This window comes from Streptomyces sp. NPDC015171, assembly GCF_043079545.1.
Lineage (GTDB): Bacteria > Actinomycetota > Actinomycetes > Streptomycetales > Streptomycetaceae > Streptomyces.
Window position 1 is genome coordinate 57,672 of the sequence record NZ_JBIBUO010000012.1, and the last position, 57,671, is coordinate 115,342.

General features: G+C 73.6%; 25 protein-coding genes and 1 pseudogene (1 of these 26 only partly in view). 10 read left to right on the top strand and 16 right to left on the bottom strand.

Translation table 11 applies throughout. From position 1 onward, the window contains the following. Window positions 1–932 (bottom strand): annotated as a pseudogene (locus ACF073_RS28795) (SDR family NAD(P)-dependent oxidoreductase) (its annotated part extends 9,337 nt beyond the left edge of the window); the annotation flags it as partial. A 29-nt stretch (window positions 933–961) separates the two neighbouring features. After that, the gene (locus ACF073_RS28800; protein ID WP_392074315.1) at window positions 962–29,614 is read right to left on the bottom strand and encodes a type I polyketide synthase; all 28,653 of its coding nucleotides are present in this window, start codon (window positions 29,612–29,614) and stop codon (window positions 962–964) included. 205 nt (window positions 29,615–29,819) lie between these two features. Here ACF073_RS28800 and ACF073_RS28805 point away from each other — a divergent pair, with 205 nt between their 5' ends. Next, the gene (locus tag ACF073_RS28805) at window positions 29,820–30,122 is read left to right on the top strand and encodes a hypothetical protein (RefSeq protein WP_392074316.1); all 303 of its coding nucleotides are present in this window, start codon (window positions 29,820–29,822) and stop codon (window positions 30,120–30,122) included. Window positions 30,123–30,253: 131 nt separating this feature from the next. Here ACF073_RS28805 and ACF073_RS28810 read toward each other — a convergent pair whose 3' ends face one another. The 3 genes from ACF073_RS28810 to ACF073_RS28820 form a co-directional block, all read right to left on the bottom strand. Then, window positions 30,254–31,291, bottom strand: a complete 1,038-nt coding sequence (locus ACF073_RS28810) for a GDP-mannose 4,6-dehydratase (protein WP_392074515.1) — start codon at window positions 31,289–31,291, stop codon at window positions 30,254–30,256. Window positions 31,292–31,449: 158 nt separating this feature from the next. After that, window positions 31,450–33,027 carry an alpha/beta fold hydrolase gene (locus tag ACF073_RS28815; protein WP_392074317.1) on the bottom strand — a complete coding sequence of 526 codons (1,578 nt, stop codon included), beginning with the start codon at window positions 33,025–33,027 and terminating at the stop codon, window positions 31,450–31,452. A gap of 153 nt (window positions 33,028–33,180) precedes the next feature. Then, the gene (locus ACF073_RS28820; protein WP_392074318.1) at window positions 33,181–34,518 is read right to left on the bottom strand and encodes a cytochrome P450; all 1,338 of its coding nucleotides are present in this window, start codon (window positions 34,516–34,518) and stop codon (window positions 33,181–33,183) included. A 544-nt stretch (window positions 34,519–35,062) separates the two neighbouring features. Here ACF073_RS28820 and ACF073_RS28825 point away from each other — a divergent pair. Next, complete coding sequence (locus ACF073_RS28825) at window positions 35,063–37,138, top strand: putative Ig domain-containing protein (RefSeq protein ID WP_392074319.1); 2,076 nt, start codon at window positions 35,063–35,065, stop codon at window positions 37,136–37,138. Between the two features lie 147 nt (window positions 37,139–37,285). Beyond that, complete coding sequence (locus ACF073_RS28830; RefSeq protein ID WP_392074320.1) at window positions 37,286–38,266, top strand: polyprenyl synthetase family protein; 981 nt, start codon at window positions 37,286–37,288, stop codon at window positions 38,264–38,266. Window positions 38,267–38,275: 9 nt separating this feature from the next. On the opposite strand, the gene ACF073_RS28835 is transcribed toward ACF073_RS28830, so the two are convergent. Beyond that, window positions 38,276–39,067 carry an SDR family NAD(P)-dependent oxidoreductase gene (locus ACF073_RS28835; protein ID WP_392074321.1) on the bottom strand — a complete coding sequence of 264 codons (792 nt, stop codon included), beginning with the start codon at window positions 39,065–39,067 and terminating at the stop codon, window positions 38,276–38,278. A gap of 181 nt (window positions 39,068–39,248) precedes the next feature. Here ACF073_RS28835 and ACF073_RS28840 point away from each other — a divergent pair, with 181 nt between their 5' ends. Both ACF073_RS28840 and ACF073_RS28845 read left to right on the top strand, forming a co-directional pair. After that, window positions 39,249–39,854, top strand: a complete 606-nt coding sequence (locus tag ACF073_RS28840) for a TetR/AcrR family transcriptional regulator (RefSeq protein ID WP_392074322.1) — start codon at window positions 39,249–39,251, stop codon at window positions 39,852–39,854. 399 nt (window positions 39,855–40,253) lie between these two features. Further along, entirely contained in the window at window positions 40,254–41,327 is a 1,074-nt protein-coding gene (locus ACF073_RS28845) for a fatty acid desaturase family protein (protein WP_392074323.1), read from the top strand. A gap of 132 nt (window positions 41,328–41,459) precedes the next feature. On the opposite strand, the gene msrA is transcribed toward ACF073_RS28845, so the two are convergent. After that, on the bottom strand, window positions 41,460–41,981 hold the full coding sequence (msrA, locus tag ACF073_RS28850; protein ID WP_392074324.1) for a peptide-methionine (S)-S-oxide reductase MsrA: 522 nt from the start codon (window positions 41,979–41,981) through the stop codon (window positions 41,460–41,462). A 225-nt stretch (window positions 41,982–42,206) separates the two neighbouring features. On the opposite strand from msrA, the gene ACF073_RS28855 reads away from it, so the two are divergent. Further along, window positions 42,207–44,225 (top strand): discoidin domain-containing protein, encoded by a 2,019-nt coding sequence (locus ACF073_RS28855; RefSeq protein ID WP_392074516.1) that lies wholly within the window; start codon window positions 42,207–42,209, stop codon window positions 44,223–44,225. A gap of 65 nt (window positions 44,226–44,290) precedes the next feature. Here the strand turns inward: ACF073_RS28855 and ACF073_RS28860 are convergent, their stop codons facing one another. Beyond that, complete coding sequence (locus ACF073_RS28860; RefSeq protein ID WP_392074325.1) at window positions 44,291–45,502, bottom strand: S8 family peptidase; 1,212 nt, start codon at window positions 45,500–45,502, stop codon at window positions 44,291–44,293. Between the two features lie 389 nt (window positions 45,503–45,891). On the opposite strand from ACF073_RS28860, the gene ACF073_RS28865 reads away from it, so the two are divergent. Beyond that, window positions 45,892–48,267, top strand: coding sequence for a SpoIIE family protein phosphatase (locus ACF073_RS28865; protein WP_392074326.1), 2,376 nt, complete (start codon window positions 45,892–45,894; stop codon window positions 48,265–48,267). A 7-nt stretch (window positions 48,268–48,274) separates the two neighbouring features. Here ACF073_RS28865 and ACF073_RS28870 read toward each other — a convergent pair whose 3' ends face one another. Both ACF073_RS28870 and ACF073_RS28875 read right to left on the bottom strand, forming a co-directional pair. Beyond that, window positions 48,275–48,787, bottom strand: a complete 513-nt coding sequence (locus ACF073_RS28870; protein WP_392074327.1) for a hypothetical protein — start codon at window positions 48,785–48,787, stop codon at window positions 48,275–48,277. A 200-nt stretch (window positions 48,788–48,987) separates the two neighbouring features. Continuing rightward, window positions 48,988–49,743 (bottom strand): hypothetical protein, encoded by a 756-nt coding sequence (locus ACF073_RS28875; RefSeq protein ID WP_392074328.1) that lies wholly within the window; start codon window positions 49,741–49,743, stop codon window positions 48,988–48,990. A gap of 567 nt (window positions 49,744–50,310) precedes the next feature. On the opposite strand from ACF073_RS28875, the gene ACF073_RS28880 reads away from it, so the two are divergent. Next, window positions 50,311–50,976, top strand: a complete 666-nt coding sequence (locus ACF073_RS28880; RefSeq protein ID WP_392074329.1) for a nitroreductase — start codon at window positions 50,311–50,313, stop codon at window positions 50,974–50,976. Window positions 50,977–51,007: 31 nt separating this feature from the next. Here ACF073_RS28880 and paaE read toward each other — a convergent pair whose 3' ends face one another. The 5 genes from paaE to paaA are packed head-to-tail and all read right to left on the bottom strand — an operon-like array spanning window position 51,008 to window position 54,763. After that, complete coding sequence (gene paaE, locus ACF073_RS28885; protein ID WP_392074330.1) at window positions 51,008–52,126, bottom strand: 1,2-phenylacetyl-CoA epoxidase subunit PaaE; 1,119 nt, start codon at window positions 52,124–52,126, stop codon at window positions 51,008–51,010. Further along, window positions 52,126–52,641 (bottom strand): 1,2-phenylacetyl-CoA epoxidase subunit PaaD, encoded by a 516-nt coding sequence (gene paaD, locus ACF073_RS28890; protein WP_392074331.1) that lies wholly within the window; start codon window positions 52,639–52,641, stop codon window positions 52,126–52,128. Before paaD ends, paaE begins: the two co-directional genes overlap by 1 nt. Continuing rightward, window positions 52,635–53,468: a 1,2-phenylacetyl-CoA epoxidase subunit PaaC gene (gene paaC / locus ACF073_RS28895; protein ID WP_392074332.1), complete on the bottom strand. Its 834-nt coding sequence runs from the start codon at window positions 53,466–53,468 to the stop codon at window positions 52,635–52,637. Before paaC ends, paaD begins: the two co-directional genes overlap by 7 nt. Before the next feature lie 9 nt (window positions 53,469–53,477). Then, a complete protein-coding gene (gene paaB / locus ACF073_RS28900; protein WP_392074333.1) occupies window positions 53,478–53,780 on the bottom strand; it encodes a 1,2-phenylacetyl-CoA epoxidase subunit PaaB in 303 nt (100 codons plus the stop codon). Continuing rightward, window positions 53,777–54,763: a 1,2-phenylacetyl-CoA epoxidase subunit PaaA gene (gene paaA / locus ACF073_RS28905; RefSeq protein WP_392074334.1), complete on the bottom strand. Its 987-nt coding sequence runs from the start codon at window positions 54,761–54,763 to the stop codon at window positions 53,777–53,779. The genes paaB and paaA overlap by 4 nt, the downstream gene beginning before the upstream one ends. Window positions 54,764–54,951: 188 nt before the next feature. Between paaA and ACF073_RS28910 the strand changes: the two genes are divergently transcribed. Next, a complete protein-coding gene (locus ACF073_RS28910) occupies window positions 54,952–55,509 on the top strand; it encodes a hypothetical protein (RefSeq protein ID WP_392074335.1) in 558 nt (185 codons plus the stop codon). Window positions 55,510–55,537: 28 nt separating this feature from the next. Next, window positions 55,538–56,152 (top strand): hypothetical protein, encoded by a 615-nt coding sequence (locus tag ACF073_RS28915; protein ID WP_392074336.1) that lies wholly within the window; start codon window positions 55,538–55,540, stop codon window positions 56,150–56,152. A gap of 69 nt (window positions 56,153–56,221) precedes the next feature. On the opposite strand, the gene ACF073_RS28920 is transcribed toward ACF073_RS28915, so the two are convergent. Further along, on the bottom strand, window positions 56,222–57,622 hold the full coding sequence (locus tag ACF073_RS28920) for a nitrate/nitrite transporter (RefSeq protein ID WP_392074337.1): 1,401 nt from the start codon (window positions 57,620–57,622) through the stop codon (window positions 56,222–56,224). Between the last annotated feature and the right edge of the window lie 49 nt (window positions 57,623–57,671).

The following is a 57,671-nucleotide window of genomic DNA, read 5'->3' on the forward strand; positions in this document are numbered from 1 at the left end:
GGCCCGTTGGGCGCGGTGAAGCCGTTGCTCGCGCCGTCCTGGTTGACGGCGGAGCCCCGGACGAGGCCGAGGACGGGGTGGCCGTTGCGGCGGGCGTCGGAGAGCCGCTCCAGGACCAGCAGGCCGACGCCCTCCGCCCATCCGGTGCCGTCGGCGGCCTCGGCGTACGCCTTGCACCGGCCGTCCGATGCCAGGCCGCCCTGCCGGCTGAACTCCATCAGGGAGCCCGGTGTCGACATGACGTTGACGCCGCCCGCGAGGGCCAGTGAGCACTCGCCCGACCTCAGCGACGCCACGGCCCAGTGGAGGGCGACGAGCGAGGAGGAGCAGGCGGTGTCCACGGTGACCGCCGGGCCCTCCAGGCCCAGGGCGTAGGAGAGCCGGCCGGAGGTGGCGCTGGCCGCGATGCCCGTGCCGATGTCTCCGGTGGCGTCGTCGAGCGAGCGGACGAGGAGGTAGGCGTAGTCCTGGCCGTTGGTGCCGACGAACACGCCGGTGCGGGTGCCCCGCAGGCGGGCCGGGTCGATACCGGCCCGCTCGAACGCCTCCCAGGAGGTTTCCAGCAGGAGCCGTTGCTGCGGGTCCATGGTCACGGCCTCGCGGGGTGCGACGCCGAAGAAGTCGGCGTCGAACCCGGCCACGTCGGTCAGGAAGCCGCCGCCGCGGCTGACGCGCATGCCGCGCTGGTCGACTCCGGCGTCCCGCAGGGCGTCGAGGTCCCAGCCGCGGTCGGTGGGGTAGCCGGACATCGCGTCGGTGCCCGTGGCCACGAGGTTCCACAGGTCCTCGGGGGAGTCGACTCCGCCCGGGTAGCGGCAGCTCATGGCGACGATGGCGATGGGTTCGGCGGCTGCGGCGACGAGTTCGCGGTTCTGCCGCCGCAGCCTCTCGGCCTCCTTCATCGAGGACCGGAGAGCTTCAACAACCTTGTCGGGGGCCGTGGTCATGGTCTGTCGCTCCGTCAGTCCTGCTGCTCGGTGTCGGAAGGGTTGTGCAGGGCCGCCTGCACCAGGTCGTCGACGTCCATCGCGTCGATCGACTCGTCGTCGTAGCCGTCTGTGTCTCCGTCGGGGTGTCCGTCGGGGTGCCCGTCGCCGTACGGCTCGTCCGGTCCGCTGTCCGCGGTCGCCCGGCCGTTCTCGTCGCGCTGTCGGGCGGCGAGTTTCAGCAGCGGTTCCAGTACGCCGATCCGGCGCAGCTGGTCGAGCGAGACGGAGGTCAGCAGGGTCCGCAGGCGGGCCTGCGCGTCCTCGTCGGCCGTGCCGTCGCCCGGGTCGGCCGGGTCGAGTTCCCGCAGGATGTGTGCGGCGAGGTCGGCCGGTGTCGGATGGTCGAAGACCAGCGTGGAGGACAGGCTCAGGCCGGTTTCGGCGGTCAGCCGGTTGCGGAGTTCGACGGCGGCGAGCGAGTCGAAGCCGAGGTCGCGGAAGGCCTTGTCGGCGCCGACGAGGTCGGTGCCGGTGTGGCCCAGGACGTCGGCGGCCCGGCCGCGTACCAGGTTGAGGACGACGGTGCGGCGCCGGGCGGCGGACAGTCCGGCCAGCCGGCCGCTCAGGGTTCCTTCGGGGCCGGGGTCCCGCTGCGCGGCCGGGGCGGCGGGCGCGGGCAGTTCGGCCAGCAGCCTGCTGGGCCGCAGGGCGGTGAAGGCGCGGACGAACTGTGCCGGCTCGACGTCGGAGACGACGGCCGTCGGGGCGTGGTCCATGACGGTGCGGCGCAGTGCCAGGACGGCGAGGTCCGGGTCGAGCGGTCGTACGCCGGTGCGGTGGGCCGCTTCCGCCGCTCGGTCGCCGGCGGCCATGCCGTCGCCGCCCCAGGCGCCCCACGCGATGGAGGTGGCGGGGAGGCCGTCGGCCCTGCGCTGTTCGGCGAGGGCGTCGAGGACGGCGTTGGCGGCGGCGTAGTTTCCCTGCCCGGGGTTGCCCACGGCCGCGGAGGCCGACGAGAACAGGGCGAACACCGAGAGGTCCGCGCCGAGTCGCCTGGTGAGCCGGTCCAGGTTCAGGGCGGAGGTGACCTTCGCCCTGAAGACGTGGGCGTAGCGCTCGGGCGTCAGGCTGTCGATGACCGCGTCGTCCAGGACGCCGGCCGCGTGGACGACGGCGGTGAGCGGCGCCGCCGCGGGGATGGCGGCGAGGACGGCGGCCAGGGCGTCCGGGTCGGCGGCGTCGCAGGCCGTGACGGTGGCCTCGGCCCCGGACGCGCGGAGTTCGGCGGCCAGTTCCGCGGCGCCGGGCGCGTCCGGCCCGCTGCGGCTGAGCAGGACCAGGCTCCGGGCACCGGCCGCGGCCAGGCGGCGGGCCACCTGGGCGCCGAGGGCTCCGGTGCCGCCGGTGATCAGTACGGTTCCGGCCGGGTCCCAGGTGCGGTCCGGGGCGCCGTCCGCGCTCGCGGGGAGCAGCCGGCGGCCGAGGAGCGCCGAGGAGCGGACCGCGACCTGGTCCTCGCCGTCCGGTGCGGACAGGAAGCCGGCGAAGCGGCCGGCGGTGGCCGCGTCGAGGACGGTCGGCAGGTCGACGAGGCCGCCCCAGCGTCCGGGGTGCTCCAGCGCGGCGACCCGGCCGAGGCCCCAGACGGCGGCCTGCAGCGGTGCGGGCACGGTGTCGTCCGGGAGCGCGGCCACCGCGCCGCGGGTGACGCACCACAGGGGTGCGGTCGTGCCCGTGTCGCCGAGGGCCTGGAGCAGCGTCGTGGTGAGTGCCACGCCGGCCGGGGCGGGCCGCTCGCCGGTCTCGTCGAGGGCGAGCGCGAGGAGCGAGACGACTCCGGCGAACGCGCCCGGTGCGGCCTGTTCGCGCAGTCGCTTGGCGAGGCGTTCCCGGTCGGTGTCGGCGTCCAGCTCCATCCGGACGGTGTCCGGGCCGAGGGCGGTGAGGAAGGTGGTCGTCCAGGGGTCGGTGCCGTGTCCGGCGGGTACGACGGCGAGCCAGGTGCCCGCCGGCGTGCCGGTGCGGCTCCCGGTCAGCGCCTTCCAGCCGATCCGCTGGCGCCAGCGGTCCACGGTGGACCGCTCCTCGCGGCGGCGGCGCCAGTCGTCGAGCGCGGGCAGCACCTTGGACAGCGCGTCGCTGTCGACGTCGAGGCTGTCGGCGAGCGAGTCGAAGGACTCGGCGCGCACGGCGGTCCAGAACGCGTCGTCGCCGGCCCCCGCGGGAGCCGCCGCGGGGGCGGTGTCCGGCCAGTACCGTTCGCGCTGGAAGGCGTAGGTCGGCAGGTCGGTGCGGCGGGCGCCCGTACCGGCGAAGACGGCGGGCCAGTGCGGGGAGAGTCCGTCGGTGTGCAGCCGGGCGAGCGCGGCGAGCAGTGACCGTTGCTCGTCCCGGTCGCGGCGCAGGGCCGGTACGGCGACGAGGTCCTGGCCGGTCTCGGTGCCGTCCAGGGCGTCCAGGGCGTCAAGGGCCATCGGGGCGAGCACGGCGTCGGGGCCGAGTTCGAGGAACCGGGTCACGCCCCGGTCGGCGAGAGCGCGGACGCCGTCGCCGAAGCGGACGGTCTCCCGGACGTGCCGCACCCAGTAGTCGGGCGTGCACAGCTGCTCGGCGCCGGCCAGGCCGCCGGTCACGTTCGACACGACGGGCAGGCTCGGGGCGGTGTAGCCGATGCCCCGGGCCACGCGCGCGAAGTCGTCGAGCATGTCCTCCATGTGCACGGAGTGAAATGCATGGCTGACCCGCAAACGCCTAGTCTTGCGGCCCTCGGCCTCGAAGGACGCGGCGATGCGCAGCACTTCCCCGGTGTCCCCCGCGATCACCACGGCCCGGGGGCCGTTGACCGCGGCGACGGACACGCCGTCGCCGAGACGGGCCCGTACGTCGTCCTCGGCGGCCTGTACGGCGGCCATCGCGCCGCCGCCGGGCAGGGCGGCCATCAGGCGGGCGCGTGCTGCGACCAGGGTGCAGGCGTCCGCCAGGGAGAACACACCGGCCACATGAGCGGCGGCGATCTCGCCGATCGAGTGTCCGGCCAGGAAGTCGGGCCGGACACCGAGGGATTCGACGAGGCGGTACAGCGCCACCCCGGTCGCGAACAGGGCCGGCTGGGTGTAGCCGGTGTCGTCGAGCAGTGCGGCCTCCGCGGTGCCGGGCGCGGCGAACATGATCGCGCGCAGCGGACGGTCGAGCAGCGTGTCGAAGCAGGCGGTCACCTCGTCCAGGGCCTCGGCGAAGACCGGGTGCCGGGCGTACAGCTCGGCTCCCGCGCCGGGGCGTTGGGCACCCTGGCCCGGGAAGAGGAAGGCGGTCCTGCGGCTGCGGCCGCCGGCCCGGCCGCTGACGAGCTGTGGGGCGCTGCCGCCGTCGGCCAGGGCGGTCAGTCCCCGGACGAGTTCGTCGCGGTCGGCGGCGAGCACGGTGGCCCGGTACTCGAAGGCGGAGCGGGTGCAGGCCAGCGAGTACGCGAGGTCGGTGATGCTGGTGCCGGGCCGCTCGGCCAGGTGGGCGAGGAGGCGGCCGGCCTGGGCGCGCAGGGCGTCGGGGGTGACGGCCGACAGCGGGGCGAGGACGAGGACCGGGGTCGGGGCCGGGGTCGGGGCACTGGCCGTTGCGTCCGCCGTCGGGGCGGCGGACTCGGGGGCCGGGTGCCCCGGAGTCTGTTCGGCGGGCTCGGGGTCCGCGTCCGCCGGGGCCTGTTCGAGGATGACGTGCGCGTTGGTGCCGCTGGCGCCGAAGGCCGAGATGCCGGCCCGGCGCGGGCGGCCGGTCAGCGGCCAGTCCGCCTCCTCGGCGAGGAGTTCGACCGCGCCCGACGACCAGTCGACGTGCGGGGACGGCGCGTCGAGGTGCAGGGTCCTCGGCAGCACGCCATGGCGCATCGCCATGACCATCTTGATGACGCCGCCGACGCCCGAAGCCGCCTGGGTGTGACCGATGTTGGACTTCAGGGCGCCCAGCAGCAGCGGACGGTCGGCGGGGCGGTCCTGGCCGTAGGTGGCGAGCAGCGCCTGCGCCTCGATGGGGTCGCCGAGGGTGGTGCCGGTGCCGTGGGCCTCGACGGCGTCGACCTCTGCGGCGGTCAGCCCGGAGGCCGCGAGCGCACGCCGGATGACGCGCCGCTGGGACGGCCCGTTGGGGGCCGTGATGCCGTTGGAGGCGCCGTCCTGGTTGACGGCGGAGCCGCGCAGCACGGCGAGCACCTCGTGGCCGCGGCGCCGGGCGTCGGAGAGGCGTTCGACGACGAGTACGCCGACACCCTCCGACCAGGCGGTGCCGTTCGCCGACGCGGCGAAGGCACGGCAGCGGCCGTCAGGTGACAGCGCGCCCATCTCGCCGAACTCGATGAACCCGACGGGGCTCGACATGACCGTCACACCGCCGGCCAGCGCCATGGTGCACTCGCCGGCCCGCAGGGCCTGTGCGGCGAGGTGCAGGGCCACCAGCGAGGACGAGCAGGCGGTGTCCACCGACACCGACGGGCCTTCAAGGCCGAGGGTGTACGACAGCCGGCCGGACAGCAGGCTGGCCGACTGGGCCGTCTCCACATGGCCGATCCCGCCGACGGCGGGCCGGTAGTCGCCGCTGCCGCCGCCGATGAACACCCCGGTGTCACCGCCGCGCAGCGTGGCCGGGTCGACACCGGCGCGCTCCAGCGCCTCCCAGGCGGTCTCCAGCACGATCCGCTGCTGCGGGTCGACGATCATTGCCTCACGCGGTGAGATGCCGAAGAAGGCGGCGTCGAAGTCCGCGACGTCGTACAGGAATCCGCCGTGCCGGGTGGCGCTGCGGCCACGGCCGTCCGCGTCGCCGCGGGCCAGCCGGTCGAGGTCCCAGCCGCGGTCGGCCGGGAAGCCGCCGATGGCGTCGGTGCCGGCGCGCAGCAGCTCCCACAGGTCCTCGGGGGACGCCACCCCGCCGGGAAAGCGGCAGCTCATGCCGACGATGACGATCGGGTCGTCGCCACTGCCTCCGGCGCCGCCGCCGTGGGCGGGGCGTGCGCTCGTCGCCCGGTCCTCCTCCTCGCGCTCGCCGAGCAGTTCGGCGCGCAGGTGCGCCGCCAGTGCCAGGGGTGTCGGGCAGTCGAAGACGAGCGTGGCCGGCAGTGCGAGACCGGTGGCGGTGCCGAGCCGGTCGCGCAGGTCGACCGCGGTCAGCGAGTCGAAGCCGAGGTCCCGGAAGGCATGGCCGGACGGGACGGACTCCGCGTCCCCGTATCCGAGGACGTCGGCCACCTCTCGGCGGACGAGTGCGAGGAGCAGCTCTTCGCGCTCCCTGTCGTCCGGGCGGGCGAGGAGGTCGGCCCGGAGTGTAGCCGCGGCACCCGTGGTGCCCGGTCCGGCCGCCGGGCCGCCGTCGGGTGTGCCGGCCGCGGCGAGCGCGGCGCGCGCCTCGGGCAGTTCGCCGAAGAGCGCGCCGGGCCGGGTCCGTGCGTACGCGGGCGCGAAACGGTCCCACGCCACATCGGCGATCGTGACGGACGCGATGTCCTCCCCGATGGCCCGGGCCATCGCGGCCAGTGCCCGCTCGGGTGCCATGGGCGGCAGCCCGTTGGCCCGCAGATGCTGGGCGAGGGAGCCCTCGGCGAGGTCCGTCCAGGCACCCCACGCCACGCACAGCGCGGACTCGCCCCGGGCGCGGCGGCGCCGGGCCACGGCGTCGAGCCAGGCGCCGGCCGCGGCACCGTCCTCCTGTCCGCGCACGCCCCAGGTCCCGGCGATGGACGCGAACAGCACGAACGCGTCGAGCACCCGGTCGCCGAGCGCCGCTTCGAGCGCCGCCACGCCGGACCGTACGCGGTCGAGGCTGACGGGGTCGGTCGCGGACTCGTCGCCGTGCCCGGTGTGGACGACCGCGGTCAGCGGATACCAGTCCGGGACGCGGTCGAGGGCCGCCGTCAGCGCGCCGGCGTCGGTCGGGTCGGCGGTGGCGACGGTGAGTTGCGTGCCCAGCTCGGTCAGCTCGGCCTCCAGCGCCGCCGCTGCGCGCGGTTCCGGCTGCCCGGCGCCGACCAGCAGGACGTGGCCCGCGCCGTTGGCGGCGAGCCAGCGGGCGGTGTGCCCGCCGAAGCCCGTGACGCCGCCGACGACGAGCACCGCGCCGTCGGGACGCCAGTCGCCCGTCCCCGTGTCCGGTACGGACCGCACGGCCCGTACGAGGCGCCTGGCGTAGCGGCCCGAGGCGCGCAGCGCGAGTTCGTCCTCGCCGCCGGGCTCCGTCAGGGCCCGGCGCAGCCGGTCCGCGGCGCGCTCGTCGAGCACGCCGGGCAGGTCCAGCAGACCGCCCCAGCGGTCCGGGGCCTCCAGAGCGGTGACCCTGCCGAGCCCCCAGACCGCGGCCTGGCCGGGGTCGACGGGCGCGTCGGAAGGCCCGACGTCCACCGCGCCGCGCGTGGCGCACCACAGGGGCGCGTCCACCCCTGCGTCCGCCAGCGCCTGCGTGAGAATGTCCGGGCGGGCGAGTCCCGCCGGCGGCGGCGTGGGACCGCCGTCGGCCGTCGCCGGTACGGCGAGCAGGGACAGCACACCCGCGATGGCGCCCGTGTCCGGCATGTCCGCGGCCATCCGCGCGGCGAACATCTGATGATCCGTCACATCGACGGCGAGGCGCACCGCCCGGCTGCCGAGGGCGTCCACCACGGACGCCGTCCACCCGTCCTCCGACCGGACGGACGGGACGAGTACTACCCAGGTGCCGGTGTGCCCGTCGGCGGAGTCGGCGCGTGGTCCGGTGCTCGTGAGCGGCTTCCAGGTGACCCGGTAGCGCCAGCCGTCCACGGCGGCGTCCTCGGTGCGCTTGCGGCGCCAGGCGGAGAGAGCGGGCACCAGCGCCGTCAGGGTGGCCCCGTCGGCCAGGCCCAGCGTGGCGGACAGCGAGCCCAGGTCCTGCCGTTCCACCGCGGCCCAGAACTCCGCGTCGACGGCATCCGGGGCGTCCGGAGTCGCCGGGGCCTGTGCGGCCTCGGGCCAGTAGAGCTCGCGTTGGAAGGGGTAGGTGGGCAGGTCGGCGCGGCGCGCTCCGGTGCCTTCGAAGAGGGCGCTCCAGTCCGTGGGCAGGCCCGCGCAGTGCAGGCGCGCGAGGGCCGTGACCAGGGTGGCCTCTTCGGCTCCCGTTTTGCGCAGCGCGGACGCGAGCACGGGCCGCTGTCGCCCGTCGCCGCCCAGGCTCAGCTCGGCGAGTGCGGTGAGGACGCTATCGGGGCCGAGTTCGAGGAAGGCCGAGGCGCCGGCCCGCGCCAGGGCCTCGATCCCCCGGGAGAACAGGACGGTCTCACGGACGTGCCGCACCCAGTACTCGGGATCGCACACCAGCCCGGCCGTCGCCGGCTCGCCCGTGACGTTCGAGATCAACGGGATCTCCGGAGCCGAGAACGACAGCCCCGACACCACCATCCGGAACTCGTCCAGCATCGGGTCCATCAACGGCGAGTGGAAGGCGTGCGACACCCGCAGCACGCTCGTCCGCCGCCCCAGCCCCTCGAAGCGGACGCGGATCTCCTCCACCGCAGCGGCAGCACCGGAGACGACCACTGAGGAAGGGCCGTTGACGGCGGCCAGCGACACCAACTCACCCAGCAGCGGCCGTACTTCCTCCTCCGCCGCCTCGACGGCCACCATCGCCCCGCCCTCCGGCAGAGCCTGCATCAGCCGACCACGAGCCGCCACCAGCGTGCATGCGTCCTCCAGCGAGAACACCCCCGCCACATGCGCCGCAGCCACCTCACCGATCGAATGACCAGCCACGAACTCCGGCCGCACACCCAGCGATTCAGCCAGCCGGAACAACGCCACCTCGACGGCGAAGAGGGCAGCCTGGGCGTACACCGTCTGGTCCAGCAGCTCGGCGTCGTCGCCCCAGACGACATCACGGAGGGAGGTGTCCAGGTGCAGGTCCAGCCCCGCGCACACCGCGTCGAACGCCTCCGCGAACACCGGGAAACGCCCGTACAGCTCACGGCCCATACCCAGCCGCTGCGAGCCCTGGCCCGAGAACAGCACCGCCAGCGAACGCTCACGAGCCTCCCCACGCGCCACCTCACGGCCGTCCACCAGCACCGCACGATGAACCATCCGCGCCCGACCGGCCGCCAACGAGAAACCCACATCCAGCGGACGCGGACCACCACCCAGCGCGGACAACCGCCCCAACTGGGCGTCGAGCGCCGCCTCGGACCTCGCCGACACCACCCACGGCACCACCCCGGGCGCCACGGCCGGCTCGATCGTGCCGCCGGGCTCGGCCGAGGGAGCCTGCTCCACGATCACGTGCGCGTTCGTACCGCTCACTCCGAAGGCGGAGACGGCGGCGCGGCGGGGCTGCCCGGTCTCCGGCCACGCCCGCTCCTCGCGGAGCAGGGTGACGGTGCCCTCGGACCAGTCGACGTGGGTGGACGGGGTGTCCGCGTGCAGGGTGCGGGGCAGCACGCCGTGCCGCATCGCCATGACCATCTTGATCACGCCCGCGACACCGGCGGCGGCCTGCGTGTGACCTAGGTTCGACTTGATCGCGCCGAGCAGCAGCGGACGCTCCGGCGCGCGGTCGTGGCCGTAGGCGGCGATCAGGGCGTTGGCCTCGATCGGGTCGCCCAGCGAGGTTCCGGTGCCGTGGGCCTCGACGGCGTCGACGTCGGCGGGGGTGAGGCCCGCGTCGGTCAGCGCGGCCCGGATGACGCGCTGCTGGGCCCGCCCGTTGGGTGCGGTCAGGCCGTTGCTCGCGCCGTCCTGGTTGACGGCGGCGCCGCGCAGGAGGGCCAGGACGTCGTGGCCGTGCCGTCGGGCGTCCGAGAGGCGTTCCAGGACGAGGACACCGGCGCCCTCGGACCAGGCCGTGCCGTCCGCCGTGTCGGCGAACGCCTTGCAGCGGCCGTCGGGGGCGAGTCCGCCCTGTGCGGTGAACTCGATGAACGCGTCCGGGCTCGACATCACGGAGACACCGCCGGCCAGGACCAGGGAGCACTCCCCCGCCCGCAGTGCGCGGGCCGCCAGGTGCAGGGCCACCAGCGAGGAGGAGCAGGCCGTGTCCACCGTCACCGCCGGGCCCTCCAGGCCCAGGGTGTAGGAGAGGCGGCCCGACATCACGCTGGCCGTGGTGCCGGTGGCGACGTGGCCCTGGACGTCGGCGGTGCCGCGGCGCAGGACGGTCATGTAGTCCTGGCCGTTGGTGCCGATGAAGACACCGGTGTCGCTGCCGCGCAGCGCGTCCGGTGCGATACCGGCGCGCTCCAGCGCCTCCCAGGAGGTTTCGAGGAGGAGGCGCTGCTGCGGGTCCATGGCGAGGGCCTCGCGGGGCGAGATGCCGAAGAAGCGGGCGTCGAAGAGGCCGACGCCGTCGAGGAAGCCGCCTTCGAGGGTGGCCGACGAGCCGCGGCCGAGGGTGGCGAGGTCCCAGCCCCGGTCGGCGGGGAACGGGGTGATCGCGTCCTCGCCCCGGGTCAGCAGCCGCCACAGGTCCTCGGGGGTCGCGACCCCGCCGGGGAAGCGGCAGCTCATGCCGACGATGACGACCGGGTCGTCGGCGGCCGGCCGCGCGGTGCCCGCCGGGGTGCCCGTCGCCGCCGTGGGTTCCGGGACGGAGCCGGCGAGTTCGGCCAGCAGGTGCGCGGACAGGGCGCGCGGGGTCGGGTGGTCGTAGACGAGGGTCGCGGGCAGTCGCAGTCCGGTGGTCGCGGTGAGGGTGTTGCGCAGTTCGACGGTGGTCAGGGAGTCGAAGCCGAGGTCGGTGAAGGCCTGGTCGGCTCCGACGGCCCCGCCTTCGGAGTGGCCGAGGACGGCGGCCACCTGGTCCCGGACGAAGTCCAGGACGTGCTTGGGGCGGGCGGTCCCGGCGAGCGCGGCGAGGTGCTGGCGCAGCCCGGACTCCGCTCGTCCGGTCCCGGTGTCCCGCGCCGGTGCGGCGGCGCGCACCTCGGGCAGGTCGGCGACGAGCGGGTTGGGCCTGAGGGCGGCGAAGACCGGGGCGAACCGCGCCCAGTCGATGTCGGTCACGGTCAGGGTGGTGTCGTCGTGCTCCAGGGCGTGGCGGAGCGCGGCGACGGCCTGGCGGGGTGCCATGGGGGTGAAGCCGCCGCGGCGGACCCGGTTCTCGACTCCGGTGCCTTCGGCGGCCATGCCGGCCTGCGCCCACGGGCCCCAGGCCACGGAGGTGGCGGGCAGTCCCTGTGCGCGCCGGAGTTCGGCGAGGGCGTCCAGGTAGGCGTTGGCGGCGGCGTAGTTGGCCTGGCCCGCGGAGCCGAGGGTCGCCGCCGTCGAGGAGAACAGGACGAAGGCGATGAGGTCGCTGTCCCGGGTCAGCTCGTGCAGATGGCGGGCGGCGGTGGCCTTCGGGCCGAGGACGGCCGGGAAGGCGTCGGGGGTCAGTGTGTCGAGGACGCCGTCGGCGACGACGCCCGCCGCGTGGAACACGGCGGTGAGCGGGAACTCCTCGGGGACGGCCGCGAGGACGGCGGCGAGCGCGTCGCGGTCGCCGGCGTCGCAGGCGGCCAAAGTGACCCTGGTGCCCTGGGCGGTGAGTTCCTCGCGCAGTCCGGCCGCGCCGGGGGCCTGGTCGCCGCGCCTGCTGAGGAGGAGCAGGTGCGGGGCGCCCTGGGCGGCGAGCCAGCGGGCGAGGTGGCCGCCTAGGCCGCCGGTGCCGCCGGTGACGAGGACGGTGCCGGTCGGTGTGAAGTCCCGTACGGCGGGGCGGTCGGCCACGGGGTGGCGGGTGAGCCTGCGGGCGTAGCCGCCCGCGGACCGTACGGCGGCCTGGTCCTCGCCGGTCGTGCCGGCGAGGAGGGCCGCCACCCGGCGGACCGCGGGGGTGTCGAGCTGTTCGGGCAGGTCGATGAGGCCGCCCCAGCGTTCGGGGTGTTCCAGGGCGGCGCTGCGGCCCAGGCCCCACACGGTGCTGTGCGCGGGTGTGGTGAGCCGGTCGGCGCGGCCGACGCGGACGGCGCCGCGGGTGAGGCACCACAGCGGTGCGTCGAGGCCGGTGTCGCCGAGCGCCTGGACGGCGGTGGCCGTCGCGAGGAGGCCGTGCTCCGGGCCGCCCCGGTCCGCGGCATCCGGGGAGTCGTGGAAGGCGAGGAGGGACAGCACTCCGGTGAACTCGCCTTCTGTCGAGGCGAGTTCGCGGATGCGGTCGGCGAGGTGTGCCCGGGTCTCCCCCGCGGGTACGGCGAGGCGGACGAGCCGGGCGGTGCCGACGGTCGCGAGGCCGTCGAGGAGGTCCAGCGGGGCGGTGGCGTCGGCGGGCAGCAGGCAGAGCCAGATCCCGGTGAGGGGGGTGCGGTCGTCGGGGGCGGTCAGGGGCTTCCAGGTGATCCGGTAGCGCCAGCTGTCGATGGTGTGCGCCTCGCCGCGCCTGCGGCGCCAGGACGACAGGGCGGGCACCACGGCGGCGAGGGTCGCGTCGTCGAGTGCCAGGTCGGCGCCGAGGGAGGGCAGGTCGGCGCGCTCCACGGCCGACCAGAACGCGGCGTCCACGGGGTCGGATCCGGCGGCGGAGGGCGCCGGGACGCTCTCCGGCCAGTAGCGCCGGCGCTGGAACGGGTACGTCGGCAGCTCGATGTGACGGGCGGCGGTGCCGGCGAAGACCGCGTTCCAGTCGACGTGTGCGCCGTGGGTGTGCAGGCCGGCGAGGGCCGTGGTGAGGGTGACCGCTTCCGGGCGGCCCCGGCGCAGCGCCGGGATCGCGGCGGGCGGTGTCTCCGTGTCGCCCGTGGCGGTGCGCACGGCGCCGGTGAGCACGCCGTCGGGGCCGAGTTCCAGGAACGTGGTGGTGCCCTGGGCGGTGAGGGTGCGCACCGTGTCGGCGAAGCGCACGGTGGAGCGGACCTGGGCGGCCCAGTACTCCGGGGAGGTGAGCTGCTCGGTGGTGGCGGTCTCGCCGGTCACCGTCGAGACGACGGGGATCGTCGGGGCGTGGTAGGTGAGTTCGCGGGCGACGCGTGTGAAGGCGTCGAGCATGCCGTCCATGTGCGGCGAGTGGAAGGCGTGGCTCACCCGCAGCCGCTTGGTGCGGCGGCCCCGGGCGGCGAGCCGGGCGGCCAGTTCCAGCACCGGTGCCTCGTCGCCCGCGACGACCAGCGCGCCGGGCGCGTTGACCGCGGCGAGGGACATCCGCTCCTCCTGCCCGGCCAGCAGTTCCAGCACCTCCTCCTCGCTCGCCTCCGCCGACACCATGGCGCCGCCGCCGGGCAGCGCGGCCATCAGCCGGGCGCGGGCGGCGACCAGGGTGCAGGCGTCCTCCAGGGAGAGGACCCCGGCAACATGGGCGGCGGCGAGTTCGCCGATCGAGTGGCCGGCGACGGCGTCGGGCCGCACGCCCCAGGACTCCAGCAGCCGGTACAGGGCCACTTCCAGGGCGAACAGGGCGGGCTGGGTGTGGGCGGTGTCGTCCAGGAGGGCGGCGCGCTCGCTGCCGTCCTCGGCGAGGAGCACCTCGCGAAGCGGCTCGCCGGTGCCGGTGCCGGCGAGGTCGAAGCGGGCCAGGACGGCGTCCAGGGCGTCGGCGAACATCGGTTGGGCGTCGTAGAGTTCGCGGCCCATGCCGGGGTACTGGCTGCCCTGGCCGGTGAAGAGGAACGCGAGGCGTCCGCGGGTGGCGCGGCGGGTGACGAGCGTGGCGTCGGGCCGGCCGTCGCGCAGCGCGGTCAGGGCCCGGACCAGGCCGTCGGTGTCCTCGGCCAGTACGGCGGCCCGGTGGTCGAGGGCGGCGCGGGTGGTGGCGAGGGAGACGGCCAGGTCGGCGAGCGGGAGTCCGGGCCGGGCGGCCAGCAGGTCGAGCAGCCGGCCGGCCTGTGCGTGCAGGGCCGGCTCCGCGCGGGCGGACAGCAGCACGGGTACGGCGGCCGGGGCGGGCCGCGTGGCGGGCGGGGGCGTCTCCTCGTCGGCGGCCGGGGCCTGTTCGAGGATGGTGTGGACGTTGGTGCCGCTGATGCCGAAGGAGGAGACGGCCGCGCGGCGCGGGCGGCCGGTCTCGGGCCACGGGTGCTCCTCGGTGAGCAGGGCGATGGAGCCTTCGGTCCAGTCCACGTGGGTGGAGGGCCGGTCGATGTGCAGGCTCGGCGGCAGGACGCCGTGGCGCATGGCGAGGACCATCTTGATGACGCCTGCGACGCCGGAGGCCATCTGGGTGTGGCCGATGTTCGACTTGACGGAGCCGAGCAGCAGCGGGCGTTCGGCGGGGCGGTCCCGGCCGTAGGTGGCGAGCAGGGCCTGGGCCTCGATGGGGTCGCCGAGCCGGGTGCCGGTGCCATGGCCCTCGACGGCGTCGATGTCGGTGCCGGTCAGGCCCGCGTTGGCGAGGGCCTGGCGGATGACGCGCTGCTGGGAGGGGCCGTTGGGGGCGGTGAGCCCGTTGCTGGCGCCGTCCTGGTTGACGGCGGAGCCGCGGACGACGGCCAGCACGCGGTGTCCGTTGCGGAGGGCGTCGGAGAGGCGTTCGACGAGGACGAGACCGACGCCCTCGGCGAGGCTCATGCCGTCGGCGGCGTCGGCGTACGCCTTGCAGCGGCCGTCGGCGGCCATCGCGCGCTGCCTGCTGAAGCCGACGAACGCGTTGGGCGTGGCCATGATGCTGACGCCGCCGGCGAGGGCGAGGTCGCTCTCGCCGTCGCGCAGCGACTGGCAGGCCAGGTGGAGGGCCACCAGCGAGCTGGAGCAGGCGGTGTCCAGGGTGACGGCGGGGCCCTCGAAGCCGAACGTGTAGGAGATCCGGCCGGACAGGACGCTGGGCACGGTGCCGGTGATCAGATGGCCCTCGGCACCGTCCTGGCCGGAGCCGCCGGAGGTGTAGTCCTGGTAGCTGGCGCCGATGAAGGTGCCGGTGCTGCTGCCGCGCAGGGCGGCCGGGTCGATGCCGGCGCGTTCCATCGCCTCCCAGGCGGTCTCCAGCAGGAGCCGCTGCTGCGGGTCCATGGCGAGGGCCTCACGGGGCGAGATGCCGAAGAACGCGGCGTCGAAGTCGGCGGCGGAGGTGAGGAAGCCGCCCCGGGTGGAGTAGGTGCGGCCGGGCCGGTCGGGATCCGGGTCGTACAGGCCCTCGGCGTCCCAGCCGCGGTCGGCGGGGAACTCGCCGGTGGCGTCGGTGCCGGCGGCGACGAGGTGCCACAGGTCCTCGGGTGCGGTGACGTCGCCGGGGTAGCGGCAGCTCATGCCGATGATGGCGATGGGGTCGTCGTCCGTGCGCACGGCGGTGGCGGCCGGCGCACCGGTGCCGTCCGCGGCCGTCCCGGCGATCCTGGTGCGCAGGTACTCGACGAGGGCGAGCGGGTTCGGGTAGTCGAACACCATCGTGCTGGGCAGGGTCAGCCCGGTGACGGCGGCGAGGCGGTTGCGCAGGTCGACGGCGGTCAGCGAGTCGAAGCCGACGTCGCGGAAGGCCCGCTGTTCGGACAGGACGTCGGGCGAGGCGTGGCCGAGGACGGTGGCCGCCTCGGCGCGGACGAGGTCGAGCAGCACCCGGTTCTGCTCGACGGCGGGCAGTCCGGTGACCCGGGCCGCGAACTCGCCGTCCGCCGGGCGCTGTCCGGGCTCCTCGGTGAGCCGCCGGACGGCGGGCACGTCCTCGAAGAGCGCGGTGGGGCGGCCGGAGGTGAACACCGGGTGGTAGCGGTCCCAGTCGACGTCGGCGACGGCGAGGACGTGCTCGTCGTCCTCCAGTGCCTGCCGCAGCCCGGCCAGGGCGAGCTGCGGGTCCATGAACTCCAGCCCGCTGCGCCGGATCTGGCCGGGGTCGACGCGTCCCAGCTTGAGGTCGTCGGACCAGATGCCCCAGGAGACGGCGGTGGCGTGGGCGCCGCGGGCGCGGCGGTGCTCGGCGAGCGCGTTGAGGTAGGCGTTGCCAGCGACGTAGGCGGCGTGCTTGCCGCTGCCCCACATGCCGGCGGTGGAGGAGTACAGGACGAACGCGTCGAGCTGCTCGTCGTCGAGGAGTTCGTCGAGGTGCCGGGCGCCGGTGACCTTGGCGTCGAGGACCTTGGCGAAGGCTTCCGTGCTGGTCTCCTCCAGGGTGGCGAGCTCGATGACGACGGCGGTGTGGACCACGGTCCGCACGGTGCGGCCCGCGGCGGCAAGACCGTCCAGGAGTGCGGCCACGGCAGCCCGGTCGGTGAGGTCGCAGGCGAGGAACTCGGCCTCGGCTCCCAGCTCCGCCAGCTCGGTGACGAGGTCGGCGGTGCCGGGCGCGTCGGGGCCGCGGCGGCTGGTGAGCACGATGTGCTCGGCGCCCTGGCGGGCCAGCCAGCGCGCCAGGTGCGGGGCGAGGGTGCCGGTGCCGCCGGTGATCAGGGTGGTGCCGCGCGGGTGCCAGACGGCCGGCGGCGTCGCGCCCCGGGCACCGGCGGGGGTGACGCGGCGGGCGAACACGCCGGAGGGGCGTACGGCGAGCTGGTCCTCGCCGGTGGTGCCGGTGAGGACGGCGGCGAGGCGTGCGGCGCCGCGCCGGTCGAGGGGGCCGTCGGGCAGGTCCACGACGCCGCCCCAGCGCTCGGGGTGTTCGAGCGCCGCGGTCCAGCCCAGGCCGTGGATCTGGGCCTGGACGGGGCGGGTGAGCCGGTCGGTGCGGCCGGTGGAGGCCGCGCCGCGGGTCAGGCACCACAGGGGTGCGCCGAGGCCGGCGTCGCCGAGCGCCTGGACGAGGGCGAGGGTGCGGGCGAGGCCCTCGGACAGGGCCGGGTGGGCCGCGTCCGGTGCCTCGTCGGCGGCCAGCAGCGACACGATCCCGGTGAGCCGCGCGCCGTCCGCGGTGTCCGCGAGGCGCGCGGCCAGCGTCGTACGGTCGGCGCAGGTCTCGTCCAGCTCCAGGTGGCGCAGGTCGGCGCCGGCGGCCGTCAGCGCCTCCAGGACGTCGGGGGCGGCCGGGGTGCGGCCGCTGATGACGAGCCAGGGGCCGGTCGGTGCCGCCGGGGCGAGGCCGCCGAGCGGCTTCCAGGTCTGGCGGTAGCGCCAGGAGTCGACGGTGGACCGGTCGCGGCTGCGCCGCCGCCATGCGGACAGGGCGGGCAGCACGGGGGCCACGGCGGCCCGGTCGAGGTCGAGTCCGGCGGCCAGGGAGTCGACGTCCTGCTGTTCGACGGCGTCCCAGAACGCGGTGTCCTCGGCCCGGCCTTCGCCCCGGCCGCCGTCCGGGCGGGCGGGCACGGCCCACAGGTGCTCGCGCTGGAAGGCGTAGGTGGGCAGCTCGACCCGGCGGACGGCGGTGCCGTCGAGGACCCGGGCCCAGTCGACCCGTACGCCGTGCACATGGGCCTCGGCGAGGGAGGTGAGGAAGCGGCGGTTGCCGCCGTCGTCGCGGCGCAGGGTGCCGACGGCGAGGGCCCGGTGGCCGCCCTCCTCGGCGGTGGCCTGGACCGCCATGGTCAGCACGGGGTGCGGGCTGACCTCCACGAAGACCTGGTGGCCCTGGTCGAGCAGGGATGCGACGGCCGGTGCGAAGCGGACCGTGTGGCGCAGATTGCGGTACCAGTAGCCGGCGTCCATGGCCGTGGTGTCCAGCCAGTCGCCGGTGACGGTGGAGAAGAAGGGGACCTCGGCGGGGCGCGGGCGCACGGGTGCGAGGACCGTCAGCAGCTCCTCCTCCAGCTGTTCGACCTGCGCCGAGTGCGAGGCGTAGTCGACGGCGATGCGGCGGGCCCGGACGTCGTGCGCGGTGAGGTCCGCGATGAGGGTGTCCAGCCGGCCGGGCGGGCCGGCCACCACGACGCCGCTGGGGCCGTTGACGGCGGCTACGCACAGGTCGTCGCCGTGGGCGGCGAGGTGTTCCTCGGCCTCGGCGAGCGGCAGCGGTACGGAGACCATGCCGCCGGAGCCGGCCAGCCCGCGGGCGATGGCCTGGCTGCGCAGGGCGACGACGCGGGCTCCGTCGTCCAGGGTCAGGGCCCCGGCGACGACGGCCGCCGCGATCTCGCCCTGGGAGTGTCCGACGACGGCGTCGGGCCGTACCCCGTACGAGCGCCACAGGTGGGCGAGCGAGACGAGGACGGCGAAGGTGGCGGGCTGGACGACGTCGACGCGGTCGAGGGAGGGTGCGCCGTCGGCCCGGCGCAGCACGTCCACCAGATTCCAGTCGGTGTACGCGGCGAGGGCGGCGGCGCATTCGTGCAGCTTTTCGGCGAAGGCCGGTGATTCGTCGAGGAGTTCGGCGGCCATGCCGGTCCACTGGGAGCCCTGGCCGGGGAAGACGAAGACGGTCTTGCCGTCGGTGTCGGTGCTGCCCTGGACCAGGCCGGGCGCGGGCGTACCGGCGCCGAGGGCCGTGAGGCCGGTGTGCAGCTCCTCGGGGCCGGCGCCGATGACCACGGCGCGGTGGTCGAGTGCGGCGCGGGTGGTGAGGAGGGAGTGCGCGATGTCGGCGGGGGCGAGGCCGGCGCCGGCGGTGAGGTGGTCGGTGAGCCGGACGGCCTGGGCGCGCAGCGCCGCCGGGGTCCGGGCCGACAGCAGCCACGGCAGGACGCCGCCGGTGCCGGGGGCCTGCTCCCGGCTCGGCTGCCGGTCGTGGCGCGGGGCCTCTTCGAGGACGGTGTGCGCGTTGGTGCCGCTGATGCCGAAGGAGGACACGGCGCAGCGGCGGGTCCGTGCGCCCGGCGCCCAGGGGACGGGGTCGGTGATCAGGGAGACGGTGCCGGGGGTCCAGTCGATGTGGGAGGACGGCTCGTCGGCGTGCAGGGTCCTGGGCAGGACCCCGTGGCGCAGCGCCATGACCATCTTGATGACGCCGGCGACGCCCGCGGCGGACTGGGTGTGGCCGATGTTCGACTTCACCGAGCCGAGCAGCAGCGGCCGTTCGGGGTCGCGGCCCTGGCCGTAGACGGCCTGGAGGGCCTGGGCCTCGATGGGGTCGCCGAGGGCGGTGCCGGTGCCGTGGGCCTCGACGGCGTCGATGTCGGCGGGGGTGAGCCCGGAGTTGGCGAGGGCCTGCCGGATGACGCGCTGCTGGGAGGGGCCGTTGGGGGCGGTGAGCCCGTTGGAGGCGCCGTCCTGGTTGATGGCGGAGCCGCGGACCACGGCGAGGACGTCGTGGCCGTTGGCCTCGGCGTCGGAGAGGCGTTCCAGGACGAGGACGCCGACGCCCTCGGCGAGGGTCATGCCGTCGGCGGCGTCGGAGAAGGCCTTGCAGCGGCCGTCGGCGGCGAGGGCCCGCTGGCGGCTGAACGCGATGAAGGCGTTGGGGTTGGTCATGACGGTGGCGCCGCCCGCGAGGGCGAGGTCGCTCTCGCCGTTGCGCAGCGACTGGCAGGCCAGGTGCAGGGCCACCAGCGAGGAGGAGCAGGCGGTGTCCACCGTGACCGCCGGTCCTTCGAGGCCGAACAGGTAGGCGAGGCGGCCGGAGAGGACGCTGGGGCTGGTGCCGGTGACGGCGTGCCCGGCGGAGGCGTCGTCCATGGCGATCCCGTACTCCTGGTACGTGGATCCGATGAAGGTGCCGGTGGCGCTGCCGTGCACGGAGTCCGGGTCGATGCCGGCGGATTCGAAGGCCTCCCAGGTGGTCTCCAGCAGCAGGCGCTGCTGCGGGTCCATGGTGAGGGCCTCGCGGGGGGAGATGCCGAAGAAGCCCGCGTCGAACTCGCCGGCCTCGTGCAGGAAGCCGCCCTGGGTGGAGTAGGTCTTTCCGGAGGCGTCGGGGTCGGCGTCGTACAGGCCGGTGTCCCAGCCGCGGTTGACGGGGAACTCGGAGACGGCGTCGGCGCCTTCGGCCACGAGCTGCCAGAACTCCCGGGGTCCCGCGGCGCCGCCGGGGAAGCGGCAGCTCATGCCGACGATGGCGACGGGCTCGTCGAACCGTCCGGCGGCCGTGGTGCGCACCGCCGCCGGGGCGTTGTCGGCGCCGGCGATCTCGTCGCGCAGGTAGGCGGCGAGGGCGGCGGGCGTGGGGTGGTCGAAGGCCATGGTGCTGGGCAGGGCGAGGCCGGTGAGGGCGGCCAGGCGCTTGCGCAGGTCCACCGCCGTCAGCGAGTCGAAGCCGGCGTCGCGGAAGGCCCGGGTGGCGGGGACGCCTTCGGCGGAGGTGTGTCCGAGGACGGCGGCCGCCTCCCGGCGGACCGTGTCGACGAGCAGGCTCTGCCGGGCGTCCTGGTCGAGGGCGCGCAGCCTGGTCACGAAGGCGGAGTCGGCGGCGCCGCCGGTGGCGGCGGTGGCGAGCTGCCGGATCTCGGGCAGCTCGGTGAACAGGCGGCTGGGCCGGGAGGCGGTGAAGACGGGGACGTACGTCTCCCAGTCGACGTCGGCGACGGTGACCGTGACCTCGCGGCGGGCGATCGCGCGGCGCAGCTCGGCGAGGGCGGTGGCGGGGGCGAGGAAGCGCAGGCCCTGCCGGGCGAGGCTGTCGGTGACGGCCTCGTGGGTGGCCATGCCGGCCTCGGCCCAGGGGCCCCAGGCCACCGAGGTGGCGGCGAGGCCGCGGGCGGCGCGGTGTTCGGCGAGGGCGTCGAGATAGGCGTTGGCGGCGGCGTAGGCGCTCTGTCCCGCGCTGCCCCAGACGCCGGCGACGGAGGAGAACAGGACGAAGAAGTCCAGGTCCCGGTCGGCGAGGAGGGCGTCGAGGTGGGCGGCGCCCAGCATCTTGGCCTCGGCCGCGGCGACGACGTCGGCGAGGGGGGTGGCGGCCAGCGGGGCGGCCTGCCCGACGCCTGCCGCGTGGACCACGCCGGTCAGCGGCCGGTCCTCGGGGACGGCGGCGAGCACGGCGGCCAGTGCCTCCCGGTCGGCGGTGTCGCAGGCCGCGAGGGTGACCTCGGTGCCCGACGCGCGCAGTTCGGCGGCGAGTTCAGCGGCGCCGGGCGCCCGGGGGCCGCGCCGGCTGGTGAGGACGAGGTGCTCGGCGCCCGCGCGGGCGAGCCAGCGGGCCACCTCGGCGCCGAGGGCGCCGGTGCCGCCGGTGACGAGCACGGTGCCGCGTGCGGTGACCTCGTTCTCGTGCGGGAGTTCGGTGGCGGGGCGGCGGACCAGGCGGCGCGCGAAGGCGCCGGTCGCGCGCAGCGCGAGCTGGTCCTCGGCGTCGGCGGCGGGCGCGGCCAGTGCGCTGACCAGCCGCTGCACGGTGGGCGCCGCGAGGACGGGCGGCAGGTCGGCGAGGCCGCTCCAGGCCCCCGGCCGTTCGAGTGCGGCGACCCGGCCGAGGCCCCAGACGGCGGCCTGGACGGGCTGGGCGAGCGGGTCGGCGGCGCCGGTGGACACGGCGCCGCGGGTGAGGGTCCACAGCGGGGCGGTGAGCCCGGTGTCGGTGAGGGCCTGGGTCAGGACGACGCTCAGGGCGAGGCCGGTGGGCAGGCCGGGGCCGGTGAGCGGGTCCTGGTCGGCCAGCGGGAGCAGCGAGAGGAGGCCGGCCGCGTCCGCCGCACCGGCCTCGGTGAGCCGGGCGGCGAGGACCTCGCGGTCGAGGCAGGCGTCGTCGAGGAGGAGCGGCTCGAAGCGGGCGCCGTGGCCGCGCAGGGCCTCCAGCAGCCCGCCGTCGTCCACGGCGGCGGTGGTCGCCACGAGCCAGGTGCCGTCGAGCACGGGGGCCGCGCTCGCGCGGACCGGTGTCCACCTGATCCGGTAGCGGGCCGTGTCGAGGAATGTCTTCTCGTGCCGGCCGCGGCGCCAGGAGGTGAGGGCCGGCAGCAGGGCGGCGAGGCCCGCGTGCTGCTCGTCGCGCAGTCCGAGCAGGGTGGCGACCCGGCCGGTGTCGCCGCGTTCGACGGCGCCCCACAGGGCGGAGTCCGCCGGGTCGGCCGTGGGCCGGCTCGCGGTGGTCTCGGGCCAGTACCGCTCGTGCTGGAAGGCGTAGGTGGGCAGGTCGACCGTGCGGGCGTGCGCGGGGGCGTGGTGGGCGGCCCGGTCCACGGCGATGCCGCGTACGTGGAGGCGGGCGAGTGCCGTGGCGGCGGTCCGTTCCTCGCCGTGGCCCGCGCGCAGCAGGGGGACGGCCTCGGAGGCGGTGTCGTCGGCGGCGAGGATGTCCTCGGTGAGCGCGGACAGTACGCCGTCGGGGCCGACTTCGAGGAAGGTGGTCGCGCCGGTGGCGCGCAGGGCGGCCACCCCGTCGGCGAAGCGGACGGGGTGGCGGACGTGCTCGACCCAGTACTCGGGGGTGCGCAGGTCGTCGCCGGCCGCGAGGGCGCCGGTCAGGTCGGAGACGACGGGCAGGTCCGGGGCGGTGTAGGTGAGGGTTTCGGCGATCCGGCGGAACTCGTCGAGCAGGGGCTCCATGCGGGCCGAGTGGAAGGCGTGGCTGACCCGCAGCCGCTTGGTGCGCCGCCCCTCGGCGGCGAACTCTCCAGCCAGGCGCAGCACTTCGCTCTCGTCACCGGAGACGACGACGGCGTGCGGGCCGTTGACGGCGGCGATCGACACGCCGGAGCAGTCGGTCAGGCGGGCGAGCACCTCGTCCTCGGTGGCCTCGAGGGAGGCCATGGCGCCGCCCTCGGGCAGGGCCTGCATCAGCCGGGCGCGGGCGGCGACCAGGGTGCAGGCGTCCGCCAGGGAGAGCACACCGGCGGCGTGTGCGGCGGTGAGCCCGCCGACCGAGTGGCCGAGCAGCGCGCTGGGGCGCACGCCCCAGGAGGTGAGCAGCCGGAACAGGGCGGTCCCGACGGCGAACAGCAGGGGCTGGGCGTAGCTGGTGCGGTCGAGCAGCGCGGCCTCGGGCGCGTCCTCGGCGGCGAACAGGATCTCCCGCAGCGGCCGGTCGGCGCTCTTGTCGAGGTGGCCGAGCGCCTCGTCGAGTGCGGCGGCGAACACCGGGAAGCGGTCGTACAGTTCACGGCCCATGCCGGGGCGCTGGGCGCCCTGTCCGGTGAACAGCAGGGCGGGCCTGGCCGCGCCGCCGGTCTCGCCCGTGACGAGCGCGGGGTCGGTGTCCCCGGCGGCGAGCGCGGCCAGCGCGCGCAGCAGCTCCGTGCGGTCGCCGACGGCGGCGGCGCGGTGGTCGAAGGCGGAGCGGGTGGTGGCCAGGGACAGGCCGATGTCGGCGGGGTCGAGGTCGGGGTGGTCCTCGACGTGGGCGCGCAGCCGGGCGGCCTGGTCGCGCAGGGCGGCCCGGCTGCGGCCGGAGAGCTGCCACACGGTCACCCGGTCGCCGTCCCCGGTCCTGGCCTGCGCTGCGGCAGGCTCCGGGGCCTGCTCCAGGATCACGTGGGCGTTGGTGCCGCTGATGCCGAAGGAGGAGACACCGGCGCGGCGCGGGCGGCCGGTGTCGGGCCAGGCCGACTCGTCGGCGGCCAGTTCGACGGCTCCGGCCTCCCAGTCGACGTGGGTGGAGGGCTGGGCGGCGTACAGGGTGCGCGGGACGACGCCGTGCCGCATCGCCTGGACCGTCTTGATGATGCCCGCGACGCCCGCGGCGGCCTGGGTGTGGCCGATGTTCGACTTCACCGAGCCGAGCAGCAGCGGCCGCTCGGGGTCGCGGTCCTGGCCGTAGGTGGCGAGCAGGGCCTGGGCCTCGATGGGGTCGCCGAGGGCGGTGCCGGTGCCGTGTCCCTCGACCACGTCGATGTCGGCGCCCGTCAGACCGGCGGCGGACAGGGCCTGCCGGATGACCCGCTGCTGGGAGGGGCCGTTGGGGGCGGTCAGGCCGTTGCTGGCGCCGTCCTGGTTGACGGCGGAGCCGCGGACGACGGCCAGTACGGGGTGCCCGCGGCGGCGGGCGTCGGAGAGCCGCTCCAGCACCAGGACGCCGACGCCCTCCGCCCAGCCGACGCCGTCGGCGCCGTCGGAGTAGGCCTTGCAGCGGCCGTCGGGGGACAGCCCGCGCTGCCGGGAGAACTCGATGAGGGAGGTCGGGGTGGACATCACGGTCACGCCGCCGGCGAGCGCGAGGGAGCACTCTCCCGCCCGCAGGGCCTGCATCGCCCAGTGCAGGGCGACCAGCGAGGAGGAGCAGGCGGTGTCGACGGTGACGGCCGGGCCTTCGAGGCCGAGGACGTAGGAGACGCGGCCGGAGGCGATGCTCGGCGAGGTGCCGCTGCCCTGGTGGCCCTCGAAGCGCTCGTCGGCGAGGGTGGCCGCGTAGTCGTTGTACATGACGCCGGCGAAGACGCCGGTCTGGCTGCCGCGCAGCGTGACCGGGTCGATCCCGGCCCGCTCGATCGCCTCCCAGGACGCCTCCAGCAGGAGTCGCTGCTGGGCGTCGGTGGCGAGGGCCTCGCGGGGGCTCATGCCGAAGAAGGCGGGGTCGAAGTCGGCCGCGTCGTGCAGGAATCCGCCGAAGCGGGTGTAGGTGGTGCCCAGGTGGTCCGGGTCGGGGTCGTAGAGGGAGTCGAGGTCCCAGCCGCGGTCGGTGGGCAGTCCGGAGATGGCGTCGGTGCCCTCGCGGACCAGCCGCCACAGGTCCTCGGGCGAGCCGACCCCGCCGGGGTAGCGGCAGCTCATGCCGACGATGACGATCGGGTCGTCGCTCTGTCCCGCCGGGCGGGGCGTGGCCTCGGCGACCGGGTCCTGGCCGCCCGTCAGCTCGTCCAGAACGTGTGCGGCGAGCGCGGTGACCGTCGGATAGTCGAAGATCACGGTGGCCGAGGTGCGCAGGCCGGTGACGGCGCGCAGCCGGTTGCGCAGTTCGACGGCGGTCAGCGAGTCGAAGCCGAGGTCCTGGAACTGGCGGACCGGGTCGACGTCCTCGGGACGGGGGTGCCGCAGGATGGCGGCGACCTCCGCGCGTACGAGGTCCGCGACCGCCTCGGTACGGGCCGCGGCGTCCAGCCGGGCGAGGCGCTGGACCAGGCCGGCGGCGGCCTCCGAGCCGGCGCCGACGGAGCGCCGGGCGGGGGTGCGGATCAGGCCGCGCAGCAGCGGCGGTACGTCGCCGAGGGCGCGCAGGACGGGCAGGTCGAGGCGGGCCGGGAGCAGTACGGGGGTGCCGAGCGCGAGGGCGGCGTCGTACAGCGCGAGTCCGTCCTGCTCGGACAGGGCGGGGGTGCCCGTGCGGGCGAGGCGTTCCAGGTCGGCCTCGGTGAGGGCCGCTGTCATGCCGCCGGGCTGCTCCCCGGCGGTCGGGGCCCAGGGACCCCAGGCCAGCGACTGGCCGGGCAGCCCCGCGGTCCTGCGGAGCCGGACGACGGCGTCCACGAAGGCGTTCGCCGCGGCGTAGTTGCCCTGTCCCGGGGCGCCGAGGGAGCCGGAGAGGGAGGAGAAGACGACGAAGGCCGCGAGGTCGTCGCCGCGGTCGAGGACGGCTTCGTGCAGATGCCACACGGCGTCCGCCTTGGGGCGCAGTACGGCGCTGATCCGCTCGGGGGTCAGCGCCTCGACGACGCCGTCGTCCAGGACGCCGGCGGTGTGCACCACGGCGGTGAGGGGGTGTTCGGCGGGCACGGACGCCAGCAGCCGGTCGACCGCGGCACGGTCGGCGAGGTCGCAGGACTCGATGGTCACCCGGGCCGCGCCGAGGCCGAGCAGTTCGTCGGCGAAGTCGGTGGCGCCGGGCGCGCTCGCGCCGCGCCGGCCGGCGAGCAGCAGGTGCCGTACGCCCTGCCGGGTCACCAGGTGGCGGGCGAGGGCGCGGCCGAGCTGGCCGGTGCCGCCGGTGATGAGGACCGTGCCGTCGGGGTTCCGGTCGGCGGCCGGGGCGGGTTCGGTGTGGCGGGCGCGGGCGAGGCGGGCCATGAGCACCGAGCCGTCGCGGACGGCGCGTTGGGGTTCGTCGCCGCCGAGGGCCTGCGGGGGTACGGCGTCGGGGGCGGCCGGGTCGAGGTCCAGGAGGCCGAAGCGGCCGGGGTGTTCGGCCTGCGCGGAGCGCACCAGGCCCCAGACGGCGGCGCCCGCGGGGTCGGTCACGGCGTCGTCGTCGGCCGTGGCGACCGCGCCGCGGGTGACGAAGACGAGCCGGGAGGCGGTGCTCGTGTCGTCGGCGAGCCAGGTGCGGATCTGGTCGAGGACACGGGCGGTGAGGGTGTGGGCGGCGGCGACCGGGTCGCCGTCCGGGTCGCTCACGGCGGGCGCGAGGACGAGGGGCGGCGGCTCGGTGCCGGCGGTCGCGGCGAGGGGCGTGCCGAGGCCGAACGGGTCGTCGCCGAGGACGGCCGGCGGCTCCGGGGCCGGGGCGCTCGCGCCGCGCATCCGGGTCCAGCGCAGCTCGAACAGGGCGTCCCGGACCAGGGCGGTGGCGGCGGTGAGCCGCTCGTCGGGCAGGGCGCGCAGCACGAGCGAGCCGACGGAGGCGACGGGCCGTCCCTCGGTGTCGGCGACGGCGAGGCGGACGGCGTCGTCCGCGGCCCAGGAGAGCCGGACCCGCAGCGCGCGGGCGCCCTCGGCGTGGAGCGTCACGTCCTGCCAGGAGAACGGCAGCCCGCCGCGCCCGTGTTCGCCGAGGTCGAGGAAGGCGGAGCCGTGCAGGGCGGCGTCGAGGAGCGCGGGGTGCAGGCCGAAGGAGCGGGCGTCGGCCCCGGCCTCGGGCAGCACCACCTCGGCGAGGACGTCGTCGCCGTGCCGCCACGCGGTGCGCAGGCCCTGGAACAGCGGCCCGTAGCCGAAGCCGCGTTCGCTGAGCCGCTCGTAGAGGTCGCCGGTGTCGAGCGGGCGGGCGTCGGCGGGCGGCCAGGTGCCGTCGGCGAGGCCGGCGAACGCGGCCTGCCGGTCGGCGGTCGGGTCCTGGTCCGCGCCGGCGAGGATCCCGCTGGCGTGCTGGGTCCACGGCTGGTCGTCGGCGCCGTCGGGCCGGGAGTGCACGGTCAGGGTGCGGCGGCCGGACTCGTCGGGGCTGCCGGCCCACACCTGTACCTGGACGCCGCCGTGTTCGGGCAGGACGAGCGGTGCGGCGAGGGTCAGTTCCTCGATGTGGTCGCAGCCGGTCTCGTCGCCCGCGCGTACGGCCAGTTCCAGGAAGGCGGTGCCGGGCAGCAGGACGGTGCCGCGTACGGCGTGCTGGGCGAGCCAGGGGTGGGTGTGCAGCGACAGCCGTCCGGTGAGGAGCAGTCCGTCGGAGTTGGCGAGGGAGACGGCAGCGGCGAGCAGCGGGTGGTGCGCCGCGCCCAGACCGGCGCCGCGGACGTCGCCGGTGCGGCCGAGGGCGGTCCTCGGCCAGAACCGGCGGTGCTGGAACGCGTACGTCGGCAGGTCCGCCCGCCGGGCGCCGGTGCCGGCGAAGTACTCCTGCCAGTCGATGCGGACACCGCGTACGTGGAGGCCGGCGAGGGCCTCGGTGAGGGTGTCGGTCTCGTTCCTGCCGGGCCGCAGCACGGGCAGCGCGCCGAGGGTGCCGTCGCCGTCCAGGTTGGTACGGGCGAGCGCGGACAGCACCGCGTCGGGGCCGAGTTCGAGGAACAGGCCCGTGCCGTGGTCGCCGAGCCAGCCGAGGGCGTCGGCGAAGCGGACGGTGCGGCGGACGTGTTCGGTCCAGTACTCGGGCGAGGTCAGCTGCTCGACGGTGGCCGGTACCCCGGTCACCGTGGACACGATCGGGAGCACCGGGGCCTGCGGGGAGAGTCCGGCCACGATCGTGCGGAACTCGTCGAGCATGGGGGCCATGAGCGGCGAGTGGAAGGCGTGCGAGACGCGCAGCCGGCTGGTCTTGCGGCCGAGCCCGGCGAAGTGCGCGGCGACGGCCTCGGCGTCGTCCTCGGCGCCCGCGACGACGACGGAGTCCGGTCCGTTGACGGCGGCGAGCGAGACCCGGTCCGCGCGGTCCGCCAGCAGCGGCAGGACCTCGGCCTCGGCGGCCTGTACGGCGAACATCGCGCCGCCCCCGGGCAGCGCCTGCATCAGCCTGCCCCGGGCGAGGACGAGGGCGGCCGCGTCCGCGAGGGTGAACACCCCGGCGAGGTGGGCGGCGGCGATCTCGCCGATGGAGTGACCGGCGAGGAAGTCCGGCTTGACGCCGAAGGATTCCACGAGCCGGTACAGGGCGACCTCGATCGCGAACAGGGCGGGCTGCGCGTACGCGGTCCGGTCGAGCAGTGCGGCGTCGGCGCTGCCCTCGGCGGCGAACAGGACGTCGCGCAGCGGCCGGTCGAGTCCGGCGTCGAAGTGGGTCAGGACCTCGTCGAGTGCGGTGTCGAACACCGGAAAGCGGGCGGCGAGTTCACGTCCGGTACCGATCCGCTGCGAGCCCTGCCCGGCGAAGAGCAGGGCGAGCTTGGGACGGCCGTGCGTGCTGCCCCGCACGGCCTGGCCCGCCTCTCCCGCGGCGAGCGCGGCGAGCGCGGCGGCGGCCTCCTCGCGGGTCGCGGCGGTGAGCACCGCGCGGTGTTCGAGGCCCGCCCGGGTGGCGGCCAGCGAGTAGGCGATGTCGGCCGCCGGCAGCTCGGGTCCGGCCTCCAGGAAGATGCGCAGCCGGGCGGCCTGGGCGCGCAGCGCGTCGGGGGTACGACCGGACAGCAGCCAGGGCAGTGCGGCCGTCGCGGACCCGGGCCGCGCGGGCCCGGTGTCCGGCTCGGTCTCCTCGGCGGGCGGGGCCTGCTCGATGATGGCGTGGGCGTTGGTGCCGCTCAGGCCGAAGGAGGAGACACCGGCGCGGCGCGGCTCGTCCCGCTCCGGCCAGGGCGTCGCCTCGGTGAGCAGCCGTACCGCTCCCGCCGACCAGTCCACGTGCGTGGAGGGCGCGTCGACGTGCAGGGTCCTGGGGAGCAGGCCGTGCCGCATCGCCAGGACCATCTTGATGACGCCCGCGACACCCGCGGCGGCCTGGGTGTGGCTGATGTTGGACTTCACCGAGCCGAGCAGCAGCGGCCGTTCGGTGTCGCGGCCCTGGCCGTAGGCGGCGAGCAGCGCCTGTGCCTCGACGGGGTCGCCGAGCGTGGTTCCGGTGCCGTGGGCCTCGACCGCGTCGATCTGGTCGGCGGACAGCCGGGCGCTGACCAGGGCCTGCTCGATCACGCGCTGCTGGGAGGGGCCGTTGGGTGCGGTGAGGCCGTTGCTGGCGCCGTCCTGGTTGACGGCGGAGCCGCGGACGACGGCGAGCACGGGGTGGCCGTTGCGGCGGGCGTCGCAGAGCCGTTCCAGCACGAGTACGCCGACGCCCTCGGCCCAGCCCGTGCCGTTCGCGGAGTCGGCGAAGGAGCGGCAGCGGCCGTCGGCGGCGAGGCCGCCCTGGCGGGCGAACTCCACGAAGGTCGTCGGGCTGGACATCACGGTGACGCCGGCCGCGAGCGCCAGGGTGGACTCCCCCGAGCGCAGCGACTGGGCGGCCAGGTGCAGGGCGACCAGGGAGGAGGAGCAGGCGGTGTCCACGGTCACGGCGGGGCCGACGGCGCCGAAGAAGTACGAGAGCCGGCCCGAGACGACGCTCGTGGCGTTGCCGGTGAGGACGAAGCCCCGCACGTCGTCGTCGGGTCCGGTGCGGTATTCCTGGGGCATGGCGCCCACGAAGACGCCGGTGCGGGTGCCGCGCAGCGCGACGGGGTCGACACCGGCCCGTTCGAACGCCTCCCAGGACGCTTCGAGCAGCACCCGCTGCTGGGGGTCCATGGAGAGGGCCTCGCGGGGCGAGATCCCGAAGAAGTCGGGGTCGAAGTCGGCGGCGCCCCGCAGGAAGCCGCCGTACACCTCGGTGGGGCCGTCCCGCGGGTCGAGTTCCCAACCGCGGTCGGTGGGCAGTCCGGTGATGCCGTCCCGTTCCTCGACGAGCATGGCCCACAGGTCCTCGGGGCTCGCCACGCCGCCGGGATAGCGGCAGCTCATCCCCACGATGGCGATCGGCTCGCCGGCGGCGGCCTCCAGTTCCGTCACCCGCTGCCGCGCACGCTGCAGGTCGGCGCCGGCCCGCTTGAGGTAGTCCCGCAGTTTCTGCTCGTTGCCCATATCAACTCAACCCATCCGGAAGACCAGCGCAGACCAGCGCACAGTCTCGGCAGGCCGGCGCCAGGAAAACCCCTAGTCGTGGCGGGGCCCTGGGCGCGGCGGGCAAGACTAGGGGTTTGCGGCAGGCCCCGGGGCCACGATCGGCCCCTGTGACACGGGCTTCGGGGACCACCCGGCCACCGACTTCGACGAGGATCTCTTTCCCATGTCCGAACTCGTCCCGATGACCAACCCACCGCGTCCCGCACCGCCCGCTCCCACCGATCCGGCCGATTTCGAGGTCGAGGACGAGGAGTTGATCGCGCAGCTGATCCGGCGGGTGCAGCGCTCCCGGGGCCGGCAGCTGAACCGGCGGGCCGCCGGGCTCCCGGCCACGACGCTGGCCGGGGAGAACGAGATGGTGCGCCAGTACACGGCACGGCTCGGCCGGCCCGGCAGGGACATCGCCCTGGCGATCCTCGCGCTGGCGCGGCAGCGGCAGGGACCGGCCCGCGACGGCGGCTCCTGACCCGGCCGTACGGCCGCCCCTCCCCTCCCGGCGCCGCACCGGCATCGCACCGACACCGCTCCGACAGCGTGAACGGCGGGCTCCCTGCCTCGCGGCCGGGAGCCCGCCGTCGACGCCGCGCGCGGCGGCTCCTACCAGCGGGCGCCGGTGAGCGCCGCACCGTGCTCACGGACGAGCCGCGCCTCGGCGAGGTCGGACTCCACCATCATCCGCATCAGTTCGGCGAAGTCGACCTCGGGTTCCCAGCCGAGTCGCGTACGGGCGTGGCTGGAGTCGGCGCACAGGATCTCCACCTCGGCGGGCCGGACCAGGGCGGGGTCGATGACGACATGCTCCTCCCAGTCGAGACCGACGTACTCGAACGCCAGGCGCACCGCGTCGCGTACCGAGTGCATCTGACCGGTGCCCACCACGTAGTCGCCCGGCTCCTCCTGCTGGAGCATCAGGTGCATCGCGCGGACGTAGTCGCCGGCGAATCCCCAGTCCCGTACGGCGTCGAGGTTGCCGAGGCTGAGCTTGTCCTGGAGGCCGAGCTTGATCTGCGCCACCGCGAGGGAGATCTTCCGGGGGACGAACTCGGCGCCCCGGCGCGGGGACTCGTGGTTGAACAGGATGCCGGAGACCCCGTACATCCCGTACGACTCGCGGTAGTTGCGCGTGATGTGGTGGCCGAAGGCCTTGGCGACCCCGTAGGGGCTGCGCGGGTGCAGCAGGGTCGTCTCGCGCTGGGGTGTCTCCGCGACCATCCCGAACATCTCGGAGGACGACGCCTGGTAGAAGCGGATCCGCCCGGCGGCCTCGCTGCGCGCCGATCCGCCGCTCAGCCCGCTCACCATCCGGACCGCCTCCAGCATGCGCAGCACGCCGTTCCCGTTGACCTCGGTGACGAGGTTCGGCTGCTGCCATGACATGGGCACGAACGAGATGGCACCCAGGTTGTAGACCTCGTCGGGCTGTACGAGGTCGACGGCGGAGACGAGGCTGCCCTGGTCCATCAGGTCGCCGTCGATGAACCGCAGCTCCGGGATGAGCCGGCTGATGCGGTCCTTGCGCGGGTTGGCCTGCCCCCGGACGAGTCCCCAGACCTCGTATCCCGACGAGATCAGATGTTCTGCCAGGTAGGACCCGTCCTGCCCGGTCACCCCGGTGATCAGCGCACGCTTGGACATCATTTCCCTTTCACCGCCACGGCCTTCTCGGAGTGCCAGCGAAGCAGCATTGGCCCTAAGGAATTTGCGAGACTCCGGCGGCCCCGCGGCGGGTGCACGCGTACCGGCCCCGGCAGGACGTCCTGCCGGGGCCGGTGCGGGCGACCGGGGCGAGCGGGTCAGAAGCGGGGCGCCCCCGGGGTGTGCCGCGGCGCCGGCAGGATGCGCTGGTCGGCGCCGGGGCTCGGGCTGCCGGACGTCTCGCAGGTGACGTCGCGCGCCGGCAGCTTTCCGCCGCCCAGGTAGGCGTTGACGGCACGGTTGGCGCAGGAGCGCGGGTCGTCGGAGTAGACGCCGTGGCCCTCGCCGCCCTTGACGTACACCATGCGCGAGCCCTTCAGGGCGCGGTGCATGCCGAGGCCGCTGACCAGGGGCGTCTGGGAGTCCCACTGGTTCTGCACGGTGAGCAGGCCGACCTTGTTGTCCACCGTGGTGACGGGTTCGACCGGCTTGGCCCAGAACGCGCACGGCGTGATGTTGGACGCGATGTCGCCGTAGAGGGGGTACGCGGCCTTGTCCCGGATCGCGTCACGCCGGTACTGCTCGGGGTCGCGCGGCCATGCCGCGGTGTCGCCGCAGACCACGGCCCAGAAGGCGGCGGAGCTGTTGTCGGCGGGCGTCTGCGCGGCGGCCGTGAACCGGCGCGGTTCCCGCTGCCCGTCCGGTGCGGGGGAACGGCGGGGCACCGGGCGGCCGGCGGCGGCCTTCTTGAGGTCGGCGACCGCCTCCGCCGCGTACCGGGGGCTGAAGAACTCGGCGCGCAGCCGGGCGCGGATGTCGCCGCCGGTGAGTTTTTCGCCGCCCGACTCGATGGGGGTGCGGTCGGCCCGGGCGACCAGGTCCCAGAACGTCTTGCGCACCTTGGCCGGGGTGTCGCCGAGCTTGTAGGTGCGGTGGCGCTGCGCGGTCCACTTCGTCCAGCGGGTGAACGCCGGCTCGGTGCCCTCGGCCCAGACCTGGATCATGCCGCGCCAGACGCGTGCCGGGTCGACCGCGCTGTCCAGCACGAAGCGGTCGGTGCGCCCGGGGAACATCTGCGCGTAGACGGCGCCGAGGTAGGTGCCGTAGGAGTAGCCCAGGTAGGAGATCTTCTTCTCGCCCAGGACGGCGCGGACGACGTCCATGTCGCGGGCGGTGTTGCGGGTGGTGATGTACGGCAGCCGGTCGCCGTTCCTGGCGCGGCACTTGTCGGCGACGGTCCTGGCCCACTTGACGTCCCGGCCGAACGTCTCGGGCTTGTAGGGGTGTTCCATGTTCTGTTCCGCGGTCGTGAGACGGCAGCCGACCGGGGTGCTGCGGCCCACTCCGCGCGGGTCGAACCCGATGAGGTCGTACTGCTCGCGGACCTTCTTGGGCACGACGTCCTTCATCATGAGCGGCATGTCCAGGCCCTCGCCGCCCGGACCGCCGGGGTTGAAGAAGAGGGTGCCGTGCCGCTTGCCGGGGACGCTGGTCCGCACCCGGGAGACGGCCAGCTCGATCGTCTTGGCGTCGGGGCGGCTGTAGTCGAGCGGGACCTTGATCGTGGCGCACTGGAACGCGGCGGGCTCCTGCGCGTCGCACCGGTGCCACGCGGGCTTCTGGCTCTCGAATCTCTTCAGCGGTTCCGCCGCGGATGCCTGCGCCGGGGCGAGGGCGGGCAGCAGCGTCGCGGTGACCCCCGCAGCGAGCAAGGGCGCCATGCGTCCTATCCGCACGTCGGCCGTTCCTTTCGTCAAATAACAGGACAGCATGAGGATTTCGCGCCCGAGGACATCGGCGAGTCCCTCTGCGAGGCGGTCTTGCTCCAACTCAGGGCGTACACAGGAACATCAGAAAGAGACGTACGGAGGAGAACCCGGGCGGCCCGTTCACCGTCCGGCGGGTGACGGCGTCAGGGTCGCCGGGGCGGGCCCGTCGGGGCGGACGGTGATGCCGTACGCCGTCTTCGCGGGGGTGGCGCGGAACGTCACCGTGTGGGCCGGCAGCAGGTGTTCGAGCAGGACGGTGGACTCGCGGAGCGCGAACTGCAGGCCGAGGCAGGCGCGGGGGCCCATACCGAACGGGAAGTAGGCACCGGGGTGGCCGGGCCGGTCGTCCGGGACGAGGAAGCGGCGGGGGTCGAAGCGCTCGGGGTCCGGCCACAGTTCGGGGTCGCGGTGCGTGAGGTACGGGCAGACCAGGAGGTCGGTGCCCGCTTCGACGGCGTAGCCGGCCGGCGCGTCGTCCGCGGTGGCGTGGCGGGGCAGGATCCAGGCGGACGGGTAGAGCCGGAGCGTCTCGTGGACCAGGGCCTGGAGGGCCTGGCGGCGTTGCGCCGACCCGGCGTCGCCGGCCGCGAGGGCTTCCTCACGGGCGGCCGGGAACCGGTCGAGGAGCAGGTAGAGCCAGGTCAGGGTGGTGGCCGTGGTCTCGTGCCCGGCCACGAGCAGGGTGACCAGCTCGTCGCGGATCAGCCGGTCGGTGTATTGGGGGCGCTCGGCGGCGGCCTGGACCAGGACGTCCAGCAGTCCTGGTCCGTGGGGTCCGGCCGCTCCGCCGCGAGCCGTGTCGATGGCGTGCCGGGCGACGGCGTCGATGCGGGCGAGATCGGCGGCGACGGCGTCGTGTGCGTCGGCGGCATCGGCGGGCAGCGTCGGAAGGACGGCCGCCACGGCGGCCACGGCGGCCAGTTCGCGCTCGGTCCCGTCGTCCAGGGGGTGCCCGGTGAGCGCGCGCCAGATGGTGTCCAGGGCGAAGCGGCGCATCTCCTGGCCGACGTCGAAGGTCTGGCCGCGGCGGGCGTAGCCGTCCCAGCGTGCGGCGGTGGTGCGGGCGGCCTCGGTGATCCGCTGTTCGTAGCGGCGCATCCCCGTCCCGGTGAACTGGGACTGCAGCAGGCGGCGTTGGCGCTTCCAGGCCGCTCCGGTGGCGGACAGGACGCCGTCGCCGATCAGCAGCCGGGCGCGGTGGGAGCGCTTGACGTACAGGTCCGGCTGCCGGGCGAGCACGTGCTGGACCGCCTGCGGGTCGGTGACGAGAACGGTGCGGGCCGGCCCGAGACGGAACGCGGCGACACCGCCGTACCCCTCCCGCACCTGAGCCAGCAGGTCGACCAGTTCGCCTCCCCCGGAGCGCCACCGCTCCACGAGCGCGGGGTCGGCCTCGGGAACCGGCCGCCCCGTTCCGGGAACGGTGGGGACGCGGTCGCGACTGGCTTCGGTGTCCATGCTTCTTCTCCTGGTCAGCGGGCTGGGCTTGGCCGTAGGGGAGCGTCGACACACGGACTGTACGGGAGCGGAAGCGCACGGTGACAGCCCTTCTCGGTCCGGCCCACCCCGCTCACCCGCGCCGGCCGGGCCCGGAGTCCCACCCGTACCGCACCCACCTGACATCACGTCCGGCACAGGCCCGTCGAGCGGGGACCGGGCGGCCCTCCGGCGCCCCGCCGCCGCTCCCCCTCCGCGCGGTGCCACCGCCCGGGGCCGGCCAGGCCACCGTGCGAACAGGCCCCGGCCGGTCAACGGCACGCCACGCCCGGACACGATCGGGGCAACGGAGCCCCAAATCTTGCCTGATGGACTATGCGGGGGTAAAGAACTCCCTCCGCATGCTGCCGGGTGCGGGGCAACGGCGTTACGTTCCCCTGCGCAATCGGTCATGCATCGCACCCCATGCATGACATGTCCATGACCGCTTTTGCCGCCGCTGTGCGCGTCACGGGCCTGCCCGACCAATGCGAGAAACCCCACTTCCCGATGGAGGCAGTACCCCATGCGTGAGTCACGCCCGAGCGGGCGCAGACGGAGTCTTCGAAGACTCGTCACCGTCGCCCTCCCCGCCCTCGCCCTGACCGTCGCCGGATTCACCGCCGCACCGACAGCCGGCGCCCAGCCTGCCGCTCCCCACCCTCAGACGTCCAAGGTCACACAGAACAACACGGCACTCACCGCTCCCGCGCGGCAGACCTACCACTCCACCGGCAAGGCCGGACAGAAGGTACCGACCCAGCACCTGTGCGCCACCGCCGAGCCGGGTCAGGCGTCCTGTTTCGCCCAGCGCCGCACGGACATCAAGCAGCGCCTGGCCTCGGCGCTCGCCGCAGCCGCGCCCTCCGGTCTCTCCCCGGCCAACCTGCACAGCGCCTACAACCTGCCCACATCGGCCGGTTCGGGCATGACGGTCGGCATCGTGGACGCCTACAACGACCCCAACGCCGAGTCGGACCTGGCCACGTACCGCTCCACGTACGGCCTGTCGTCCTGCACCAAGGCCAACGGCTGCTTCAAGCAGGTCAGCCAGACCGGCTCCACCACCTCGCTGCCGACCAACGACAGCGGCTGGGCCGGCGAAGAGATGCTCGACATCGACATGGTCAGCGCGGTCTGCCCGAACTGCAGCATCATCCTGGTCGAGGCCAACTCCGCGAGCATGACCGACCTCGGCGCCGCCGAGAACGAGGCCGTCTCGCTCGGCGCCAAGTTCGTCTCCAACAGCTGGGGCGGCGGCGAGGACTCCTCCCAGACCAGCGACGACACCTCGTACTTCAAGCACCCCGGCGTCGCGATCACCGTCTCCTCCGGTGACTCCGCCTACGGCGCCGAGTTCCCGGCGACTTCCCAGTACGTGACGGCCGTCGGCGGCACCGCGCTGACGACCTCCTCCAACTCCCGTGGCTGGAGCGAGTCGGTGTGGCACACCAACTCCACCGAGGGAACAGGCTCCGGCTGCTCCGCCTACGACCCGAAGCCGAGCTGGCAGACCGACACCGGCTGCGCCAAGCGCATGGAGGCCGACGTCTCCGCCGTCGCCGACCCGGCCACCGGCGTCGCCGTCTACGACACCTACGGCGGCTCCGGCTGGGCCGTCTACGGCGGCACCAGCGCCAGCTCGCCGATCATCGCCTCCGTCTACGCCCTCGCGGGCACCCCGGGCTCCAGCGACTACCCGGCGAAGTACCCCTACTCCCACACCAGCAACCTGTACGACGTCACCAGCGGCAACAACGGCAGCTGCTCCCCGTCCTACTTCTGCACCGCGGGCACCGGCTACGACGGCCCGACCGGCTGGGGCACCCCGAACGGCACCGCCGCCTTCACCTCCGGGGGCGGCGGCACCGGCAACACGGTGACCGTCACCAACCCCGGCAGCCAGTCCACCACCACCGGCGGCTCGGTCAGCCTGCAGATCCACGCCACCGACAGCGGCGGTGCCTCCCTCACCTACAGCGCCACGGGCCTGCCGACCGGTCTGTCCATCAACAGCTCGACCGGTCTGATCTCGGGCACGGCGTCCACCGCGGGCACCTACCAGGTCACGGTCACCGCGAAGGACTCCACCGGCGCCTCCGGTTCGACCTCCTTCACCTGGACCGTCGGTGGCGGCGGTGGCGGCGGCTGCACCTCGGCCCAGCTGCTGGCCAACCCCGGCTTCGAGTCGGGCGGCACCGGCTGGACCGCGAGCAGCGGTGTCATCACCAACGACACCGGTGAGGCGGCGCACGGCGGCTCCTACAAGGCCTGGCTGGACGGCTACGGCTCCTCGCACACCGACACGCTGTCCCAGTCGGTGACCATCCCGGCCGGCTGCAAGGCGAGCCTGACCTTCTACCTGCACGTCGACAGCGCCGAGACCACCACCAGCAGCCAGTACGACAAGCTGACGGTGACCGCGGGTTCGAAGACCCTCGCGACCTATTCGAACCTCGACAAGGCCTCCGGCTACAGCCAGAAGACCTTCGACCTGTCCTCGCTGGCGGGCTCGACGGTCACCCTGAAGTTCAACGGCGTGGAGGACTCCTCCCTGCAGACCAGCTTCGTCGTGGACGACACCGCCCTGACGACCAGCTGACCCCGCACCGGTGAACAGCGGTCCCGCACCCGGCCCCCGGGTGCGGGACCGCCGTCTCGGCCATGGCGCGAATTCGGTCTGGCTCCCCGCCGCGGGGAAGTGATCGAATCGGTGCCCGTCCGGACTCGGTGGCGACGGGGTGTTGTCGTGACGACGGTGACGTACGAGGATCTGCATCGGCGGATGGCCGGGGCGATCGAGGCGGAGCGAGAGGCCGCGCTCGACCTGCTCGGCCCGTCGGCACCCGCGGTCCGCGCGGTCGTCGCCGAGTTGCTGGGCCGGCGCACCTTCGCCTACCCGCTGTCGGTCCTGCCGCTGATCGTCCACGCCGTGGAGACCGGCTCCCTCGAACCGGCGCTCCCCCTGGCCGTCGTGCACGAGCTGTGGTGGACCTCGGCCTGCTGTCTCGACGATCTCGCCGACTCCCAGGGCGCGTACCGGGCCGGCGGCCTGGACGAGAGCGCGGCACTGCTCGCCACGGTGATAGCGGGAACTCCCCTCCCGTTGCTCGCCGTTCAGTCCGATCGCGTTCCGGAGCCGGTCCGCGGGGCGCTGTCGGCCGAGATCGTGTGGTGCTGGATCCCGGCCACCGAGGGACAGCTGCGGGACCTTCAGGGGCGGGCGGCGGGTGCCACGTGCGCGTCGGTGGTCCAGGCGTACCTGGGCAAGTCCGGCGCCCCCTTCAGCATGATCACCGCGATGGCCGCGCAGCTGGCGGGCGCCGGGCACACGCGCGTGGAGCTGTGGCGCGAGTTCGGCGATGTCTTCGGGGTGCTGTGGCAGCTCTTCAACGACCAGGAGGACATTCTCTCCGGCCGTGAGGAGGATCTGCGCAACGGCACCGTGACCTACCTGTTCGCCTGCGCGCTCGAAGACGCGGCTCCGGGCGACAGGGAGCGGATCCTGGCGCTGCACGCGGACGCGCGGCGCTCCGCGGGCGCCCGTGCGGACCTCGCCGGCCTGCTGCTCGCACCCGCGGTGCTGAGCCGCTACGAGAAGGCCGTCGACGAGTTCCGCGACCGCGCCCACCGCGTCCTCGACGAACTCGGCGGACACGGCGGATACCTGCCCGCCCTGCGGGACCTCGTCGACCGGTCCTCCCGGGTGCTGCTGGCGCCGCGCGGCTGACGGCGGCGGTCAGCGGGTCGTGCGCTGCGCCGCCACGATAGCGTTCACGGTCTTCTCCGCACCCGCGCGCCGCTGCACCCGCTCGGCGAACCCCGGGAAGTGGGACGCGACCTTGGTGAGGAACCGCAGTTCCAGCGGGGCGACGTTGATCTCGGCGGCATCGCGTTCGATCGCCCGCGTGACGCCCTTGACGACCTGCCGCGGTGCGACCGTGCGGACCCCGCCGGGCGTGGCCGAACCGGTGTCGGCGAACATGCCGAGATCGCGTACGAAGCCGGGCTGGACGATGGAGACGCCGACGCCGGTGCCGTGCAGGTCCTGGCGGAAGGCGAGGGAGAGGCCGCGCAGCCCGAACTTCGTCGCGGTGTACAGGGACGACGACTTGGTGGCGGCCATGCCCGAAAGCGAGCCGACGAAGCAGACGTGCCCGCGTCCCCGGGCCACCATGTCGGGCGCGAGCAGCCGGGCGAGCATCGCGGGCGCGCGCAGGTTCACCGCGAGCGCCCGGTCGATCTGCTCCGGCGTGTAGTCGAGCAGGTCGCCGCTGGAGGGCAGGGCCGCGTTGGCGATGAGGATGTCCGTACCGGCGGCCTCGTCGGCGAGGCGCCTGACGTCGGTGTCGTCGGCGAGATCGGCGAGGACGGTGCGCGCGCCGTAGCGCTCGGCGAGGGGCTCCAGCGCCTCGCGCCGGCGGCCGGTGACGATCAGACGCGCGCCGCGCGCCGACATCTCCGCGGCGATCGCGCCGCCTATGCCGCCTGTGACCCCGGTGAGCAGAACAGTTGCCCCTGCGATGTGCACGACTATCCTCCCGGTCTGTTCGTTCGAACGAACGATAGGGACGGCGGGGGTTCCTGTCCACCGTCTCCCCGGTGAACTCCGGTCGGTTTTCCGCCCTTCTGAGGGGGCGTCGGCTGGAGCGGCCGTCGTCGGTTCCGGGCGCGCTCCGGGACGGGTCACCGCTGATGGAACAATGCATGACATGCCGAACGCCGCTCCCTCCGCCTCCATGCGCCAGCGCATCATCAGCGCCGTCCTGCGGATCATCGGCGCGGACGGGGTCGCGGCGGTCACCAACCGGCGCATCGCGCGGGAAGCGGGGGTGTCGCTCGGCTCGGTGACGTACCACTTCGAGACCCAGCACGATCTGCTGCGCGAGAGCCTGCTGTACTTCGTGCGCGAGGAGGCGCGGCACTTCACCGAACTGGCCGACCAGTGCCAGACCGACGGCATCGGTGTGGAGGACGCCGCCTCGCTGGCCGGCCAGGTCGCGTGCGGCACGGCGCTGGACAGCGCCCAGCTCGCCCCGTTCGAGCTGTACCTCCACGCCGGGCGCGACGAGCGGCTGCGGGAGGCGGCGGCCGAGGCGTTCCGGGCCTACGACCGGCTCGCCGCCCAGATCCTCACCGCTCTGGGGGTCCCGGACGCGGAGCGCCTCGCGGCCACCACGGTCGCCGTGGTGATGGGCCTGCAGCTGCGGCGGCTCGCCACCGGGAGCCCCGCGGAGGATCTGGTCGACGCCCTCTTGCTGCTCACCCGAGGGCCCGCCGCCCAGCCGGCCGGCCAGGAGGCCCGGGACCGCCGGTAGCCGCTCGGCACCACGGACCAGAGGCAGTGCGGCGCCAGCATTGATGCGCACTGCACGTGAGTGCGTGATGCCTGGCCCGCCACGCGGCCGACGCCCACGCGCACGCCGGGCCGTCGGGCACTCGCCGCGCGGGCCGCTCGCCCAGTTCGCCGACGGCGGCCTCACCAGCGCGCCGACGCACGGCGCGACCTGCACGGCGGTCCTCGTCGACGCCGGCTCCGCGCCCCGGCAGCCGACCACGGCCACCTTGGCGGAGCTGCGCGCGAGCGCCGTCCGAGGGGCCCTGAACCGCCGACGGGCCCGGGGGAAAACCCCCGGCCGGGGGTGGGGCGGGCCTCGGGCGCTTCGGGTGGCTGGCAGGCTTCTTCGGACCGTACGGTCGTCACCAGAATTCTCGGTATGACGATCTCCCCCGATGCCCCTGTCGCAAGCCGCCGGCCCGCCGGCGCCGCGGGCACGCCGAGGCCCGGTTCCGGCAGTGACTTCGCCAGGCTGTCCCAGCGGATCACCGAGGCCGGCCTGCTGGAGCGGCGCCCCGGCTACTACGCGGTCCGGTTCGCTCTCGTGATCGGGTCCTTCGCGGCCGGCTGGGGGGCCTTCTTCGCTCTCGGCGACACCTGGTGGCAGCTGGGCGTGGCCGCCTTCCTCGCCTTCGTGTTCGGGCAGATCGCCCTGGTGGCGCACGATCTCGCCCACCGGCAGGTGTTCCGGCGGCGCCGGCCGAGCGAGACGGGCGGACGGCTGTTCGGCAATCTCGGCATCGGCATGAGCTACGGGTGGTGGATGAACAAGCACACCCGCCACCACGCCCATCCCAACCACGAGGAACTCGACCCCGACGTGTCCCCGGACATCCTGGTGTGGTCAGCCGAGCAGGCTCGCGCCAGCCGGGGCCTGGCCCGCCTCCTCGGCGGCCACCAGGCGCTGCTGTTCTTCCCGCTGCTGACCCTGGAGGGCTTCAACCTGCACGTGTCGAGTCTGCGGGCGCTGCGCTCACCGTTCATGAAGAACCGGCTGCTGGAGGGCGCGCTGCTCCTGCTGCACATCGCCGGCCTGCTCACCGCCCTGTTCCTGGTGCTCTCACCGGGCAAGGCGGTGGCGTTCCTCGCGGTGAACCAGTGCCTGTTCGGCGTCTACCTGGGCTGCACCTTCGCCCCCAACCACAAGGGCATGCCGACGCTCACCGGTGACCAGCGGCTCGACTTCCTGCGGCGCCAGGTCCTGACGTCGCGCAACGTGCGCGGCGGCCGGCTCACCGACGTACTGCTGGGCGGCCTCAACTACCAGATCGAGCACCACCTGTTCCCGAGCATGCCCACGGTCCATCTGCGCCGGGCCCAGGTGATCGTGCGCCGGTACTGCGCCGAGATCGGGGTGCCGTACCACGAGACCGGGCTGATCCAGTCCTACCGCGAGGCCCTGACCCATATGCACCGGGTGGGCGAGCCGATCCGGCAGGCGCGCAGGGCGTGAACGGCCGCGGGGCCGGCGCGGTGACGGGCGGGGCTCGTCCGGGCCGCGCGCAGGGCACTTCTTCCGCACGTGCACAGCGATGCCCCTCCACGCGTCGAGCGTGGAGGGGCATCGCTGGGTGCGGGCGGCGGCTCAGCTCGTCGCGGACGAGGCCCGGCGCGGCAGCTTCCAGTTCGGTCGCGGGAAGTGGCAGGTGTAGCCGTCCGGGTAGCGCTCCAGGTAGTCCTGGTGCTCGGGCTCGGCCTCCCAGAAGTCGCCCACGGGCTCGACCTCGGTGACCACCTTGCCCGGCCACAGGCTGCTCGCCTCGACGTCCGCGATGGTGTCCAGGGCGACGCGGTGCTGCTCCTCGCCGGTGTAGTAGATGGCGGACCGGTAGCTGCGCCCGATGTCGTTGCCCTGGCGGTCCCTCGTGGTCGGGTCGTGGATCTGGAAGAAGAACTCCAGGATGTCGCGGTAGCTCGTGACCGAGGGATCGAAGAGGATCTCGATGGCCTCGGCATGGTCGCCGTGGTTGCGGTAGGTGGCGTTCGGCGTGTCACCGCCGCTGTACCCGACGCGGGTGGCCACCACGCCCGGCTGCCTGCGGATCAGGTCCTGCATACCCCAGAAGCACCCGCCCGCCAGCACGGCTCGCTCGGTTCCCACTGTCATCGGTCGCTCCTCCACGTCGAGCCGCTGTCCGGCACGGTCCTAGGCGTACGGGTCGCACGTGCATCCAGCTTATTACTACCCCCGAGTAATCATCGAGTGTCTTGACTCGGCAGGCGGCACTGGCGATCCTCGGGGGCGACCGATTGCCTAGGACATGACAAATAGAGGACGTGGGCCGTGGCCTTGACCAGACGCCGGTACCGCACGCGCGAAGACGTCACCCTGATGTCGCTGCTCCTCCTTGTTCTGGCCGTCGTCCTCGGCGGCCCCACCCCGAGCTCGGCGGCCGGCAACGACTGGTGGAACCCGACGGCACGCCCCGCGCCGGATTCCCGGATCGATGTCACCGGCGAGCCGTTCACCGGCACCGACGCCAAGGGGGACGTGCGCGGCTTCGCCGACGCCCACGACCACCTGTTCGCCAACGAGGCCTTCGGCGGCCGGCTGATCTGCGGCAAGGTCTTCTCCGACGCCGGTGTCGCCGACGCGCTCAAGGACTGCCCCGAGCACTACCCCGACGGCTCGCTGGCCGTCTTCGACTTCATCACCAAGGGCGGCGACGGCAGGCACGACCCGGTCGGCTGGCCCACCTTCAAGGACTGGCCCGCCCACGACTCGCTGACCCACCAGCAGAACTACTACGCCTGGGTGGAACGGGCCTGGCGCGGCGGCCAGCGGGTCCTCGTCAACGACCTCGTCACCAACGGCGTGATCTGCTCGGTGTACTTCTTCAAGGACCGCAGCTGCGACGAGATGACGTCCATCCGCCTCCAGGCGAAGATGACGTACGACCTCCAGGCCTACGTCGACAAGATGTACGGCGGTCCGGGCAAGGGCTGGTTCCGGGTCGTCACCGACAGCGCGCAGGCCCGGGACGTCATCGAGCAGGGCAAGCTCGCCGTCATCCTGGGGGTGGAGACGTCCGAGCCCTTCGGCTGCAAGCAGGTCCTGGACATCGCCCAGTGCGACAAGGCGGACATCGACGCCGGACTCGACGAGCTGTACGCGCTGGGCGTGCGCAGCATGTTCCTGTGCCACAAGTTCGACAACGCCCTGTGCGGCGTCCGATTCGACTCGGGCACGCTCGGAACGGCCATCAACGTCGGGCAGTTCCTGTCGACCGGCACCTTCTGGAAGACGGAGAAGTGCGCGGGCCCGCAGCACGACAACCCCATCGGCTCGGCCGCGGCACCCGGGGCCGAGGCGAAACTCCCGGCGGGCGTCAGCGTCCCCTCGTACGACGCGGACGCGCGGTGCAACACGCGCGGGCTCACCGATCTCGGCGAGTACGCCGTACGCGGCATGATGAAACGCAAGATGATGCTGGAGATCGACCACATGAGCGTCAAGGCCGTCGGCCGCGCGCTCGACATCTTCGAGGCCGACTCCTACCCCGGGGTGATCTCCTCGCACAGCTGGATGGACCTGAACTGGACCGAGCGGGTCTACGGCCTCGGCGGCTTCATCGCCCAGTACATGCACGGCTCGGAAGGGTTCGTGGCCGAGGCGAACCGCACCAAGGCACTGCGGGACAAGTACGGCGTCGGCTACGGGTACGGCACGGACATGAACGGGGTCGGCGGCTGGCCCGGACCCCGGGGCGCGGACGCGCCGAACAAGGTCACGTACCCCTTCCGCAGCGTCGACGGCGGCTCCGTCATCGACCGGCAGACCACCGGCGAACGCACCTGGGACCTGAACACCGACGGAGCCGCGCACTACGGCCTCGTGCCGGACTGGATCGAGGACATCCGGCTCGTCGGCGGCCAGGGCGTGGTGAACGACCTCTTCCGGGGCGCCGAGTCCTACCTCGACACCTGGGGGGCGACGGAGCGGCACCAGGCGGGCGTCGATCTGGCCCTGGGCGCCCCGGCCACCGCGAGCTCGGCCGAGTGGAACCCGTTCACCAGCTACGCGCCGGGGCGGGCCGTCGACGGCGCCCGGGACACCCGCTGGGCCAGCGACTGGAGCGACGACCAGTGGCTGCGGATCGATCTGGGCTCGACCCACCGGGTCGGGCAGGTCACCCTCGACTGGGAGCGCGCGTACGGCAAGGCGTACGCCATCCAGCTCTCGACGGACGGCACGACCTGGCGGACGGTCTGGTCGACCACCACGGGCGACGGCGGCCTCGACACCGCGCGGTTCACCGGCACCCCGGCCCGCTACGTCCGTATCGCGGGCACCCAGCGCGGCACCCGGTGGGGCTACTCGCTGTACGAGGTCGGCGTCCACAGCGGCTGACGACGAGGCCCGGCGGTGCCGCCCGCGCGCTGGCGGCACCGCCGGGCCGGGGTCCTCCCGCGGAGCTACTCGATGACCTTCAGCAGCTTGTTGGGCGTGCCGCTGCCCGGGTTGGTGATCTTGTCGCTGGTGGCCCCGCCGGTGAGCACGGAGGCGACCTGCTCCGGAGTGGCGTCCGGGTGTCCGGCCAGGTAGACGGCGGCGGCTCCGGTGACGTGGGGGGTGGCCATGGAGGTGCCGGAGATGGTCTTGGTCCCCTGGTCGCTGTCGTTCCAGTCGGAGGTGATGTCCGAGCCCGGCGCGTACAGGTCGACGGCCTTGCCGAAGTTGGAGAAGTCCGACTGGGCGTCGTCCTTGGTGCTGGAGGCGACCGTGATGGCCTCGGGGACGCGGGAGGGCGAGCCCTGTCCCGCGTCGGCGGACTCGTTGCCGGCGGCGACCGCGAACGTGACACCCGAGGCGACGGCCTTCTTGACGGCCTCGTCGAGAGCCGGGTCGGCGCCGCCGCCGAGGCTCATGTTGGCCACCGAGGGACCCTGGTGGTTCTTGGTCACCCAGTCGATGCCCGCGACGACCTGCTCGGTGCTCCCGGAGCCGTTGTTGTCCAGCACCCGGACCGCGACGATCTTGGCCTTCTTGGCCACACCGTGCGCGGTGCCGGCGATGGTGCCCGCGACATGGGTGCCGTGGCCGTTGCCGTCGTCGGCGGTGTCGTCGTTGTCGATGGCGTCGAAGCCGGAGGTGGCGCGGCCTTCGAAGTCCTTGTGGGTGATGCGCACGCCGGTGTCGATGACGTAGGCGGTCACCCCTTCCCCGCCCTTGTCCGGGTAGGTGTACTTGCCGTCGCCGGCCGTGTCCTGCTGGTCGATGCGGTCCAGGCCCCAGGACGGCGGGCTGTCCTGGGTCGCGTCGATGTGGAACTTCTTGTTCTGGACGACGGTGGCCACCGCGGGGTCGGCCGCGAGGCGCTTGGCCTCCGTCTCGGTGAGGCTGCCGGCGGAGAAGCCGTTGACCGCCGAGCTGTAGGTCCGGCCGAGCTCGCCGCCGTACTCCTTGGCCAGCTCCTTCTTCTCGGACCCGGACGCCTTCTGGTCCAGCAGCACGATGTAGCTGCCGGCTACGGCGCCCTTGGCGTTCAGGCCGTAGACCGTGCCCTCCGCGGGTTGTCCCGCCTGGGCGAGGGGGGAGACGTACAGGGCGGTACCGACGACGGTTGCCACGGCCGCGACCGCGGTGACGGTCCTGGCCCTGCCTATGCGTTTGTGATGCGCCGTCAAGAGGGGTCTCCTCGTGAAGTGGGGGGATGAGTGTGCGAACGGCAGCGCTGCGCGTGCTCTGGAGCGTGCCGACTTGTCACGAGCAGATCAATCCCTTGACGCGTCCATGACATCCCATAAATGATCGATCTCCACAGGATTCCCGCACCGCCGAGGCAACCCGGACGCAAACGCGCAGCCCGCCGGGCTGGTTGAATCACCAAGGAAAGACCAAGAATTAACCGTGCCGGTTTCTTCACCGTCTGCTCACGATCAGTGAGGCTGAGGCCGTAGGTCATGCCCGGCGGACCACCCGCACCCGCCCCGCGCGAGCGGGTGACCGTGACGCGTGCGGTTGTCGTCCGTCGTGCGGCACGGGATGCTGAGGGGGCACGAAGGGAAGCGGTGTCATGGATCGTTTTCCGCATGCGCCCGACGTCGACTTCCACAGTCCCCTGGACCTCTCCAAGGCCGCCTCCGCGGTGCTGGACGAAGAGGGCCGCGTCTCCGGATGGGGATCCTCGGCCCAGCGTCTCCTCGGCTACACACCCGAGGACGTGCTCGGCCGGCCGGCCGACCGGCTGCTGGCAGCGACCCCGGGGCAGCGGCTGTCCGCCCTCTGCAAGGCACTCAGACCGCGCAGCACGGTCCTGGAGCTGCGCTGTCGCGACGGACACACCCTCCGCGCGGCCGTGACGTTCTGCCCGCTCGCGCACCAGGGCGCCGCCGCGACCGTGGTGGTCGCGGCCGACCTCGCGGCGCTGCGCCGCTGGGAGGCACAGCTCGCGCTGTTCCATGGGCTGGCGACCGAGTCCACCCTGGGCCTGACGATCTTCGACACCGACATGCGCGTCGTCTGGGGCAACGCCTCGACCGATCAGGAACTGGCGGGGGTGGCCCAGTACGTCGGCAGGCCCGCCGCGGACCTCTTCCCCGAGGGCGAGTTCATCTCCCGCCACCATCCTCCGGACGAGGACCAGATCATGGAGCACGTGCTGAAGACCGGGGAACCGATCCTCGGCATGCACTACCGCGGCCGCGCACCCGCCGACCCGGTGCGCGAGCACGTCTGGTCCTGCTCGTACCACCGGCTGGTGGACGCCCGGGGCGAGCCGCTGGGGCTGTTCGAGGAGTCCCAGGACGTCACCGACCGCTACCGCGCGCAGGAGCGGCTGTCGCTGCTGGTCCGGGCGGGCAAACGCATCGGCGTCTCGCTGGACGTCCGCCGTACCGCCGCGGAACTCGTCGACGTCGCGGTACCGCAGCTGGCCGACGAGGTGCTGGTGGACCTGCCGCCGGCCGTCATCGAGGGACGGCAGCCCCCGACGGGCTCGGCCCCCGGACACAGCCTGCTGCGGATGCACGGCCGGACCCCGGAGGAGTTCCGGACCACCCCCGTCTCCTACCCGCCGTCGTCACCGCAGGCCATGAGCCTGGCCACCAGCCGCCCCGTCGTAGACGCCGCCCCGCCCGAGGCACCGGGCACGGCGGGGTCCCCCCTCTCGCACTCCACCCTCTTCGTCCCGCTGATCACCCGCGACGCGGTCCTGGGCCTCGCCACCTTCCGGCGCAGCAGCAACCCCGATCCCTTCGGCGCCGAGGAGCAGACACTCGCCGTGGAACTGGCCGAGCGGGCCGCCGTCGGCATCGACAACGCCCGCCGCTACACCAGCCAGCACGCGGCGGCCCTGGTCCTCCAGCGGAGCCTGCTGCCCCAGCACCTGCCCGAGCAGAGCGCGGTCGACGTGGCGTACCGCTATCTGCCGGCCGACAGCCGGGTGGGCGTGGGCGGCGACTGGTTCGACGTGATCCCGCTGTCCGGCGCCCGCGTGGGCCTGACCGTCGGCGACGTCGTGGGCCACGGTGTGCAGGCGGCCGCGACCATGGGCCGGCTGCGCGCCACCGTACGGACGCTGGCCCTGCTGGACCTGGACCCGGCCGAGCTGCTCACCCGGCTCGACGACCTGGTCGCACAGGACGCGGAGTCCCGGGCGGACGACGCGGTGAGCGAGGAGGCGCTCGGCGTGACCTGCCTGTACGCGATCTACGACCCGGTCAGCGGCCGGTGTGTCTGGGCCAGCGCGGGCCATCCCCCGCCGATCGTGGCCGACGCGAGCGGCTCGGTGGCCCTGTCCGCGCTGGCGCCGGGGCCGCCCCTGGGACTGGGGGGCCTGCCCTACGAGAACGTCGAGCTGCACCTGTCCAGCGGCAGCCTGGTGGCGTTCTTCACCGACGGCGTGGTGGAGGACCGGCGCACCGACATCGACAGCGGCATCGAACGCCTGACCGAGGTGCTCACCTGGCAGCGGTGCCCCGTCGAGGAGCTGTGCGACCGGGCGCTGGCGACCTTGCCGCCCGGGCCCCAGGCGGACGACGCCACACTGCTGCTCGTCCGCACCCGGCGGCTCGACGCCGATCACGTGGCCGACCTGGAGCTGCCGCCCGACCCGGCCGTGGTGGCGGAGGCCCGCACCCTCACCGAGCGCCAGCTGGCGACCTGGGGCCTGTCCGACCTGTCCTTCACGGCCGCACTCGTGGTGAGCGAGCTGGTCACCAACGGCATCCGGTACGCCACCGGGCCCGTCATGCTGCGGCTGATCAAGGACCGCCGCTGCCTGCTGTGCGAGATCTCCGACAACGCGCACACCGCTCCCCATCTGCGCCGAGCGCGCCGGGACGACGAGGGAGGCCGCGGCCTGTTCCTCGTCGCCCAGATGTGCCAGCGCTGGGGCACCCGGTACACCGCCTCCGGGAAGACCATCTGGGCCGAGCTGGCCATCCCGTAGCGACCGCTCACCACCAGCGGGAGACGCCCCGTCCGCCGTCGGGGGCGGTGCTGGAGCAGGGCTTCACGATCACCGGGCAGGAGTCCCACAGCTCCGCCCCGGCCCTGATCAGTTCCAGTACCGCGCTTTCCTCCGCGGGAGTCCACGCGGGGCCCTCGCCTGCGAACAGCTTCTCGTAGGCGCTGTCATGCACCGCGCCCTGCCGGGGCAGTCGGCCCGCCTCGCCCAGCCCTCGGGCCAGGTCCTCGAAGAAGTTCCACGACTCCAGCACCGCACCCGGGGGGACGCGTCGGCGCACCGGGTCCTCCAGCCAGTGCTGGACACGGGACAGCTCCAGGGTGCCGGCCCCGGAATCGGCCAGCCTGCGCCCCCGCCGGTCCGCGTACACCCGCGCCTGCCGGGCAGTCCTGAACACCGGCACCCGACGACGGCCGGCGTCCGGCAACGCCAGCACCTGATCAGGTTCGTCGCCCTCGCCACCGACCCACAGGACCACCGCGCCGCGGCCGATCCCACGCACCCGATATGCGTAGAGACGCCCCCGTCCACCGAGGCGTCCGGCCGCACCCGCATCTGTCGTCTCGATCTCTGCCACGCCCTCACACTGGCACGACCCGCCGGCACCGTCGCGGAATTTCTCCGCTGCGGCAGGCGCCCGCCGGGCCGGCCCCGGTCAGCGGGTGGTGCAGCCGCCGTGGCGGCGCGGGAGGTACGCGCTTTTCATGCGCACACCAATGCGGACCAGTCCGACGGAGTCGGGTCGCCGAGCGCCCGGACCCTGAAGCATGCCAGGCCGCTGCCCAGGACCGCCCAATCGTAAAACGTTCTATTCGGGTTAACGCGTCGAGTGGAACCCGCATTAGCGATATTCTGAATCTCGTAGCCTGTTTCGTCAGCGCTCGCATCCCCCCACTCAATGCGGATGTGTCGCAGGCCGGTCATCCTGTCCGGGGGCTGCCGGGTGACGGTCACATTGTCAGGCTCCACGGGCGCCGCGAAGTCGTGAGTTACCGAAAAGAGCGCATAGGCCCAGTCGTTGCCAGGCTCTCGGCTATTAACCGTAAGGTTATAATCTCCTCTGCCGCCATTGACAACCGTCCGAGATGGAGCAGAAATCTTATCTTCGAGATCGGTGTGATCACATTCCACCCACTCATACAGGGCAAGCGACACATTGGTGGTGACCGCTTCACCATTGAGTCGAAGCGTTACCCGCAACTCACCCAAGGTCTCCCCATCTGCGCATACCGAAATCAGCCACGAAGCTCGCGTGCGGGCATGCGACAGATTGAATGTTCTGTTGAGATATCGATGCCTGGTCTCTCCGCCCGCAAACAACCCTGGCGAGTCATGCACGCTCAGACGGCCACGGACGGCAACGATGTGCGTGGTGGCTGCTTCAGCTTCCTCTGCCGTCCCCATGAAAATGATCGGGGTTAACAGAGCTCCCGTCGCCAGGCAGGACGCAAGCCTCATAGCAAACCTCGTCGAAATCGGAAGTGGGCACGATGTGAGCGAAGGCCGGAGTCGACGGAACGACGTTCAGTGCATATCAAAAGAATCTCACCGGTGCGACTCCGGCGCACCTCGGTAAGGGCTCCCGTCCGGCGGGCCTTCTCCCCGCGAGGACGCGCGTGCCGATCGGGCGGCGCAGCGCGCGCGGGCCCCGTAACCACCCGTTTGACCGGACGTCACCGGCGCAGCAACTACGCCGCCCCAAGGCGAGGTTGATGGATCGGCCAAATCCCGCGCTGGCGCGACCACTTGAAGACACACCCGCGCCCGGACCATCCGGGCGCGGGTCTCTTTGTCTGCCCTTCCCGGCCCTGCCTGTCCCGTGTCCGAAAGCCCCGGCAGCCGCCGGGGGCTTTCCCCCTGTCCGGAGGTCCCCGTGACGGAACCCGCTTCCGCCGTACCCGCCTACGTCCTGCTTGCCGCGCTCGCGGGCGCCGGCAGCTGGCTGGACGGGGTCGCCTGGTCAGCTGCTGCTGGCGACCGCTGAATACGGTGGAGGGGCCCGGTTGAATGAGAGGACGCGAAGACGTGGATGTGTATGAGGCCGTCGACAGCCGCCGGGCCGTACGGGCGTTCAGCGATGAGCCGGTGCCCAAGGACGTCCTCGAACGAGTGCTGACCGCGGCAACGCGGGCTCCGTCCAGCGGGAACCTCCAGCCGTGGCACATGTATGTCGTGAGCGGCGAACCCTTGGCCGAACTGAAGAGGCGCGCGACGGCCAGGGCACTGGCGGGAGACCCGGGCGATGAGCGGGAGTATCCGATGTACCCGGACGAACTGACCTCGCCGTACCTGGACCGCTTCTCCGCTGCGGCGGCTCAGCGATACGAAGCGCTGGGAATCGAGCGCGACGACCCCGACCGGCCCCGGAAGATCGCTGCCTTGAACTCGGAGGCGTTCGGAGCGCCGGTCGTCCTGTTCTGCTACCTCGACCGGACGATGGGGCCCGGACAGTGGGGTGATGCGGGGATGTACTTGCAGACGGTCATGCTGCTGCTGAGGGCGGAAGGGTTGCACAGCTGCCCCCAGGTGATGTGGACCATGTACCGCGAGACCGTCAGCCGAACAGTCGGAGCCGATGACGAGCTTGTGCTGTACTGCGGCATCTCAGTGGGATTTGAGAAGGAAGGCGTGCCAAGGCTGCGTACCGGGCGGGCGGACATGACGGAAACGGTGAGCTTCATCGGAGGGTGACCGCTGACGGCCGCGATCGACAGGACAGGGCCTAGCTGTCGAAGTCGACGGTGAGGGTCTCGGAGACGGGGAAGGACTGGCAGGTCAGTACGTATCCCGCGTCGACCTCGGACGGTTCGAGCGCGTAGTTGCGGCGCATGTCGGCCGCGCCCTCGGTGATGTGGGCGCGGCAGGTGCCGCAGACGCCGCCCTTGCAGGCGAACGGCAGGTCGGGGCGGACCCGGGAGGCGGCGTCGAGGATCGTGGACGCGCGGGGCAGCGCCGATGTGGTGGAGCGGCCGTCCAGGACGACGGTGACCTGGCTGACCGGCCCGTCGGCGCGCAGCTCCTCGTGCCGTACGACTGCCACCGGCTCCTCGCCCGCGAAGAAGAGCTCCTGGTGGATCCGGTCGGCCGGCACGCCGAGGCCGGCCAGCACCCGCCGGGCGTCCAGGACCATGCCGTGCGGGCCGCACAGCCACCAGTGGTCGGCGTCGGAGAGGTCGACCAGGCCGTCGACGAGCGCGGCCAGCCGGTCGGCGTCCAGGCGGCCGGTCAGCAGCTCGGCCTCGCGCGGTTCGCGGGACAGCACGTGCGCGAGCTGGAACCGTGCCGGATAGAGGTCCTTCAGGTCGGCGAGTTCGTCCGCGAACATCACCGAGCCGGTGCGGCGGTTGCCGTAGAAGAGGGTGACCCGGGAGTCGCGGTCGGCGGCGAGCACCGACTCGGCGATGGAGACCATGGGGGTGATGCCCGAGCCGGCCGCGATGAGCACGTGGTGTCCGGGTGTGGTCAGGTCGGGGGTGAAGGCGCCGGTCGGGCCCATCACCTCGACGGTGTCACCGGGCCCGACCTCGTTCACCAGCCAGGACGAGAACAGGCCGCCGGGGACGACCCGGACGCCGATCCGGGGCCGCGAACCGGCGGGAGAGCAGATCGAGTACGAGCGCCGCTCGTCCCGTCCGTCCACCTGGCGGCGCAGGGTGAGCGACTGGCCGGGCGCGAAGGCGAACTCCTGCGCCAGCTCCTCGGGGATGTCGAAGCTCACCGCGACCGCGTCCTCGCACAGCCGCTCCACCGCCGCCACCCGCAGGGTGTGGAAGGCCGGGCGGCGGCGCGAACGGCGTGCCTCGGCGGGGCCCGCGTCGGCGGGAGCCAGCAGGTCTTCCATCAGATCTCCTTGACGTACTCGAACGGTTCGCGGCAGGCGCGGCAGCGCCACAGCGCCTTGCAGGAGGTGGCACCGAAGCGGGAGGTCTCCTCCGTGTCCGTCGCGCCGCAGCGCGGGCACGGGACCACGCGGCGGACGGGCGACAGGAGCAGCGGTACGGGGCCGGGCGCCGGGCGCGGGGCCGGGCCGGGAGGCGCGATGCCGTGCTCGGCGAGCTTGCGGCGGCCCTCGGGCGTGATCCAGTCCGTGGTCCACGGCGGGTCAAGGACCGTACGCACCTCCACGCGCGCGTACCCGGCGTCCTGCAGCCGTGCGGCCACCGCCGCCCGCATCTCGGCCATCGCGGGGCAGCCGGAGTAGGTCGGCGTGAGGTCGGCGACGACCGTGCCCTCGGGGGTCGTCGTCACCGCGCGCAGCACCCCGAGGTCGGCGAGGGTGAGCATGGGCAGCTCGGGGTCAGGCACCTGCTCGGCGATGCGCCGGGCGCGGCGGGCGTCGGCCAGGACGGTCACCATGTCGCCTCCGGGTGGGCCCGGGCCACGCTCTGCAGTTCCGCCAGCAGCGGGGCGAGGTGCTCGGTGTGCGCGCCCGCGCGACCGGAGCCGGCCGCGGCCCGCGGCAGGTCCGGGAGGGCCAGGCCCGCGGCCTCGGTGACCTGCCGCAGGACGGCGACGACGGCCGCCTCCGCGTCGTGGGCCGCGAACAACTCCCGCAGGTACGGGGCCACTCCGTCGAGAGCGGCCTGCATACGGCGGTGGGACTCCTCGGTGCCGTCGCCGAGGCGGACGACCCACTCGGCCGCGTACTGCCGGTGGTACGTCAGCTCCTTCACGCCCTTGGCGGCGATGGCGGCGAGCACCGGGTCGGCGGAGCCGGCGAGCCGTTCGAAGTGGGCGAGGCGCCAGCTGGCGAGGACCAGCAGGCGTGCCAGGGAGAACGCGAAGTCCCCGTTGGGCAGCTCGGCGAGGCGTACATTGCGGAAGTCGTCCGCGTCGCGGAAGTAGGCGTAGGCGTCCTCGCCGCGTCCCGTGCCGTCGACCTGGCCGCAGCGGGCGTACAGCAGCCGGGCCTGGCCGAGCAGGTCGAGCCCGATGTTGGCGAGGGCGACCTCCTCCTCCAGCTCCGGTGCGCGCGTGGTCCACTCGGCCAGCCGCTGGGCCATGACGAGGGCGTCGTCGCCGAGCGACACACAGCACTCGGCGAGTCCGGCCCGGTCGACGTCCTCCGGGACGACCGTGCTCACGCCGTACAGCGGGTCCTCGAAGCCGGTGCCGAAGGCCCACCGGGCGTCGCTGTCGTCGTGCCCCTCGGCCAGGGACAGGTAGACGTGGTCGTCGCTCATGACCTGCTCCTAGATGTGCGGGACGTCGTCGGGGATGTCGTAGAAGGTGGGGTGCCGGTAGACCTTGTCCGCGCTCGGGTCGAAGAACGGGTCCTTCTCGTCGCGGGTGGAGGCGGCGATGTGCTCGGAGCGCACCACCCAGATGCTCACGCCCTCGTTGCGCCGGGTGTACAGGTCGCGGGCGTGGGTGAGCGCCATGCGGTCGTCGGCGGCGTGCAGCGAGCCGACGTGGACGTGGTTGAGTCCGCGCTTGCCGCGCACGAAGACCTCGTACAGGGGCCAGCCGTCCTTCTTCGTCTGCGTCTCGCTCATGCCGCCGCTCCCTTCCGCGTACGGGCGGCCTGCTTGGCGGCGTGCGCGGCAGCCGCCTCGCGCACCCAGGCGCCCTCCTCGTGCGCGGCCCGGCGCCGCGCCGTCCGCTCGGTGTTGCAGGGTCCGTCTCCGCTGATCACTCGCTTCAGCTCGGACCAGTCGGGGGTGCCGAAGTCGTGCCGGCCGCGCTCCTCGTTCCAGCGCAGCTCGGGGTCGGGCAGGGTCACGCCGAGCTTCTCGGCCTGCGGCACGGTCATGTCCACGAAGCGCTGCCGCAGCTCGTCGTTGCTGTGCCGCTTGATCTTCCAGGCCATGGACCGCGCCGAGTTGGGCGAGTCGTCGTCGGGCGGGCCGAACATCATCAGCGACGGCCACCACCAGCGGTCCACCGCGTCCTGGACCATCTCCCGCTGGGCCTCGGTGCCGCGCATCATCGTCATCAGCAGCTCGTAGCCCTGCCGCTGGTGGAAGGACTCCTCCTTGCAGATGCGCACCATCGCGCGCGCGTAGGGGCCGTAGGAGCTGCGGCACAGCGGCACCTGGTTGCAGATGGCGGCGCCGTCCACGAACCAGCCGATGACACCGACGTCGGCGAAGGACGGGGTCGGGTAGTTGAAGATCGACGAGTACTTCTGGCGGCCTTCGATCAGCCGCTCGGTGAGGTCCGCGCGGTCGGCGCCCAGGGTCTCGGCCGCCGAGTACAGGTACAGGCCGTGGCCGGCCTCGTCCTGGACCTTGGCGAACAGGATCGCCTTGCGGCGCAGCGACGGCGCGCGGGTGATCCACTCGCCCTCCGGCTGCATGCCGATGATCTCCGAGTGCGCGTGCTGGGCCACCTGCCGGATCAGCGTGTTGCGGTAGCCGTCCGGCATCCAGTCGCGCGGCTCGATCCGCTGGTCCCGCGCGATCGTCTCGTCGAAGCGGGCCTGGAGCTCGGGGGGCACCTCGTCCGGTGACGAGGTCCCGCCCTGCCGTGCAGTCATCCCTACCACCTTTGCCTACCGACCGTTCGTTCGGTTCATGATAGGACGAGTTCCCGTGATTTTGGAAGTGCCGGGAGCGGGGAGCCGGAGGGGGCCTCGGACCCGTGCCGCCCCTGCGACGGGGATAGAAAGCAGGCAAACGGGCACCCGGAGGAGGCACACCATTACTCCCCCAAGGAGTTGCGCCCATGTCAACGGGAACGCTTCTGGCGATCATCATTCCGATCGTGGTGGTGCTCGCCCTGGCCGCCGTGGCGGTCACACTCATGACGCGACGCCGTCACCTCCGGGAGCGCTTCGGCCCGGAGTACGAGCGGACCGTCGAAGGATCCGACAGCCGGCTCGCCGCCGAGCGCGAACTCAAGGCGCGCGAGAGGCGGCACGACGCGCTGGACATCAAACCGCTCCCCCCGGTCTCACGTGACCGCTACACGCGGGAATGGAACGGCGTCCAGGCGGAGTTCGTGGACCGCCCCGAGGACGCGGTGCACGACGCGGACCGGCTCGTGACCTCCCTGATGCACGACCGCGGCTACCCGACCGAGGGATTCGAGCAGCAGATGAAGGACCTCTCGGTGGAGCACGGCCGCACCCTCGAGCACTACCGGGCCGCACACGAGGTGGAATCCCTCAGCACCAACAGCCAGGCGACGACCGAGCAGCTGCGGGGTGCCATGGTGCACTACCGCGCACTGTTCGACGAGCTGATCTCCGACGGCGGCCGGGCCCAGCCCGCCCGGTCCTGACACCCTCGACCCGGCATGGAGGAACGCCATGCACAGCAATGACGACAGGGGTCGCAGCACCGGCGGCCTGACCACCGACGACCTCGCACAGCCCTCCGGCACGACCGCGGCCGGACCGGAAGAGACGAAGGGGGTCTCTCCCGGGCCCGGGACCCCGGTATACCCCGGCGAAAGCACCACGACGCACCAGACGCGGAGCGCGGCCGGCGCGACCGACCTGTCCGGCTTGGACCGCCCCGCCGCCGAGGGCCCGGACGCCGGAGCCGGCACCGCGGACGCCCGCGACGCTTCGACCGCTTCGAAGACCTCGGATACCCCGGAGACGTCGGACACATCGGACACGTCGGCCAGGTCGGCGGATTCGGACGAGGAGGCTCCGCAGCTCCTGACGGGAGCCGAGGACGAGGGCTTCCGCGACCGCTGGCAGAAGATCCAGACCAACTTCGTGGACGACCCCCGCGAGGCCGTGCACGACGCCGACGCCCTGGTCGCCGACGTCATGCAGACGCTGGCCACCACGTTCGCCCACCACAAGAAGGATCTGGAGGACCAGTGGGGGCAGGGTGAGAAGGTGGACACCGAGGAACTGCGCAGGGCCCTACGCCGCTACCGCTCCTTCTTCAACCGGCTGCTCAGCACGTGACGCATCCCCCCGGGACCCGGGCCGCACAGAGGTGCACCACCCTCTGACGGCCCGGGTCCGGCGCGTACGTCAGACCAGGAGCGTCCGCCCCTCCCGGGGCCTCAGGTAGACCGCCCATGTCACGGCGGAGCAGACCCCGTACGCGGCGAGAAACACCCAGTAGGCCGCGTCGCCGCTGGCGCCGGCGAGGAACGCCTGCCGGAACGCGACATTCACCAGGACCCCGCCGAACGCCCCGACCGCGCCCGCCAGTCCGATCAGCGCCGACGCCCGGCGCCGCGCGTCCCGCGCCGCGCCGGGCGCGTCCGCTCCGGCCGCCACCGCGATCTCCGCCTTGGCCTGGAAGATCGCGGGGATCATCTTGTACGTCGAACCGTTGCCGATCCCGCTCAGCATGAACAGGGCCACGAACCCGGTCAGGAAGAGCGGCAGCGAATGCTCCCGGGAAGCCGCGAGAACCACACCCGTGCCCACCGTCATCGCCATGAAGGCCCCCAATGTCACGGTGGCACCGCTCCAGCGGTCCGCCATCCTCCCGCCCAACGGCCGCCCGAGCGAGCCCAGCAGGGGGCCCAGGAACGTCAGGTACGCGGCCTTGACGGGGGTGTCGAACTGGTCGTGGAACTGCACCTGCAGGACCTGCCCGAAGGCGAAGCCGAAGCCGATGAACGAGCCGAAGGTACCGACGTACAGCAGCGACATGACCCAGCTGTGCGGCTCCCCGGCCACCTCGCGCAGGGCCCGCCTGTCGCTCTTCAGCGACGTCAGGTTGTCCATTCTCAGGGCCGCCCCGAGAGCCGCCAGCACGATCAGCGGCAGGTACACCAGCGGTACGAGCCGCGGATGCGCGGCGCCCGCCGTGGCCAGGACCAGGAGGCCGACGAGCTGCACCACCGGAACGCCGAGGTTGCCGCCGCCGGCGTTGACGCCGAGCGCCCAGCCCTTGAGGCGCTGCGGATAGAACGCGTTGATGTTCGCCATGGAGGAGGCGAAGTTGCCCCCGCCGACGCCGGCCACGCAGGCCGCGGCCAGCAAGGTGCCGTACGAGACTCCGGGCCGGAGCACGATCCCGGCCAGCACCGTCGGGACGAGCAGCAACAGGGCGCTGAACACGCTCCAGTTGCGGCCGCCGAACCTCGCCACCGCGAACGTGTAGGGCAGGCGCAGCACCGCGCCGAGCGCCGTGGGCACCGCGGTGAGGGTGAACTTGCCCGCCGCGTCGACGTGGTACTCCGGTCCGAGGAACAGCACCAGGACCGACCACAGGCTCCAGACCGAGAACCCGATGTGCTCGGACAGGACCGAGAAGACCAGGTTGCGGCGCGCGACCCGGGCGCCGGTCCGCTCCCAGAAGGCCTCGTCCTCCGGGCGCCAGTCCGTGATGCCGCGCCGACGGCCCGCGCCCTCGGGGGTACTCGTCCGCCCGGCGGTCTCCTCGGGCGTGCTCTTCGTTCCGACGGCACTGCTCATCAGCTGTCACCCGCTTGTCCGTGTGGTGGGGGCATGTGCTGCGGCGACG

Bases quoted from the DNA above. Each gene is read 5' to 3' on its own strand.
- ACF073_RS28840 (WP_392074322.1), top strand. From the start codon at position 39,249: ATGCCGAACGCCGCTCCCTCCGCCTCCATGCGCCAGCGCATCATCAGC.
- paaC (WP_392074332.1), bottom strand. From the start codon at position 53,468: ATGAGCGACGACCACGTCTACCTGTCCCTGGCCGAGGGGCACGACGAC.
- ACF073_RS28820 (WP_392074318.1), bottom strand. From the start codon at position 34,518: ATGGACACCGAAGCCAGTCGCGACCGCGTCCCCACCGTTCCCGGAACG.
- msrA (WP_392074324.1), bottom strand. From the start codon at position 41,981: ATGACAGTGGGAACCGAGCGAGCCGTGCTGGCGGGCGGGTGCTTCTGG.
- paaE (WP_392074330.1), bottom strand. From the start codon at position 52,126: ATGGAAGACCTGCTGGCTCCCGCCGACGCGGGCCCCGCCGAGGCACGC.
- ACF073_RS28915 (WP_392074336.1), top strand. From the start codon at position 55,538: ATGCACAGCAATGACGACAGGGGTCGCAGCACCGGCGGCCTGACCACC.
- ACF073_RS28920 (WP_392074337.1), bottom strand. From the start codon at position 57,622: ATGAGCAGTGCCGTCGGAACGAAGAGCACGCCCGAGGAGACCGCCGGG.
- ACF073_RS28845 (WP_392074323.1), top strand. From the start codon at position 40,254: ATGACGATCTCCCCCGATGCCCCTGTCGCAAGCCGCCGGCCCGCCGGC.
- paaB (WP_392074333.1), bottom strand. From the start codon at position 53,780: ATGAGCGAGACGCAGACGAAGAAGGACGGCTGGCCCCTGTACGAGGTC.
- ACF073_RS28910 (WP_392074335.1), top strand. From the start codon at position 54,952: ATGTCAACGGGAACGCTTCTGGCGATCATCATTCCGATCGTGGTGGTG.
- ACF073_RS28855 (WP_392074516.1), top strand. From the start codon at position 42,207: ATGTCGCTGCTCCTCCTTGTTCTGGCCGTCGTCCTCGGCGGCCCCACC.
- paaA (WP_392074334.1), bottom strand. From the start codon at position 54,763: ATGACTGCACGGCAGGGCGGGACCTCGTCACCGGACGAGGTGCCCCCC.
- ACF073_RS28800 (WP_392074315.1), bottom strand. From the start codon at position 29,614: ATGGGCAACGAGCAGAAACTGCGGGACTACCTCAAGCGGGCCGGCGCC.
- paaD (WP_392074331.1), bottom strand. From the start codon at position 52,641: ATGGTGACCGTCCTGGCCGACGCCCGCCGCGCCCGGCGCATCGCCGAG.
- ACF073_RS28875 (WP_392074328.1), bottom strand. From the start codon at position 49,743: ATGAGGCTTGCGTCCTGCCTGGCGACGGGAGCTCTGTTAACCCCGATC.
- ACF073_RS28865 (WP_392074326.1), top strand. From the start codon at position 45,892: ATGGATCGTTTTCCGCATGCGCCCGACGTCGACTTCCACAGTCCCCTG.
- ACF073_RS28805 (WP_392074316.1), top strand. From the start codon at position 29,820: ATGTCCGAACTCGTCCCGATGACCAACCCACCGCGTCCCGCACCGCCC.
- ACF073_RS28825 (WP_392074319.1), top strand. From the start codon at position 35,063: ATGCGTGAGTCACGCCCGAGCGGGCGCAGACGGAGTCTTCGAAGACTC.
- ACF073_RS28810 (WP_392074515.1), bottom strand. From the start codon at position 31,291: ATGTCCAAGCGTGCGCTGATCACCGGGGTGACCGGGCAGGACGGGTCC.